The organism is Acaricomes phytoseiuli DSM 14247, from assembly GCF_000376245.1.
GTDB lineage: Bacteria > Actinomycetota > Actinomycetes > Actinomycetales > Micrococcaceae > Renibacterium > Renibacterium phytoseiuli.
Genome location: NZ_AQXM01000044.1, coordinates 1 through 43,209, shown reverse-complemented (window position 1 = coordinate 43,209; position 43,209 = coordinate 1). Strand labels below are relative to the sequence as shown.

Sequence of the window (43,209 nt, the reverse complement as noted above, 5' to 3'; positions counted from 1 at the left end):
CTGTCGGCGATAGCTACGATAACGCCCTCGCTGAGACGATCAACGGGCTGTATAAAACCGAGCTGATCAAACCGGGCAAGCCCTGGCGAAACCTCGAAGAGATCGAGATCGCGACGGCTGAATGGGTTGATTGGTACAACCACCATCGCCTCTACGAGCACTGCGGAGACATCCCACCGGCAGAACTCGAAGCAGACCCCTACGCTAAAACCACAGCCCAACAACCCGTTGAGCTGACCGTTTGAGAAACCCTCCGGACACACCGGGGCGATTCAGCCCAGCTCGACGGCCTAGCCTTAGAGCTGGGCGCAAAAGAACCCTGGACGCATTCGAGAGCTCGAGAGCTGGATACGGTGTCTTTTGCGGCTTGGTTGGAGCGGTAATCGACGGACTCGTAGGCCTGCCGTTTGATCGGGATGTTCATCGCCGGCGCGATGCTCACCAAGCCGGTCCATGCCTTTTCCGCCTTGAAGGCAGTCAAGATAGCGGCCTCAGCTGGATCATTCAGCAATATCCTGAATGAGAACTTCATCCTGGATCGCAGAATCGTCGGCGGCATGCAGTCGGTCAGCCAAGCCTTAGCGGATCAGCTTACCGGCTCGGCGGTTCTCGAGGCACCGGTGAGTGTGCTGCAGTGGCAAAAAGATCGGGTCACGCTCGGGCAGATGCGGCTTCTGAAACGCAACACCGGGTGTAAGCCCGTCGAGCGATCATCGCAATACTGCCGACCCTCTACAGCTAGATTTCCTTCATGCCGCTCCTGCCTGCGCGCCAGCAGCAGATGCATCAACACCTGTCCATGGGACTGGTGATCAAAGTGCACGCCGTTTACCACCGCCCATTCTGGCGTGAGAACGGCCTTTCCGGCACCGGATTCGGCGTGAGGCGGCTCGTACAAGAGGTTTATGACAACACGAATCATGATGATCCGCGCGGCACGCTAGTCGGTTTCGTCAGCGATGAAGCCGCAGATCAGATGCTGGCTCTGCCCGAAGCCGAGCGTCGCCGCCTGATCTTGGAGTCCCTCTCACGTTATCTGGGGTCGGAGGCCCTGCACTCCGAAGTGTATTTCGACTCTGACTGGGCCAGCGAAGAATGGACTCGTGGAGGATATGCCGCCAGTTTCGACTTGGGTGGGTTGAGCCGTTACGGGGCGGATCAGCGCCAATCCATCGGGCCGATTCACTGGGCAAGTTCAGACGTGGCCGCTGAAGGATTCCAGCACGTCGATGGTGCTCTGCGGATGGGTAAGCAGGCGGCTCAGGACATTCTCGACGAATTTTCGGAAGGCGTTTCGGAAGACACAGACACGGTAGAATAATGCGGGCTTGGCTCAGATGAGCAGTAGCGAGGAATGAGGGGTTATGCCGGAACATAGCGAAGACGGGGTGCGCCGCTCCGGTGACTCGCGACGGGGTGAGCCTCGTCGATTAGAACACCGGGATCGTGCTGACCAGAAGCGATCTTCTTCCTCTGAACGTCGTAGCGATGGGCGGTCTCGGCGGGGCGCGTCGGAGAGTCCGCAGCAGCTAGGTCGTGATGCCAACAGCTACCGGCGGGGCGAAGAGCGCGCGGACGGGAAACCGATGCGGGTCGAGCGGCCCAGGCCGCAGCGCGAGAATCGCGAGAGCGTCAGAGGCGATGGGCGAGAGCAGGGCGTTCGGGATGCTGACGGCAGGATCGCCAACCCCCGGGACCTGCGCCGGTCGAATCGTCCCGACCGGGAGCGCTCGCCCGATATCGATGAAGGCGTCACGGGCACGGAGCTCGATGGCACCATCCGCGCCCAGCTGCGCACTCTGGAAACCCGTAACGGGGAATGGGTGGCCAAGCATCTGGTCATGGCGGGCCGGTTGATCGATGAAGAGCCGGAGCTGGCGTTCCAGCACGCGCTTGCGGCAAGCCGCCGAGGCGGCCGCCTGGCTGCTGTGCGCGAAGCCGTGGGCCTCACCGCTTACGCCGCAGGTCATTATGATGAGGCTCTGCGCGAGCTGCGCACCTTCCGCCGGATCTCCGGAGCGCATCTGCACCTGCCCCTGATGGCGGACAGCGAACGAGGCCTCGGCCGGCCGGATAGGGCGCTTGAACTGGCGCACAGCCCAGAAGCCGCTGAACTGGATGCCGCAGGCCGGGCCGAACTCGCTATCGTGGCGGCAGGGGCCCGTGGCGACCAGGGGCAGTGGCAGGCAGCCGCTGCTGAGCTGCGGATTCCGCACCTGGACAAGAACCGCGCTTTCTCCTTCTCGCCCCGGCTCTTCCAAGCCTATGCTGAGGTCCTGGATCAGCTGGGCCGGAACGACGAAGCGACTTCCTGGCGCAAGCAGGCTGCCCTGGCTGAACGGGCGCTCGGTGCCGAAGAGGAACCGGAGATCATCGACCTGCTGGGTGATGATGACGACGCTGACACTGAGCCATCGGAAGAGAGCAGGCCGGAACAGCAGGTTCAGGACTAGTGATGCCTGTTCAGGCCGGAAGCGAGGGCATCGTGCTCGCCGAGCTTTATGACGCACTGCTCTGCGATCTGGATGGAGTGGTGTACGCCGGCCCGGAAGCCATTGCTGGGGCGATTCCGGCGCTCGACCAGGCCACCCGTTCCGGGCTTAAGCTCGGTTATGTCACGAATAATGCCTCGCGTAGCCCGCAGCAGGTCGCTGCCCACCTACGCGAGCTGGGGGCGCCGGCGGAACCGGAGCAGGTCTTCGGCTCCGCGCAGGCCGGTGCCGAACTGCTCGCAGAACGGCTGCAGCGTGGGGCGACGGTTCTGGTGGTGGGGGCTGAGGCGCTCGCGGCCGAGGTCAGCGCACTCGGTTTCCGGGCGCTGCGAGAGCGGGACCTGGCGGAGCCTCCCGCCGCGGTGATCCAGGGCTTCTCGCCGGACCTCGGCTGGCGGGATCTCGCCGAGGCCGCTTTCGCTATCAGCGATGGAGCGCTGTGGATCGCCACCAATACGGATCTCACCATTCCGGTGGCCCGAGGGGTCGCTCCGGGCAATGGCACTCTGGTCGGAGCGGTAGCGCAGGCCACTGGACGTCGGCCTCTGGTCGCAGGGAAGCCAGAGGCCGCATTATTCCGGCTCGCGGCGGAGCGGCTGGCAGCCCGTAAACCGCTGGTGATCGGTGATCGTCTGGATACGGATATCCGCGGTGGGTGCAACGCTGGTTTCAGCACCGCACTGGTGCTGACCGGGATCAATGATGTGGCCAGTGCGCTGGCCGCTGCACCGGAAGAGCGGCCGGATTATTTCCTGGACTCGCTGGAACAGATCTTCGACGCCGCACCCCGGTGCGAGCGAGAAGGCGCAGGAGTCCGGTGCGGGCAGGCTCGGGCCGAGGCCGCGGGGGATGAGCTGCTGATCAGCGCACCTGCAGGATCCCTGGATGGCAGGCGAGCCGCTGCCGCCGCCTGGTGGGCGGAGCATCCGGACCATGCCGCGAAGCCCAGCATCGAATGGTCGAGCTGAGCCGAACTGCTCGGCTGGACTAGCTCGGCTGGACTTACTCGGCTGGACTAAACCGATTGAACTAAACTGTGCCCATGACTGATGCAGCAGCTTTTCTGCCGGCAGAGCAGCGCGCCCTGCCGGGAGCTGAATTCAGCTCGGAACCTACTCCTTGGCCTGCAGGCCTGAGTGCCACCGGAGATGCCGCAGTGGATCAGCTCATGAACCTTCTTGCTGACCTGCCCGAACGGGACATCGCCGAGCACGCGGCCACCTACGAGCGGCTCCATCAAGGACTCCGCGAAGAACTCGATGCCGCTGCTGCCGCTGCTGACGCTGCTGATGCTGTGGAGGCTCCGGAAACCGGGGCCGGCTCAGCCGATTGACGACTGTGCCCCGCCTGGATCAGGAGCTGCTGAGCCGCGGCTTGGCGCGTTCGCGCACTCAAGCGGCCAAGCTCATCGCTGAAGGAGTGGTGCGCATCGACGGTGCGGTAGCCGAGAAGCCGGCGCAGCACGTCGACGCGGGGGCTGATCTGAGCGTGCAGCCGAGCGATAGCAGCAGATATGTCTCTCGAGCTGCGCTCAAACTGCAGGGTGCGCTGGATCGATTCGGCATCGACCCCAGTGGGCTGCGCTGCCTCGATGCCGGGGCCTCCACTGGAGGGTTCACGCAGGTGCTTCTGGAGGCCGGGGCGGCTGAAGTCCTGGCGGTGGATGTCGGCCACGGTCAACTGGTGGAGTCGTTGAGAGCCGATTCTCGGGTGCGTGTTCACGAAGGTTTGAACATCCGGGATTTGGATTCCGCTGATCTAGACGGTCAGGCAGCGCTGACCGTCGCGGACCTCTCTTTCATCTCCCTGACTCTGGTGCTGGCACCATTGGCGCGTGCCACCGAGCGGGGCGGAGAGCTTCTGCTCATGGTCAAACCCCAGTTCGAAGTGGGCCGGGAACGGCTGGCGAAGACCGGAGTGGTCACCAGTGAGTCAGAGCGCCGCCGTGCGGTAACCGTGGTACTGGAGTCGGCGCTGGACGCCGGCTTGCTGCTCCTGGGCATCGCGATGAGTGCGCTACCGGGTCAGGATGGCAACCGGGAGTACTTCCTCTGGCTCAGTAAGCCGTCCAGCTCAGCCGAAAATGACTCTGCCGGCGGGGAAGTTCTTTCGGCTTGGCAGCCGAAGGCGATTATGCTCGAAGGGGAGAGCCCGGCTGCTGTTGTGAGCAGACTATGGCCGGAGCATCCGTTATCAGGCTGACCGAATGAAATACGTGACGGCCTTGCTAGATGGAGGAGACGGCATGCAGCAGACCCCCAGGAGCGTTCCTGGTGCCCAGCAGCCTGGGGTGCCCGGGGAGTCAGGGGGCCGCGCGGTATTGATTCTGGTGCATACCGGGCGCGCCGAGGCGATGTCAGCTGCCCGGTACGTCTGCGAAGAACTCCATAAAGCCGGGATCGACACCATGATGACCGCGGATGACCTCGCGGATATGCGAGTGCACTTCCCGGAGCAATCCGTCCCGGCGATATCGCTTTCCGGGGAGCCGGAACAGCTTTCCGCCGAGCTTCCCGGAATCGAGCTGGTGATCGTGCTCGGCGGCGATGGCACCATTCTGCGGGCCGCTGAGCTGGTACGCGGTGCCGAAGTGCCTCTGCTCGGGGTCAACCTCGGGCACGTGGGATTCCTGGCCGAGAGCGAGCGGTCGGATCTGGCGCATACGGTCGAGCGCGTAGTGCAGCGGCGATACGAGGTCGAGGAGCGGATGACGATCGACGTCACGCTCTGGGTCGGCGGAGTCAAAGCAGCGCGCACCTGGGCGCTCAACGAAGTCTCCGTGGAGAAAAGCGACCGGGAACGGATGCTGGAGGTCGTCACCGAGGTCGACGGGCGGCCGCTCAGCGCCTTCGGCTGCGATGGCGTGGTCGTGGCCACGCCCACTGGTTCCACAGCGTATGCTTTCTCAGCGGGCGGTCCGGTGGTTTGGCCCGGTGTTGATGCCATCTTGATGGTGCCGATCAGCGCCCACGCTCTGTTCTCCAGGCCGCTGGTCGTAGCGCCGGGCTCGATGCTCGCGGTAGAAGTGCTCGACCGGACGGAAGCCCACGGCATCATGTGGTGCGATGGCAGGCGTTCCTGGCCGCTGCCTCCGGGATCCCGGATCGAAGTGACCCGCTCCGCGCTTCCGGTGATGTTAGCCAGGGTTCGTTCGGTGCCTTTCTCCGCGCGTCTGGTCCGCAAATTCGAACTGCCGGTTTCCGGCTGGCGCGGGCCTGTCGACCATGCCTCGGATGCCGGGACCGAACCAATTCCGCTGGTCCGGCCCAAACCTCGCGGGGCGCTGCCGGATCCGCAGGACACGGTGGACTAGCAGCGCGAATCACGAATCACGAATACAGCACAGCAGGAAGAGTATCTGGAGGGGCAAGGCGTGATCGAGGAGATCAGGATCCGGGACCTGGGCGTGATCGCCGAGGCCTCGCTTCCGCTCGGGCCGGGGTTCACCGTGGTCACGGGGGAGACCGGGGCGGGCAAGACCATGGTGGTGACTGCCCTGGGCCTGCTGCTCGGTGCCCGCGCCGATTCCGGGACAGTCCGTCTGGGCGCTAAGGCCGCTGCTGCAGAAGCCACGGTGCTCCTGGGGGCCGGGCATGCTGCTCTGAGCCGCGCAGAAGAAGCCGGCGCGCAGCTCGAGGAGGGCCCCGAGGATGCTGAGCAGTCAGCCGCCACCGAGCTCCTGATTTCCCGGACCGTTGCCGCAGACGGCCGCAGCAGAGCTTTTCTCGGTGGCCGTTCGGTGCCCGCCGCAGTGCTCTCGGAAGTGGGCTCCGAGCTCGTCGCAGTGCACGGCCAGAGTGAGCAGATCCGGCTGCGCAGCTCCACGGCTCAGCGTGAAGCCCTCGACGCCTTCGCCGCTTCGGGAACTGCCGGGTCCTTCCCGCGGTTCCGGGACTGCCTCGCGGAGTACCGGTCACTGTATGAACGGTGGCGGCAGGACAGCGCCAGGCTTCGGCAGCGCCAGGACTCAGGTGCCGAACGGCAGCGGCAGGCTGCTGATCTGGAAGCCGCCCTCGCCGAGGTGGAACGGGTCGATCCCCAGCCCGGAGAGGACGTGCAGCTCAAGGCGGAGTCTTTGCGGCTGACTCATCTGGAAGCCCTCCGCCTAGCAGCGGGTGCGGCTCACGAGCTTCTGATCCGAGAAGACTTCGGCGAGGCTCCCGATGCCACGTCGCTCGTCGACACTGCTCGGCGTGCGCTGGATCAGGTCTCTGAACATGATGAAGCGCTAGGACGCGCCGCGGAGCGGCTCACAGAGGCGGGTTATCTGCTCAATGACATCGCTGCCGAGCTCGCCAGCTACCAGGCGGGCCTGGACGCCGATGCCCAGGGCCGGCTGGTCGTCATCGAGGACCGGCGGGGCGAGCTCAACAAACTGCTGCGCACGCATGGCCATGACACGGTCGACGCGCTTCTGTCCTGGTCACAGGATGCGGCCCTAATTCTTGCGGATCTGCAGGGCGGAACGGATTCCATCGCAGCGCTGGAAGCCGCGGTGCAAGAAGCCGGGAGCCAGCTGGATGCCCTGGCTGCTCAGCTGCGCCAGGATCGAAAGGCAGCGGCGGCGGAGCTCTCCGAGCGGGTCACTGCCGAACTCACGACGCTCGCGATGCCGCAGGCTAGAGTGCAGATCGAGGTGAAGCCGTCGGACCGTGGGCCTTACGGTATCGATGACGTGGCGTTCCTGCTGCAACCGCATCCAGGCGCGGCGCTGCGGCCGGTGGCGAAGGGAGCATCGGGAGGGGAGCTATCCCGGGTGATGCTCGCCCTGGAGGTGGTTCTCGCGGCTGCAGATCCCGTTCCCACCTTTGTCTTCGATGAAGTGGATGCCGGAGTCGGGGGTAAGGCTGCGGTGGAGATCGGGCGGCGGCTCGCCGCCCTGGCGCAGCATGTCCAGGTCATCGTCGTGACCCATCTACCCCAGGTTGCGGCTTTTGCCGACCGTCATATTCGGGTGCTCAAGACGAGTGATGCTCAGCTGACATCATCGGACGTCATGGCCCTGGATCAGGAGGAGCGGGTCGCGGAACTCGCCCGGATGCTTGCGGGCCAGGAAGATTCCCAGCGGGCACGGGATCATGCTCGTGAATTGCTCGACCAAGCTGAGCTGGAGCGCAGCAAATAATGGTAATGACCATTTCAGCGGCTGCAGCGTGCTAGTCTTGAATTCCGTGGTGCATCGATCTGAATCCCTTGCAGATACCCGGTTATCTGACCCTTCTCACGGCACATCCGACTCTGTGACGCGGCATATTTTCGTCACTGGCGGTGTGGCTTCTTCACTCGGCAAAGGCCTGACCGCCTCCAGCCTCGGGCACTTGCTCCGAGCCAGGGGCCTGTCGGTGACGATGCAGAAGCTCGACCCCTATCTTAACGTCGACCCGGGGACGATGAACCCCTTCCAGCACGGCGAGGTCTTCGTCACCGAAGACGGTGCCGAAACCGATCTGGATATCGGCCACTACGAGCGCTTCCTGGACGAAAGCCTCGAGGGCAGCGCCAATGTGACCACCGGGCAGATCTACTCCACGGTCATCGCCAAAGAGCGCCGAGGCGAGTACCTGGGGGACACCGTGCAGGTGATCCCGCATATCACCGATGAAATCAAGCGGCGTATGCGCCTGCCCGCCACCGAGCACCTGGAAGAAGCCCCGGACGTCATCATCACCGAGATCGGCGGCACCGTCGGCGATATCGAATCCCAGCCCTTCCTCGAGGCGGCTCGCCAAGTGCGCCAGGATATCGGCCGGGCCAATGTCTTCTTCCTGCACGTCTCCTTGGTCCCGTACATCGGCCCCTCCCAGGAGCTCAAGACCAAGCCGACCCAGCACTCCGTGGCCGCACTGCGATCCATCGGCATCCAGCCCGAGGCGATCGTGGTCCGCTCGGACCGGGAAGTGCCGGAAGCGATGCGCGCCAAGATCGGCAGGATGTGCGATGTCGACACCGACGCGGTGATCAACGCCGCCGACGCGCCGAGTATCTACGATATTCCCAAGACTCTGCACAGCCAGGGCCTCGATGCCTATATCGTCCGGGCGCTGGGCCTGCCCTTCGCCGACGTGGACTGGGGCACCTGGGATACCTTGTTGGCTGCCGTGCACAACCCGGCCGATGAGGTCGAGGTGGCGCTGGTCGGCAAGTACATCGACCTTCCCGATGCTTACCTTTCGGTCACCGAGGCGCTGCGCGCGGGCGGTTTCGCAAATCAAGCCAAAGTGAAGATCCGCTGGGTTCCCTCGGACCTCTGCGCAACCCCGCAGGGAGCGGCCGAGGCGCTGAGCGATGTCGATGCCATTTGCGTTCCCGGCGGCTTCGGCATCCGGGGGCTCGAAGGCAAGCTCGGAGCGCTGCGGTTCGCCCGGGAGAGCCGGATCCCGGTTCTGGGGCTCTGCTTGGGGCTGCAATGCATGGTCATCGAATACGCCCGGAACGTCGTGGGCCTGGCCGGTGCGTCGTCTTCCGAGTTCGAACCCGATGCCCCGCATCATGTGATCGCCACGATGGCCGAGCAGCTCGATATTGTCGACGGCAAGGGCGATCTGGGCGGTACGATGCGCCTGGGCCTCTACGAGGCGACGCTCTTGCCCGGGTCCGTGGTCGCCGAGACCTACGGCGTGACGACCGCGAGTGAGCGGCACCGGCACCGGTACGAAGTGAACAATAAATACCGGGATCAGCTGTCTGCGGCCGGACTGGTGTTCTCCGGCACGTCCCCGGACGGCGAGCTGGTCGAGTACGTCGAGCTGCCGCGCGAGAGCCACCCTTACTATGTGGCCACGCAGGCGCATCCGGAACTGAGCTCCCGCCCCACGCGCCCCAACGCCCTTTTCGCAGGGCTGATCAAGGCGGCTTTGGAGCGCCAGCGCGAAACCCGGCTGCTAGAGGTCTGAGCCGGAGTTCTGGAGCGAGCAGGGGAAAAGCAGCATGAGTCTTCGCGACCAGAGGGTGCAGCGGTCGATCCTGGACCGGCAGCGGATGTTTGGCGGCAGGATCTGGGATGTCATGCGCGAATCATTCCTGCTGAGCGATTCGCAGCAGCCCCTCACCCGTGATTTCATCGAGAATCCGGGGGCAGTAGCCGTCGTTGCGCTGGACGAACAGCACCGAGTGCTGCTTTTGCGTCAATACCGCCATCCGGTGCGCTCCATGCTGTGGGAACTGCCCGCCGGGCTACTTGATATCGACGGTGAGGACTATCACACGGCAGCGGCCAGAGAATTAGCGGAAGAAGCAGATCTGCGGGCCGAGGACTGGCGCGTGCTCGTCGATCTCTACAACTCACCGGGATCCTCATCAGAAGCTCTGCGGATCTACCTGGCCACCGGGCTGCACGAAGTGCCGGAAGCAGAGCGGCACCAGCGCACCGAAGAGGAATCGGAGATCGTCCTGGACTGGCAGCCGCTGGAGGCCGCCGTTGCTGCGGTTCTCTCCGGCCGTATCCACAACGGCACAACGATTGCAGGGATACTGGCGCTTGCCGCGGTTCAACAGCACGGCGGGCCGGAGAGTCTGCGCCCCGCGGATGCCCCGTGGCCCGAGCATGCACAGATCACGGCGCGCCCTGTTGAAACAGAGCCCGCCAGAACAGATACCGAGTGGTGAGCCCGGCGGAAGCAGCGGGTGAGCCGGGCACGTCGCTGGAGGATATTCCTACCCCGCTGCGCCGGGCCTGGCGCGAATACGAGCGTCATCTGGCGGTGGAACGCGGACTGGCGGCGAACACCCTTGCCGCATACCGGCGCGACCTCAGCCGTTACTTGAGTTTCCTCGCGGCGCAGGGCGCCGCGTCGCCCGCCGAAGTGACGCGTCAGCAGATCTCGGACTTTCTCCAGGTCCTTTCCGCCGGGACAGACGGCGGTTCCGGTCTCGGTGTGCGATCCGTGGCCCGTAATGTCGTGGCGATCCGGGGACTCCATAAGTACTGGGCGCTCGAGGGCCTGAGCCCGGCGAATCCAGCCGCCGAGATCCATCCACCGCTGCCAGGCAGGCGCCTGCCGAAAGCGATCAAGGTCTCCGAGGTGATCGCGCTTCTTGAGGTGTACAGCGCCGATACGCCCGCGGGGCTGCGAAACCGGGCGCTGCTGGAATTCTTGTATGCCACGGGAGCCCGGATCTCGGAGGCCGTCGGCCTCGATGTCGATGATGTGATGGGCGAGCTCACCGCTGCGCCCCAGGCCTCGGGGCCCGCGGTGGTCAAGCTTTTCGGCAAAGGCTCCAAAGAGCGCGTGGTTCCGCTGGGCTCGTATGCGGCCCAGGCCGTGGACGCCTACCTGATCCGGGGCCGGGCCGCTCTGGCCGCTCGGGGAGGAGCGACGCCGGCGCTGTTCCTGAACACGAGGGGAGGGCGGCTCAGCAGGCAGAGCGCCTGGAGCATCCTCAAAACCGCCGCGGAACGGGCCGGGATCACCGCTGATGTCTCCCCACACACGCTGCGGCACTCCTTCGCAACGCACCTTTTGGAAGGCGGGGCTGATGTTCGGGTGGTCCAGGAGCTCCTGGGCCATGCTTCGGTGACGACGACCCAGGTGTACACTCTGGTCACGGCGGACACTCTACGTGAGGTCTACACCGCGGCGCACCCTCGTGCTCTGGAGAGCAGGTAAGGCAGCAGATGAATTCCCGATCCACCTCATGCGATCCAGGCACGAGCCCTACCGCCCCGGCGGCTGACTCCGTACCAGCCGCTGACTCCGCCGTGCCGCTCACCGCCCGCTACCGCCGGGATGACTTTCTGTTCGGCTCGGGCAGAGGCGGCCTGCTGCTCTCGCCCGAGCGCACGGTGCAGCTGCCGATAGCCGAACTGGCAGAGCAGGCGCCCGGGTTGTTACGGGATCACGACATGATCGCCGGAGCGGTGCCTTTCGACCCGGCCCAGCCCGGCCATCTGCTCCTGGGTTCGGCGCCGTTGCGGGATGCTGGGCTGGCTTCCTGGCCCCTGCCGGCAGATGAAGCGGAAGCGGCAGCGCAGACCCTCTCGCTCGCCGCCGAAAGCGAGCCGCAGCACTACCTCGCCGCAGTGCGGGAAGCTCTTTCCCTGATGAAGGGTGCGGATCTGCAGAAGGCGGTGCTGGCCCGATCCTTCCAGGCCCGCCTCGCCGGCAAGCTCCCCCTCCGTCGGGTGCTGAACCGGCTGGTTAGGCAGAATCAGCACGCCTATGTTTTCGTGGCACCGCTGCCGCAGGGACGGGTGATGGTCGGTGCCAGCCCGGAACTGCTGATCAACAGAACCGGCGACCGGGTGATCAGCACACCCTTAGCCGGCTCGCTTCCACGCAGCTTCGATCCCGACGTTGACAAGCAGCGGATGGCGCTCCTGCGGAATTCGGCCAAGGACCGCACCGAGCACGCCATCGTGGTGCAGATGGTCGCCGAGGCTCTTACCCCGTGGTGCCGGAGCCTGGAGGTGCCCCCAGAACCGGAGATCCTGCTGACCAATACGATGATCCACCTCGCGACGAGGATCAGCGGTGAACTCCGCCCGCTGGCATCTTCTGCATCTTCGTCGGATGCAGCCGCGGAGCTGCCCAATGCGCTGCAGCTCGCAGCTGCTCTGCATCCGACGCCGGCAGTATGCGGCTGGCCAACCGGCGCCGCGCAGCATGCCATCACCGAGCTTGAAGCCGCGGATCGGGGCTTCTACGCCGGAGCGGTGGGCTGGATGGACCGCAGCGGCGACGGCGAATGGGCCGTGACCATCCGTTGCGCCGAGGTGAGCAACGGGGGCAGCGCCGGCCGTGAAACCGTCAGGCTTTTCGCCGGAGCCGGCATCGTTCCCGGAAGCCTGCCGGAAGCCGAGCTCGCCGAGGTGGAGGCCAAGCTCCACACCATGCTCCTGGCTCTGGAGCTCAACCCGGACAAGCTGGCCGAAACCGAATCTTAGGATTCCAGCGCTGAGTTGCGTTCAGCTCAGGTGCCGCTCATCGGACCCGTTATAGGCGCTGAGCGGCCGGATCAGCGAATTCGCCCCGGCCTGTTCCATGATGTGCGCGGTCCAACCGGTGATCCGCGCCGCGACGAACAACGGGGTGAAGGTCGGGGTGTCGAAACCCATCAAGTGGTATACCAGACCGGCGGGATAATCCAGGTTCGGTTTGATGTCCTTGGCCTCCGCCATGGCCTCTTCAAGACCGGTATAGAGCTCCAGCAGCTCGGTCTTGCCGTAATGCTCTGCCATATCGTCCAGGGCCGCGCGCATCGTGGGCACCCGGGAATCGCCGTTCTTGTAGACCCTGTGGCCGAAGCCCATGATTTTCTTCTTCTGCGCCAAGGCATCGGCCAGCCACTCCGACGGATCGACGCCAGCGGCACTGATCTCCTCGAAAGTATGCATCACCGCCTCATTGGCCCCGCCGTGCAAAGGCCCTTTGAGCGCGCCGATGGCTCCGGTGACGGCGGAATGCAGATCAGCCAGGGTGGATGTGATGACCCGTGCGGTGAAGGTGGAGGCGTTGAAGGAATGCTCGGCGTAGAGGATCATCGAGGTGTTGAAGGCGGCGACCACTTCGGGTGCGGCTTCTTCACCGAAGGTCATCCAGAGCAGATTGGCCGAATAGCCCAGATCCTCGCGGGGTGGTACCAGCGGCAGTCCGTGGCGGCGGCGTTGATCATAAGCCACCACGGCCGGCATGGCGGCGAAGAGCTCCTGCGCTTTCCGCAGCTGAGCTTCGGCGGAGGTATCCTCGGCCAGGCTGTGGCCGGCACCGATCACGCTGGTCGCAGTACGGCAGACATCCATCGGATGGCAGTCATCGGGGAGCAGGTCGATCGCCGCTTTGACCTTCTCATCCAACGCTCGGTTCGCCCGTTCCATCGCCTCGAAGGCGGTGAGTTCCGAGGCTTCGGGTAGTTCGCCGTTCCAGAGCAGCAAAGCGACTTCTTCGAAGGTTTTCTGCGCCGCCAGCTCCTGCACCGGATATCCCTGGTACAGCAGTGAGTTGGTCTCCGGATTGACCTTGGAGATCGCCGTGTAGTCGACGACAACACCGGCGAGGCCCTTGCGGATCTCGGCGGCACCTGAATCGTTCTGAGGGTTCGGGTTGTCCTGCGAACTCATGATCTGCTCTCCTTTGAGTAGGCATCCGGCACGTCGAAGTCGAATACCGCCGAGTCGAACCGGTTGTATCCCTCGTAGTCTACGAGTTCGTACAACCGGGCGCGTGTCTGCATCCCGGGCACCGCGGAATTCTGGGTGCCCTCAGCCCGCAGAGTGTCCAGCGTGCGCTCGGCCTCGCCCATCGCACTGCGCAGCAGCGTCACCGGATAGATGACCATATTCACTCCGACACCGGCCAGCTGCTGAGCGGTGAAGAGCTCGCTTTTGCCGAATTCGGTCATATTGGCCAGGATCGGGATATCGACAGCAGCGCGCATCGCCTCGAAATCGGCAAGAGTGCGCATGGCCTCCGGGAAGATCGCGTCAGCTCCGGCGTCGACGAAAGCCTGTGCGCGGCGGATCGCCGCATCGATGCCCTCTACCGCAGCAGCATCGGTCCGGGCCATGATCAGAAAATCAGGGTCCCGCCGCGCATCGGCAGCAGCTTTGATGCGCTTCACCGCGGTCTCCAGACTGACGACGGCTTTACCGTCCAGATGGCCGCATCTCTTCGGATTGATTTGATCCTCCAGATGCAGTCCGGCCACACCGGAGTCTTCGAATTCCTGAACGCTGCGCGCGGTGTTCATCGGTTCCCCGAACCCGGTGTCAGCATCCACGATCGCCGGAAGATCCGTGACCCGGGCGATCTGCCGGGCCCTGGTGGCCACTTCGGTCAGCGTGGTCAGGCCGATATCCGGCAGCCCCAGGTCAGCGGAGAGCACCGCCCCGGAAATGTACAACCCGGGGAAGCCCTTATCCTGGATCAGCTGCGCGGAGAGCGGGTTGAACGCTCCCGGTAGCTGCAGCAGCTGCCCGGAGCGCAGCCCTTCCCGCAGTGCTTGCCGCTTCTGCTGCGGCGTCGTACGAGCGTAGAGCATCAGAAGATTCCTTTCGCTGCGTTTCCGGTGCCTTCTGCGGCGGGGACGGTAGAGATATAACCGGGTTTCGCCTGGATATTCAGCTGATCCAGCTCACCGGGGCCGAGTTCCGGAAGTCGCTCGACGGCGATCAGGAAGCGCTCCAGCTCCTGCGGTTCCACGGCTTCGGCGGCCAGGCTGCGGAGCTTGTCGATGTAGTCCGGCCGGCTGAAGGTGCGGGCTCCCAGCGGGTGAGCGTCCGCGACAGCGATCTCGTCGGTCACGGTGCTGCCATCGCGCAGGCTGATTTCCACGCGGCCCCCGAACGCTTTTTCGGTCGGGTCCGTCGTGTGGTAGCGCCGCGTCCATTCAGAGTCTTCCGCAGTGCTGATCTTGTGCCAGAGGGCTACGGTGTCCGGCCGCTGGGCACGTTGCGGGGTGTAGGAATCGACGTGGTGCCAGCGTCCGTCCTGCAGTGCTACCGCGAAGATATAGGGAATGGAGTGGTCCAGCGTCTCCCGGGAGGCGGTGGGGTCGTATTTCTGCGGGTCATTCGCCCCGGAGCCGATCACATAGTGGGTGTGGTGGCTGGTGTGGAGCACGATGGAGTCGATGTTCTCCGGATCTGCGAGCTCCGGCCGCTGCTGGTGCAGTCTCCTGGCCAGGTCGATCCACGCCTGAGCCTGGTACTCCGCGGAGTGCTCTTTGGTATAGGAGTCCAGGATCGCGCGCTTTGGCTCGCCCGCCTCCGGCAGCAGTACCTCGTACTGCGCCTCGGGGCCGTCGAGCAGCCAGGCGATCACTCCGTCTTCGCCCTCATAGATCGGCTCGGGGGAGGTCTGCCCGCGCATGGCCCGGTCGACCGCTTCGATGGCCATTTTGCCGGCGAAGGCCGGGGCGTAGGCTTTCCAGGTGGAGATCTGGCCCTTCCGGGACTGCCTGGTGGCCGTGGTGGTGTGCAGGGCCTGGCCGACTGCCTGGAAGATCGTCTCCGCGTCGAGGCTCAGCAGGGTGCCGATCCCGGTGGCTGCGGAGGGGCCGAGGTGCGCCACATGATCGATCTTGTGCTTGTGCAAGCTGATGGCCCGGACCAGGTCGATCTGGATCTCGTAGCCCGTGGCCAGGCCGCGGATCAGATCCTGCCCGCTTTTACCGGTGTGTTGGGCCACGGCCAGGATCGGCGGAATGTTATCGCCCGGATGCGAATAGTCTGCGGCCAGGAACGTGTCGTGATAGTCGAGTTCGCGGACCGCGACGCCGTTCGCGAATGCCGCCCACTCCGGGCTGGTTCGCTCCGGAATACCGAAGACCCCGGAGCCGGTGCCATACTTCGATGCGGCGTGGCTCAAGGCCTGCTCCCTGGCCGCGATGATGGGTTCCCGGTTGAGCGAGGCGATGGCCACTGCGGCGTTATCGATGATGCGGTTGATGATCATCTCGGTGACCTGCGGTTCGACGCCGACGGGGTCCACCGCGACCTCGGCGATCCGGTAGGCGAGCTGTTCCTTGCGGGGGAGCGCCTCTTCACTGCGATAGACCCGAACGGGGTGATTCTTCATACGGATTCCTCTACGGTCTCGATGGTCTGCATCAGGTGCTTAAGTGAGTTGTGCAGGTGGACGGTCGTTGCGGCCTGGGCGAGTCGGACGTCACGGCTGGCGATCGCCGTGCAGATCCTGGCGTGCTCGGTTGCTGTTTCGGCGAGTCTGGTTCGGTGTTCCCTGGACATGCGGCGGGCCCGGGCCAGTTGCGGCCGCAATTGCCTGAGGGCGGTCGCCAGGAAAGGATTGCCGCACTGCTGGTCCAGGGCGGTGTCGAGTTCTGCTGAAAGCTCGTAGTACGCTTCTGCCTTGATGCCGGCCTGGAGGCTGGTGCGGGCCTGGGTGAAGCGCTGTGCCAGCTGCGTAAAGGTCTCAGTTTCGCCGCGTTCGGCGGCCAAGCCCGCCGCAGCGGATTCCAGAGTCTGCCGGAGCTCGTAAAGGGAGTTGAGCGTACTGGGGGAGAGCTCGCTTACGACGATTCCGCGCCCTCCGCGGGGTGCTGCGAGCCCTTCGGCGACCAGGCGGCTCAAAGCCTCCCGAACGGGCGTGCGGCTGACGCCCAGCCGGGCCGAAAGCTCCACCTCGCCGAGAAGGCTGCCGGGAGCCAGCTGCCAGGAAACGATCTCCTGCCGGATTCTCTGATAAGCCTTCTCACTGGCGCGCACAGCCTCATTGTATGCACAGAGACCAATCACTGGGAAGATCGGAGAGTTTTGGGCTTTTTGTGCATACATAATGCGTTCATGCCTGATCGACTGGCGGCTGGTTTCCGCGCTGAGGTGGAGCTGATGGAGATGAGGCAGATGCTCTCCAGGAATACTCGTGCTCAGGTCGCCCAGGGCTGCCATAGCGCGGAGAACTCCGTACCGGTCCGTGGTCCGCCAGATATTCAAGGTAACGGCGCGCAGTGACCCGCGAGATCCCCAGGGCATCGGTGACTTCTTGCGCCGACACCGGAGCCGGAACCGACCGCAGCCAGCGAATCACGGAGCGCAGCGTCTGCTCGGAGAGGCCCTTGGGTAGTAAGGGCAGGTGCGGCTCAGGCTGCTGGCGCGGAGCCGTCCCGCCCTGCAGGCTGGCCAGAGCCATGTCTACCGCTTTCTGGTCAACCGCTGAGGCCTCCGGCGCATCGGCTGCCCGCGAGCTCTGGATCCGATAAGCCCGGTAGGCCTCCATCTTCTCGGCGAAGGCGCTGAAGGCGAAGGGCTTGATCAGGTACTGCACTACGCCTGCGGCGATCGCCTGCCGCACCGTGGCCAGCTCACGAGCCGCGGTGATCGCGATGATATCCACTGGGTGATCGGCGGCATGCAGCTGCTGCACGAGTTCCAAGCCGTGCAGATCAGGCAGATTCATGTCCAGCAGCAGGACATCGACGATATTGATATGGGCGGGCGGAGGGCTGCTCGTCCGGGTGGCTCCCGACATGCCCAGGAAGCGCAGCGCGGTCTCTGCGTCCGGCGCGATGCCGGCGACCTCGAAACCATTGAGGCGCTACAGGTAACGGGCGTGCGCTTCGGCGACAATCGGCTCGTCCTCGATGATGAGCACGCGAATCATGCCAGGGGGCTCTCTGTGTCATCTGCATCATCGATGTCACTGCTCGGTAGGGTCACGGTGACGTCCGCTGCCGAGGAGATCTCCAGCCTGCCGCCCAGCCGGTAAACCGACTGATGGACGAGCGCGAGCCCGATGCCACGGCCGGAAGCTTCCGACTCTTTGGTGCTGAAGCCGCGTTCGATGACCTGCTGCGGGGTGATGTTGCCGAGTCCGGGCCCGCTATCGCTCACTCGTAAGACGACGCCGGGTGCCGTGCTCTCCGCATCGCCCCGGACTTCCAGCCTCACCCACCGGCTACCTGGGTTCTCTGCTGTTCCGGAATCGAGTGCGGCATCGAGAGCATTGTCCAGTAGGTTGCCCACGATAGTGGTGATGTCATGGGCGTCGAAGGCTTCGCAGGAGGCTCCCTGCTCCCAGCCCACATCCATCCGGATTCCCAGTTCTCCGGCCTGGGCCAGTTTCCCCATGATGATGGCCGCTAGCACCGGGTCGCGGTGCGCGCTGACCACCTCATCAACGAGATCCTGGTTGAGCTGCAGATCTTCCGTCGCGAAGGTCAGGGCCTCGTCCAGGCGGTTCAACTCCAGAAGCGAGATCATGGTGTGCATCCGGTTGGCATGCTCATGGGTCTGCGCTCGCAGCGCCTCGGTGAGGGTTCGAGTGGAGTGCAGCTCCAGATCCAGTCGCTGCAGCTCGGTGCGGTCCTGGAGCACCGCTACGGCTCCGTGCGACCGCTGACTGCTCGGCGGCCTGGCTGGTTCCTGACTCACCACGAGCAGCCGTCCAGCGCAGACGTGGATCTCCTCGCGGACTTGGCGCCCGGTCCGCAGCAGCGTCCGAAGGCCTTCCGGTAGCGGCAGCGACTCCAGTGCCGGCGGTGCGGCGCCGACGGCCAGCAGTGGCAGATCCAGCAGTCTGGCCGCGGGGTCGTTGTACAGGACGATTTTTCCCTTGCTGTCGGTCAGGACCACGCCTTCCTGCAAGGCGTGCAGTACTGAATGGTAGTAGCCGAAGAGCTGGCCGAGCTGCTCTGGTCCGTGCCCTAGGGTGACCCGCCGCAAGTACCGGCCGACCAGCCAGGAGGCGAGCCCTCCGGCGATGAGCATCACTCCGCCCGCGCCCAGAATCGCGGGAACCCTGGCGGTGAACGCAATATCCACGGCGCTGACGGTGACCCCAACCGAGACCATTGCTACGACTTCCTCATTGGAAGAGCTTGAGGAACCGGAAGGCGAAGCTGCCGGGGCCATAACCGGAGTGATAGTGCGCACCGAAGGTCCGAGCGCCCCGGCAGTGGTCTCTGTGCAACTGCGGCCATTCAGTGCTTCCTGCACCGAGCCGATATAGGGTCTGCCGATCTCTTCCGGAATCGGATGGGTCCACCGGGTCCGGTCCGGTGCCATGATCGTGATGAAGTCGACGCCGGTATCCGCTTGCACATCAGAGGCATAAGGCTGCAGTAGAGAACTGGGGTCAGCTGAGCGAGCGGCTTCAGGTAGAAGCGGGGAATCGGCCAGGGTGGCTGCGATATTCGCGGTGCGCTGGGCGGCCTGCGCGAAGGTCTGTTCCCGTGCGCCGAGGTAGGCGACGATGACCACCGTCACGGTCAGCACGATGATGAACAGCAGCTGACCCACAAAGAGCCTGCGGGCGATGCTCCACTGCCGCAACTGCCCTCCTGAGCGTAAACGACCTGACCACGGAACCTATGTTCATGCATGAACAGTATGACCATAAACGTGACTTGCTTCACTCTACCGGTCAGGATGGCGGAGGCAGACTACCGAGCAGATCATCAGCGCAGACCGTTGAGCTGCTAACGAAGAAGATTGAGCGGAGACCATGAGCTCTCGACGAAGAGAAGCAGCATCCATCCGGGGTGTTAGGGCGGCCCAGAAGCTGAAGAAGGCGCACGGCACCGGGCGTCGCCCCGATAAAACGCACTGGCTTTACATCGCGGTGATAGCCGCGGTGCTGCTGGGTGTCGCGGTGGGTCTTATCGCCCAGGCCACCGCCGGCCCGGGGCAGACGACGAACTTCGCGACAGCGTTGAAACCCCTTGGCGATATTTTCGTGAACCTGATCAAAATGCTGATCGCTCCTGTCATCTTCTGCACGATCGTCACCGGGATCGGGTCCATCGCGAAAGCGGCGACCATCGGGAAAGTGGGCGGCCTAGCACTGGTGTACTTCCTGACCATGTCGACTTTCGCGCTCGCTATCGGCCTGGTCGTCGGCAACTTTCTGAAGCCCGGGGAGGGCCTGGCTCTGCAGGCATACCAGCCTTCGACTTCAGGTGGTACCGGTAACGCGCTCTTCGACTTCATGATCGAGATCATCCCGCCGGGTATCCCGGTGCTGCCCACGCTTTTCGTGGCGATCCTCGTTGGCTTCGCACTGCAGCAGATGGGCCAGGCCGGCGCGCCGATCCTGCACGCGGTGAAACTGATTCAGGCGCTCGTCTTCCGGGTGCTCATGATGGTCATGTGGATAGCGCCGATCGGTGCTTTCGGCGCTATCGCCGCGGTAGTGGGCGCCACCGGTTTCGCGGCGGTGCGTTCGATGCTGATGCTGATGATCGGATTCTACCTGACGTGCATCGCCTTTATCTTCCTAGTGCTCGGCTCGATTCTCTACGCGGTGACCCGGATCAATATCTTCTCGCTCATGCGCTATCTGGGCCGCGAGTACCTTCTGATCTTCTCCACGTCATCGTCGGAGGCAGCTCTGCCGCGGCTCATCGCCAAGTTGGAGCATCTGGGTGTTTCCCGCCCGGTTGTGGGCGTGACGGTGCCCACCGGTTATTCGTTCAACCTCGATGGCACCGCCATCTACCTGACGATGGCCTCGCTCTTCGTGGCCAACGCCATGGGTGTGCAGATGAACCTGGGTGAGCAGATCTCTCTTCTGGTCTTCATGGTGATCGCGTCTAAGGGTGCTGCAGGAGTCACCGGGGCGGGCCTGGCCACGCTGGCGGCCGGTTTGCAGGCGCATCGCCCGGAGCTGCTCAATGGAGTGGGCGTCATCGTGGGCATCGATCGATTCATGTCCGAGGCCAGGGCGCTCACCAACTTCACGGGCAATGCGGTGGCGACCGTGCTCATGGGCAGCTGGGTCAAGGAGATCGATCGGGGGCAAGTGTCCCGGGTGCTTTCCGGCGCGGATCCCTTCGATGAATCGAAGCTGCAGGGCGGTGGCCACGAAGGCTCCACCCGGGATGCGGCAGCGGAGGTCCAACAGCGCAGTGCGTGAGCCGCGACCTGCGGTGAATCGGCTGCCCGGTGGCGCTTCAGGGCTCCACTGTTATGAATAACACGGCAGTATTCGCAAGCTCTCCGACCCGGCCAGAAGCGCCCGGAATGCCCGGAAATCCCCTGAAAACCTGGCGTGCCGGCTGCTCGGGTGCCTAAGGTTGACGCAGCTGTGACTGCTGGCTGGAAAAGATCGACGGAGACCCGAGACAAAACCTGTCTTTATAGGTTAGCCTTTCCTAAGTATTCATATTCTCCGTTGAGAGGTCAGCTTTTATGCCTGTTTCACATCAGAGTCTGCTGGACGTCGGGGGGCAACCGGAAGGTACTCGTATGCTGCGAGCCCCGGGCTCACCCGCCGAGCAGATTCTGGGCCAGCATTCGGCCTCCCGGTACCTCGAGGACATCATCCGGGTCGCAGGAGCTGCGGCCTCGACGCTGAGCCGGCGGGATCGGCCGTTCACCGGCATCACTCCGGAAGAGCTGAGCCCGGTGATCGAGAGCATCGATCTTAACCAGCCCCTGGGGAGCATCGACGAGACCCTCGCCGAACTGAACTCGGTCTACCTGCGGGATGCCCTGTACTTCCATGTTCCCCGGTACGCTGCGCACCTCAACTGCCCGGTGGTGATTCCAGCGGTTGCGGCGGAAGTGGTGCTGAGCGCGGTCAACTCCTCGATGGATACCTGGGATCAGAGCGCCGGGGCGACGCTGATCGAGCGCAAGCTGATCGACTGGACGGCGGCTCTTTTCGGTCTCGGCGAGAACGCGGACGGGGTCTTCACCTCCGGCGGCAGCCAGTCCAACCTGCAAGCCCTGCTGATCGCCCGCAACCACGCGGTGGCCCGGCTGCAAGAGCAATACGGCAGCGCGGCACAAGCCCCACGGCTACCGCTGCTGCTCGACCGGATGCGCATCTTCACCTCCCGGATGTCGCACTTCTCAGTGCAGAAGTCCGCCGCGATCCTCGGCCTGGGCTATGACGCGGTGATCCCCGTCGAGGTGGATGCCAACTGGCGGATGGACCCCCAAGACCTGCGCAGGGCGATCCGCGAATGCCTGGCGGAAGGGCAGATCCCGATCGCCGTCGTCGGCACCGCCGGCACTACAGACTTCGGTGCAATCGATCCACTCTCTGAACTGGCCGAGATCGCCGCCGAGCACCAGGGGTGGTTTCACGTCGACGCCGCATACGGCGGAGGCCTCATCACCTCGGACCGTTACCGGCATCTGCTGGACGGGGTGGAGCATGCCGATTCGGTGACGGTGGATTACCACAAGACCTTCTTCCAGCCGGTATCTTCCTCGGCGGTGATCGTGCGCAACCGGGAAGCGCTGCAGCACGTGACGTACTACGCCGATTACCTCAATCCGGCGGAGGCAGCCGCCGCGGCGATCCCGAACCAGGTCGACAAATCCCTGCAGACCACCCGGCGCTTCGACGCGCTCAAACTCTGGTTCACCTTGCGCGTGATGGGCCGGGAGAACCTGGGCGGTCTACTGGATCAGACCATCGACCTGACCACAGCGGTTCACCGCCGGCTTCGCGCGGACGTCGAGTTCGAAGTGCTCAACGAGCCGCAGCTCAGCGCCTTGGTCTTCCGCTATCTTCCGCGCCCTGACACGGGGCTGAGCGGTGAGCAGCTCAATGAGCTCAACCGGCGGATCCGCAGCGAGCTCTTCGGTTCCGGGGAAGCGGTCGTCGCGGGAACCGTGGTGAATGGGGTCAACTATCTGAAATTCACTCTGTTGAACCCGCAGGCCACGGTCGCGGATATCGAAGAGATCATCGACCTGCTCCGGGCCCACGGCCGCCGCCTGGCCGCAGCTGGCGCGGTATAGCGGGGCTCCCGCGATGTCCAGCTGAATGCTATGTCCTATGGCATGTCTTAATGTCATGCTCACTACAGACCGTCCGCTACCAACCTCCGAAGACGAAGGGCTCTGACACCCGTGCCTGACCTCAGCCATGCTGCTACTACTTCCCGAATCACCGGTACCGCCGGCGCTGCATCTGCCGGCCCGCTGGACTCCGAGCGAGTCTATGATCTGATCGGCATCGGAGTCGGCCCGTTCAACCTCGGCCTCGCGGCTCTGGCCGATCCGGTGGCAGAGCTCGATGTGCTCTTCCTCGATCAGGCGGAGGAGTTCAACTGGCATCCGGGAATGATGCTCCCGGACGCGCACCTCCAGGTGCCGTTCATAGCGGATTTGGTCACCATGGCGGATCCCACCTCGCCCTATTCGTTCCTCAATTACCTCAAGCAGCAGGGCAGGCTCTATCAGTTCTATATTCGGGAGGACTTCTACCCGCTGCGGTCCGAGTACAACAAGTACTGCCAGTGGGTCGCCCAGCAGCTTCCCGTACGGTTCGGTACCGCGGTGACCGCTATCGACCACCGTGCGGGGGAGTATATGCTCCGCGTCACGGATGCCAGCGGCGAGCACACCTTGCGAACCCGGAAGATCGTGCTGGGCACGGGCAGCATCCCGTATCTGCCGCCAGGCCTGGCTCCGCTCCATGACCGCCCCGGCCAGCCGCATCTGCTGCACAGTTCGGAATACCTCAGCCGCAAGGCCGAATTGCAGCAGCTGGATTCGGTGACGGTCCTCGGATCCGGGCAGAGCGCAGCGGAGATCTACCACGACTTGCTCAGCGAGCAGGAGCAGTACGGTTACGAGCTCATCTGGCTGACCAGATCGCCCCGGTTCTTCCCCCTTGAATACACCAAGCTGACCTTGGAGATGACGAGCCCGGAATACATCGATTACTTTCATGAGCTTCCGCCCCAACAAAGGGCTCAGCTGGGCCAGGAGCAGAAGAACCTCTACAAGGGGATCGATAGCGTTTTGATCAACGCTATCTACGATCTGCTTTATCAGCGCTCGGTGGCGGGGCCCGTGCCGACCCGCCTGCTGAGCAGCACCGAAGTGGAATCCGCCGAGCACAACGGTGCGGGATACACCCTGACCCTGCGGCAGATGGAACAGGGCAAGCGCGCAGAACTCCGGACCGGTGGTCTCATCGCGGCTACCGGCTACAGCTATCGGCAGCCGGAGTTCCTAGAAGGCGTCCGTGACCGGCTGGTCTTCGATGTACAGGGGCAGTTCGCGGTCGATCGCGGGTATTCGATATCCGCTGTGCCCGGGGAGGTCTTCGTGCAGAACGCGGAGCTGCACACGCACGGATTCACCGCACCGGATCTGGGGATGGGGCCTTACCGCAATTCCTGCATCCTCCGCAGTGTGCTCGGCCGGGAGGTCTACCCGGTTGAGCAGCGCATCGCCTTCCAGGAGTTCGGCGTCGCGAAACAGTCTGCACCCGTGGCGGTGGCACGGTGACCCGGGGCGACCGGCCCGAACCGGGGTACCAGTTCACTTTCGTACCCTACGACCCCACCCGGGACGCCGCCCTGTTGTACTCCTGGGTCTGCCAGGAGTACGCCAGGTTCTGGGGCATGCTGGGGCAGAGCCAGGAGGAAGTGCGGGCTGCATATCAGGAGCTGGCAGAGATCCCGGGCTACCAGATTCTCTGGGGCTACGAGAAAACGCACTCAGAGGTTGAGCTTCCCGCAGGCGAAGCGCAGCCCGCTTTTCTCATGGAGAGCTACGACCCCGCCGGCGAACCGCTGGCCGAGCTCTACCCGGTGCGCAGCGGCGATGTCGGGATGCACTTCCTGATGGCGCCCCGGAGCGGGCCGGCCAAACCCGGATATACCACCGCGGTGCTCAGCACGATCATGGCGAGTATTTTCGATGATCCGCACAGCCAGCGCGTCGTGGTGGAACCCGATATCCGCAACCACAAAGTGCATCAGCACAATGCTGAAGTGGGCTTCAGCAAACAAGCCGTGATCACCCTGCCGGATAAGCAGGCCTGGCTCAGCTTCTGCACGCGATCGGATTACCAGGCGTCGCAGAGCGGTTCAGCGCGCGAGGATCAGCCGGTGGGCTCACTCGGCGGCCAGCAGAGCGGTGCACAGGCCGCTGATCCGGTTTTCCAGGCGAGCTGGCTCAGCGGGGAGTCCTGGGCTGCAGCCAGCCGACACCTGGTGACGAAAGCCATCGCGGAGTTCTCTCATGAACGGCTGCTGACGCCGCATCCCCTGGATGGACAGGTGGGTGCTGCCGGCCCGCAGCAGTACGAACTGCTGGCCCCCTCCGGCGAGCGTTACCTTTTCACGGCCCGGCAGCTCCAGTTATCCCATTGGAGCATCGACGCGGCGAGTCTGCTCCGCCAGGATGCTTCCGGAACCGCCCTGGAGCTGGATGCCCTGGCTTTCATCACCGACTTCCGGGAAACGCTCGGCATCGCGGCGGAGCAGCTGCCGGTCTATCTGGAGGAGATCTCGAGCACGCTCGGCTCCGATGCCTATAAACAGCAGCGGCAGTCGCGTGAGGCCGAGGTCGGCATCGACGCCCTGGCTGCCGCGATCAGCGCCGGGGGGCCGGAAGACCAGCGCGTGGAAGCTTTCCAACGCGCCGAACGGGCGATGACCGAAGGGCATCCGTGTTTCGTCGCCAATAACGGAAGGCTCGGCTTCAGCGCCACGCAGTATCTTGCCTATGCTCCTGAAACCGGTGCTCCGGTACGTCTCATCTGGCTCGCGGTAGCCCGCAGCCATGCGGTCTTCGCGGCGTCTCCGGACACCAGCTATGAGCAGCTGCTGGAAAGCCAGTTCGACCCGGAGGAACTCCGCCGGTTCACTGAAACACTTCGAGCCCAGGGGCTCGATGCCGAGGATTACTACCTGATGCCGGCGCACCCGTGGCAGTGGGATCATAAGATCCAGGTGACTTTCGCGGCAGAGATCGCGGCCCGGCGGATCGTCTTCCTCGGGGAGGGCGCTGACGACCATCAGGCGCAGCAGTCCATCCGGACTTTCTTCAATCTGAGCCGGCCGCGCCGGCACTACGTCAAAACCGCCCTCTCCGTGCTCAATATGGGGTTCATGCGGGGGCTCTCCCCGGAATACATGGCGGTCACCCCCGCGATCAACGACTGGGTGCGCGATCTGATCGCATCGGATCCGGTCCTACAGCGCCGTGAGCTGACCATGCTACGGGAAGTCGCCGCGATCGGCTACCACAACCGGCATTATGAGCAGGCCGCGGCGAAGGGCTCGCCGTACCGGAAGATGTTCTCGGCGCTCTGGCGGGAGAGCCCGGTGCCGCAGCTCGCGGTGGGGGAGACCCCGGTGACCATGGCTTCGTTGCTGCATCGGGACCGTCAGGGCAGAAGCCTCATCGGCGGCTACATCAGGAATTCCGGGCGCACTCCCCAGGAGTGGCTCCGGGCGTACTTCAAGGCGTATGCCGAGCCCATCGTGCACTGCCTGGTGAAATACGATCTGGCTTTTATGCCGCACGGCGAGAACATCATCCTGGTGCTGCGCGAGGGGTTCCCGGTACGGGCCATCCTCAAAGACATCGGCGAAGAGGTCGTGCTGATGAGCGAGCGCACCGAGATCCCCGAGAGCATCTGCCGGATCAGGGCGCGGATTCCCGAAGCAGAACGGAAACTAGCGCTCATGACGGATGTCATCGACTGCGTCTTCCGCTTCCTCGCCGAGATCCTGGATACCGAGGGAATCCTCGACGAGGACGAGTTCTGGCAGTTGCTCGCGCAGTCACTGCTCAACTACTGGGAAGAGATCGGCCAGGAAGCCCCCGAGCTCGCCGAGAACTGGGCCAGCTACGACTTCTTCATGCCGGAGTTCACGCTCTCCTGCCTCAACCGTTTGCAGCTGCGCAACAACCAGCAGATGCTCGATCTCAGCGACCCCGCCTCCGCCCTGCAGTACGCCGGGAACCTGGCGAACCCTCTGCATCACGCCGCGCGAGTGCCGGAATGAGGCGCCCAAGCACGTGATTCAGCTTCTACTTGAAGGTTGAGGCTCGCCCGTTATTCTGTAGGAATTACCCGGCCGCTCGTGGCTCGAGCGGTAACGTGGAAGTTCAGGACCAGTTCCGCGAAACCGGGATGAGTCCAGCAGGAGCAGGCAGCTGATGAGCTGGAATGAATCAGTGTGAGAAGGAAGCGGGACAGGTGAGCAGCGAAACTCTGGACGGTACCGATCTGGAAACAGTGCTCGGCCCCACCGGGCGTCCAGTCACGAAATTCGGTGAGCCGGCTATTTTGACCGAGCACGGCCCCGCCCGGGTCATCGCGATGGTCAATCAGAAAGGCGGAGTGGGCAAGACCACCTCCACCATCAATCTGGGCGCTGCCCTGGCCGAGCTGGGCCGGCGGGTGCTGCTGGTCGACTTCGATCCGCAGGGCGCGCTCTCCGCGGGTCTCGGTACGAACCCGCACGAACTCGACCTGACCGTCTACAACGTCCTGATGGACCGCAAGGTCAACGTGCAGGATGCCATCCAGCGCACCAAGCACGAGAACCTGGATTTACTCCCGGCCAATATCGATCTCTCCGCAGCCGAAGTCCAGCTGGTCAACGAAGTAGCCCGTGAGCAGGTGCTGGAACGGGCGCTGCGCAAGGTCGAGGACGACTACGATGTGGTGCTGATCGACTGCCAGCCCTCGCTGGGCCTGCTCACGGTCAACGCGCTCACCGCAGCGCACGGGGTGATCATCCCGCTGATCTGCGAATTCTTCGCCCTGCGCGCGGTCGCCTTGCTAGTGGAGACCATCGAGAAAGTGCAGGATCGGATCAACCCGCGCCTGCAGGTCGATGGCGTTCTGGCGACCATGTACGACCCGCGGACCCTGCACAGCCGCGAAGTCATCGCCCGGCTCGTCGAGGCCTTCGGGGACAAGGTCTTCGAAACCGTGATCAAGCGCACCATCAAGTTCGCGGACGCCACGGTTGCCGCCGAGCCGATCACCGCGTACGCGGGAACGCATCAGGGGGCTGAGGCATACCGGCGTCTGGCCAAGGAGCTGATAGCTCGTGGCGGGGCTCCCTGAATCAGAACGGGCTCTGGCGCACGAGGCGCAAGCGGTGCTCGACGAGCAGCAGGAACAGCAGCACGAGGGCTTCGAAGTCAGCCTGGAGAATTTCAGCGGCCCCTTCGAGGTGCTGCTGAACCTCATCGGGAAGCGCGAGCTGGATATCACCGAAGTAGCGCTCGCCGCGGTCACCGATGAGTTCATCGCGTACATCCGCCGGCTCCAGGAGGAGAAGGGCTTTGGCCCGGGAGTGCTGGATGAAGTCAGCGAATTCCTGGTCGTCGCCGCGACGCTCCTCGACCTGAAAGCCGCCCGGCTGCTGCCCCAGGGTGAAGTGGAGAGCGATGAGGACATCGCCTCGCTCGAAGCCCGGGATCTGCTCTTCGCGCGCTTACTGCAGTACCGCGCATTCAAGCAGGCTGCCATTGGCCTCGGCGAAACCCTGGCGCAAGAAGGGCTCAGGCTGCCTCGGCAGGCCGGGCTAGAGCCAGCCTTCCAGGCGCTTCTGCCGGAGCTGGACTGGCGGCACACCCCGGAGGACTTCGCCGCGATAGCGGCCATCGTGCTGCGCCCCCGGGAACCGCTGCCCACCGAGGTGGGGCTGGACCACCTGCATGCGCCGCAGGTCAGCGTCCGAGACCAGGCGGTACTGATCGGCCAGCGCCTGAGCGCTGCAGCAGGGGCGCCGCTGTCCTTCCGCGCCCTCGTGGCGGACGCCGGCGGTTCCCTCGTGGTCGTGGCGCGCTTCCTGGCGCTGTTGGAAATGTACCGGGATCAGGTGATTGCCTTCGAGCAGCTGAGCCCGCTGGGCGAACTCACGATCCGCTGGACCGGGCATGATGAGCAGTGGAACGCAGAGAACCTGAATGATGAATACGGTGCCGAACCCCTCGAACCGGAGGCCTCCCCATGACCCCTGAACTCATCGTGGATGATTCCGCGGGCAACCCCGCTGAGCAGCGGTTCGACCAGCAGCGGTTCGAAGAGCCCGGGGAGATCGACCTGGACAGCCTGCCCGGGGGCCTAGCGGCAGCGCTCGAGGCAGTGCTCATGGTCGCTGAAGAACCCCTCGACGAACTCACCCTGGCCAGTGCGGTGGGTCGGCCGAGGGGAGAAGTCCGCGATGCGCTCGAAGCCATGGCCCGGGACTACACCGGAGCGCAGGAGGGTGACGGTGCCAGACCCCGGGGGTTCGAGCTCCGCCGGCTCGGCGGCGGGTGGCGCTTCTACTCCCGCGCCGAGTTCGCGCCCCTCGTGCAGCGGTTCGTGCTGGACGGGCAGAGCACGCGTCTGTCGAAAGCGGCACTCGAGACGCTGACGGTAATCGCCTACCGGCAACCGGTCTCGCGCTCGCGGATCTCCGCGATCCGCGGAGTCAATGTGGATTCGGTGGTGCGCACGCTCCTGCAGCGCGGTCTGATCGAAGAGGACGATGCCGCGGCGGATCCGGAAACCGGAGCGGCCCGCTACCGGACCACCGGTTATTTCCTGGAACGGCTGGGCTTGGATCGGCTGGATGAACTGCCCCAAATCGCTCCGCTGCTGCCCGGAGTGGAGAATCTGGGCGAATTCGAGGAAAAATAGGGGGGAGAACAACACAGCTGGGAAGCTGCGACACGAGGGGACACCATGGCACCGAGTCCACGTAACAAGCCTGAGCACGGATCTGATAGGTCGAAAAGCTCGAAGAGCCCGAGGGGCCCGAAGAGTTCGGGCAACCCGAAGAACGCTGCTGGCCAGGGAACTGGACAGGGGAATCGCCGGCGAGGCGGTGCGAAGCCGGGTTCGCCGCGCGGAGTCGATGATCGCGCATTCACCGAGCGTGAAGCCGGTAAGCCTGCTGGGGCATCAGCTAGGAATGAGAAGCCTGGCCGTCCGGAGCCCCGGCAGCAGCAGGGCAAGCCGAAAGGCAAAGCAGCTCCCCGGCCTCGCGGCCCCCAGCCTTTCAGCGATGAAAGATTCGGCGCCAACCTCGGTCCCTACCACGGCACGCCGGCGGCTCCTCCGCGCCGAGCCCAGCCTCAGAGCGGTGAAGCACGCGGGAAGTCCAAGGATGGTGCCGAAGGCGTCCGCCTGCAGAAAGTCATGGCCGCGGCCGGTGTGGCCTCGCGCCGGGTCTGCGAGGAGATGATCCTCGACGGCAGGGTCGAAGTGAACGGGGAGATCGTCACCGAGCTGGGCACCCGGGTAGACCCCGCCACGGCAGCTGTCGCGGTCGACGGCATCCGGCTCCAGCTTAAGGAGAACGCCATCTACCTGGCTTTCAACAAGCCGCGCGGGGTGGTCTCCACCATGGACGACCCGGAGGGCCGCAAGAACATCAGCGACTTCCTCAAGCACCAGTACGCGCAGGAGCGGCTTTTCCACGTCGGCCGTCTCGACGCCAACACCGAGGGCTTGCTGCTGCTGACCAACGACGGCGAACTGGCCAATCGGCTGACCCACCCCCGCTACGAGGTGCCCAAGACGTACCTGGTGCAGACCCGGGGGCCGATGGAACCCGGTATCGGCAAGGCGATGCGCGCCGGGATCGAACTCGAAGACGGCGTGACCGCCGTCGACTCTTTCAAGCTCGTCGATTCGACCCCGGGGCATGTGCTGGTCGAGGTGGTACTGCATTCCGGGAAGAACCGCATTGTCCGCAGGCTCTTCGACGCCGTCGGATACCCGGTGGAGCGCCTGGTCCGGGTCCAGGTGGGGCCGGTGCGGATCGGTGGCCAGAAGGCCGGCAGTATCCGCCCGCTGAGCAACCACGAAATTGGCCACCTGCTGGCTTCCGTAGGCCTGTGATGATGACACAGGCCCCACGGCTGCGCGGCCCCGTCGTGATCTATGGTGCGGGCCTGCTGGGCACGAGCATCGGTCTGGGGCTGGGACACCGCGGCGTTCCCGTGCTGCTCTCCGACCCTTCGCCCTCTGCACTCGCGATCGCTCGGGATATCGGCGCCGGGCAGCCGCTCAGCGAAGATCCGGGTGTGTGGCCGGAACTCGTCGTCGTCGCTGCTCCGCCGGATGTCTGCGCCGAGGTCATCGCCGATGCCCTGGAGCGCTTCCCGGCCGCGGTGGTCACCGATGTCTCCAGCGTGAAATCCGCGATTCTGAGCCGGCTCCAAGAACTGGCCGAGGCCAAGCACCGCGAAGGCGGCCTGTTGGATCTCAGCCGCTACCTCGGTTCGCATCCGATGGCCGGGCGGGAGCGCTCCGGGGCGGTGTCGGCCAGGGGCGAGCTGTTCCAGGCGATGCCCTGGGTGCTCTGCCCGCATCGGACGCAGTCCGCTGCGAGCAGCCCGGCTGCGTATGAAACCGTGCTGAACCTCGCCGCGGATCTCGGCGCGGTAGCCGTTAAACTCGGGCCCGAGGAGCACGATGCCGCCGTGGCACTCGTCTCGCATGTGCCTCAGGTGCTCTCTTCGCTGCTTGCCGCCAGGCTCTCCGGGGCCGACGCCCAGGCGCTCGCCTTGGCTGGTAACGGCCTGCGCGATGTCACCCGGATCGCCGCTTCCGATCCGAGCATGTGGGTTCCTGTGCTCGATGCCAATGCCGGGCGCATCGCGGCGGTGCTGCACGAGCTGCACGAGGATCTTCTGCAGTTGCTCACCGCCCTCGATCAGCCCGCGGCCTCCGGCTCCCGGCTGGCCATGGCCAAGACCATCAGCGCCGGAAACGCCGGGGTGGCCCGGGTCCCGGGCAAGCACGGCGGCCCGGCGCGCGCCTATACCTGGGTCAGCGTGCTGGTCGATGATGAGCCGGGGCAGATCGCGCAGCTGCTCACTGAGATTGGTGAAGCCGGCATCAACGTCGAAGATCTGCGCCTAGACCACTCCTCCGGCCGTAATGTCGGCATAGTGGAGCTCTCCGTACTGCCAGATGTCCGGGAGCAGCTTATCGAGGCACTGACATTACGCGGATGGAAGTTACTGCAATGAGTTCTGCCGATCTGGATTCCGCTGAGACGCAGCCCGAGAATGTACCGGGCACGCGGCCCGCACCGCTGCGGGTAGGCCGTTCTCTCGTGATCGCCATCGACGGCCCCTCCGGGTCGGGCAAGTCCTCGGTCTCCCGCGAAGTAGCGAGGCAGCTGGGCCTGGCGTATCAGGACACCGGGGCGATGTACCGGGCGCTCACATGGTTCTGCCTCCAGGAAGGCATCGATCTCGAGAACGCCGGTGCCGTGGAGACCGCGGCGGAGAGCTTCGGCTTCCTGCAGTCCACTGATCCGCAGGAGAGCTGGGTCCGGGTGGGGCTTGTCGATGTCACCGCCGTGATTCGGGACCCCTCGATCTCGGAGCGGGTCTCCGCCGTGGCGACCAATCTGGGTGCGCGCACCGAACTGGTGCGGCGTCAGCAGGCGGTGATCCGGCAATCCCGGCAGCGCATCGTGGTCGAAGGCCGGGACATCACTACCGTGGTGGCTCCGCAGGCGGAAGTGCGGCTGCTGCTGACCGCCTCAGAAGCCGCCCGGCTGGCCCGCCGTGGGGCGCAGCTCAGCGGCGGCTCAGGTAACTCAGAGCAGCAGGATCTAGCCAGGCTCACCGAGCAGGTCCTGGCCCGTGATGCTAGGGACGGCACCGTGGTCGAGTTCCAGCGTGCTGCCGACGGGGTGCTGACCTTGGACTCCTCGGAGCTGGATTTTCAGCAGACCGTTGCCGCCGTGATCCACTTGATCGAGCAGACCTTGGCGGGCCGGGGAACCGGAGAAGAGCCGGGAGGCCAGGATGACTAAGCCGAGTTCGGCGGGCGCCCCTGAGCGCTGGCGCACCTGGTGGTCGCGGCCGCTGGGGAGGATCCTCGATCACGTCCTATACCGCACCGCTGTTCACGGTCGGGAGAACATCCCACGGCGGGGTGCGGTGATCTTCGCTGCGAACCACCTCAGCTACCTCGACGGCCCGGTGATGGTCGGGGCCGCGAGCCGCTATATGCACGTGATGGTGCGGCACGAGATGTTCCGGGGATTCCTCGGCTGGGTGCTGCGCGCCTCCGGGCAGATCCCGGTGGATCGCTCCGGGGACCGGGCGGCTCTGCAGGCCGCTAAGGCCGTGCTGGACCGCGCGGACTGCGTCGGCATCCTCCCGGAGGGAACTCGCGGCAGCGGCAGTGCAGCCTCGGTGAGCAGTGGAGTGGCTTGGCTCGCGCTCAACTCAGGGGCCGTTGTGGTCCCGGTGGCGATTCTGGGCACCCGGATCTCCGGTGAACATAAGGACGCCATCCCGCCCTTGCGCCGTAGTTTCCACGTCAGTTTCGGTGCGCCGTTGCGCATCGAACGCGAACCCGGGATGAGCGGCCGGGCGGCGATGGACGCCGCCGCGGCCCGGATCCGCGAAGCGCTGGCCGAGCAGGTCCGGCGCACCGTGGCGATAACCGGCCAGGCCCTTCCGGAGGATTCCGCCTCCGAAGCCGGCCCCGATGATTCTGAGCAAGTTCCGAGCAGGAGAGATGACGTATGACTGAAGAGCGTTTCGACGAAGGCTATGAGCCGTTGGGTGAGGACCAGGTCGCCGAGCGGCTGGCGGCGATGGACGATGCCGAGGCAGAACAGCGTGCGGCTTCCTTGCGCGCGGGCCTTGAGGACTATGAGCTGGACGATGAGGATGCAGCACTGCTGGCAGGTCTCGCCGCGGGGGCTGACGCCGAGGCAGAGATCGGGCTGGACCCGGTACTGGCCATCGTGGGCCGGCCCAATGTCGGTAAGTCCACCCTGGTCAACCGGATTCTGAAACGGCGCGAAGCGGTCGTCGAGGACACCCCGGGTGTGACCAGGGACAGGGTGATGTACCCGGCGGAGTGGAACGGTAAGAACTTCACCCTCGTGGACACCGGTGGCTGGGAAATCGACGCCAAAGGCATCCACCAGCGGGTGGCCGAACAGGCGGAACTCGCCGTGGAGTACGCCGATGCGGTGCTCTTCGTGGTCGACGCGACCGTCGGGGCGACCGCGATGGACGAGGCGATGGTGAAGATGCTGCGCAAGGCGGCTAAAACCAAACCCGTGATCCTGGTGGCCAATAAAGCCGATGACCAGCGGGTGGACTCCGATGTCTCCACACTCTGGGGGCTGGGCCTGGGCGAGCCGCGGGCGGTCTCTGCGGCTCATGGCCGCGGCGTCGCGGACCTGCTGGATGCGGCGGTCGAGGCGCTGCCGGAGTTCTCCGAAGTGGAGACCGTGGATCGCAGCGGCGGCCCGCGCCGGGTGGCCTTGATCGGCCGGCCCAATGTGGGCAAGTCATCGTTGCTGAACAAGCTCGCGGGAGCGCAGCGCGTGGTCGTGGACGATCTTGCGGGAACCACCCGGGATCCGGTGGACGAATTCATTGAACTCGGCGACCGCACTTGGCGCTTCGTGGACACTGCAGGCATCCGCCGCCGCCAGCATATGGCGCAGGGCGCGGACTTCTACGCTTCACTGCGCACTCAGGCCGCCCTGGATAAGGCCGAGGTAGCGGTGGTGCTGCTGTCCGTGGACGAGGTGCTCTCCGAGCAGGATGTCCGCATTCTGCAGCTCGCCGTCGATTCCGGCCGGGCCATGGTGCTGGCCTTCAATAAATGGGATCTGCTCGATGACGAACGCCGCTATTACCTGGAGAAGGAGATTGATCGGGATCTCGCCCATGTCTCCTGGGCGCCGCGAGTCAACCTCTCGGCGAAGACCGGCTGGCACAAGGACCGGCTGGTGCCGGCCCTGGACAAGGCCTTGGAGTCCTGGGATAAGCGGATCTCCACCGGCCGGCTGAACGCCTTCTTGGGCGAGCTGGTCGCGGCGCATCCGCATCCGCTGCGCGGCGGTAAGCAGCCGAGGATCCTCTTCGGCACCCAGGCCTCATCGCGGCCGCCGAAATTCGTACTCTTCACCACCGGATTCCTGGACCCGGGCTACCGGCGTTTCATCACCCGGCGGCTGCGCGAGACCTTCGGTTTCGAAGGCACTCCGATCGAAGTGTCGATGCGCGTCCGGGAGAAGCGTAAGCGCAAGCGCTGAGGAGTTACTGCTGGAAGGCTAGTGCTGAACCGTGTCGGCCCGCGCCTTCAAGCTGGCCAGTAACTTCAGCGCTGTGCTCGTCTCGGGGTGATCCGGGTCCGGTGCGTATCCGAAGAGCCGGACGCTTGGGTACCCGGATACTTCTAGGGCTTCGTAGCGCAGGCGCAGTTCGCCGACCTCGGCATGGTGCAGGACTTTGAGGCCGCGGCGGTGCTCACGGACATCGTGGGCGTTCCAGCGCTGGGCGAAAGGCCGGCTTTCCGTGTTGAGCTCCTCGATCAACTGGGCGAGCCCCGGGTCACCGGGGGAGCGGCCGACTTCCACGCGGAGCATCGCGGCGACATCGTCGGCACTGGCCTCCCAGTCATCGTAGAACCGCTGCGCGTCACTGCTGAGATACACATAGCGGGCCAGATTGGCCGGGCTGCCCGAGGTCGGATCGCTGATTGCCGCCGAGTAGAGCGCCCGCCCCAAGGCATTGGCTGCCGTGATATCCAGCTGAGCATTGTGAATCATGGCGGGAGCGCCGGTCATCGCATCGAGCAGCTGGTGCAAGGTCGGGGGAATCCGGCCCGGGGCCGGCCGCCGGTGCCCGGGGCGGCGATCCGGGGTGCGGCGGAGCTGCCGGGCAAGATCGAAAAGGTAGATCTGTTCGGTCTCATCGAGCATGAGCGCGCGGCAGATCGCGCCCAGGATCTCATCCGAGACCCCGGCGAAATCCCCGCGTTCCACCTGAACGTAATAGTCCACGCTGACCCCGGCTAATGCTGCGACTTCTTCTCGGCGCAGCCCGGCGACCCGCCGCCGGGTACCACGGGGCAAGCCGACGTACTCCGGCTGCACTCTGTCCCGTCGTGACATCAGGAAGTCACGGATCTCATTCCGGTTAACCACAATCCCCAGTTTATTCGGACCGCCGGGGTTGAAACAGAGGTGAAACAGGGGCTGCCAATACCCCCGATAACGGCCTCTGGTGGGCTTGTGGCGACTTGTTTAGTGTAGAAATCAGGACGGCGAGATGCCGGATCTGCAATCGAAAACAGACCGTGTAGATGACGAATAAGGGGACGATCATCATGGCAGCAACCATCATGAAATCAGTGAATTTCAGCAACCGGCCCATTGACCTTGCCGGCAACCTCTTCCTGCCGGAAGGCTTGGACGGAAATTCTAGTGGCAACTCCGACGCTAGTGCTGAGCAGAAGTACCCCGCGATCATCACGATTCACCCCGGTGGCGGGGTGAAGGAGCAGACCTCGGGTCTTTATGCCGAGAAGTTCGCGGAACTGGGCTATGTCACTCTGGCCTATGATGCCTCTTTCCAGGGAGAGAGCGGCGGCGAGCCGCATTTCCTGGAAGACCCGGCAGCCCGGGTCCGGGACATCAGCGCAGCGGTTGATTACCTGCAATCACTCGATTTCCTGGACCCGGAACGCATAGGGGTCTGGGGTATCTGCGCTGGCGGCGGCTACGGGGCCGCGGCAACGATGGTCGATCAGCGGATCAAGGCTCTCGGGACGGTATCGGCGCTGAACATCGGTACCGCCTGGCGGCAGGGCTGGTTCGGCACAGAGGCACCCTCCGCAGCTGAAGCAGGTAGCGCAGCAGCGCACCGCAGAAAGCGCGCAGGGCGCCGAGATTGCTGAAGCCCAGTACGTTCCGGTCACCATAGGCGAAGGCGTGCCCCGGGATCTCGCCGAAGCCTACGACTACTACCTGACGTCGCGGGCGCAGCACCCGAACGCGCAGAACCGTTACCTGCTGACCGAAAGCATCCCGAGGATCATGGGCTTCGATGCTTTCCATCTCGCTGAAGACCTGCTGACCCAGCCGTTGCTGATCGTCGCTGGATCGGAAGCCGGCTCGCTGTGGCATTCCACGGAGCTGTATTCCAAAGCCCGTTCGGAAAAGAAGCTCGTCATCATCCCGGGCGGCGCGCATATGGATTTCTACGATGTCCCGGAATATGTCGACCAAGCCGTGGCCGAGGCTGAGCCGTTCTTCGCTGAGAACCTCAGCGCCTGAGCCCGAAACTTTGCGAAAGGACCTCTTTATGTCGAAAGTACTTGTTCTAGGAGCTAGCGGGCAGATAGCCCGGCAGGCCATACCGATGCTCGCTGAGCAGGGTGCTGAGCTGACCTTGTTTGCCCGTCATGCTGGCAGGGTCGATGCCCCCGCCGGTGCCCGGGTCGTGGAAGGGGACGTGCTGGATGCTGAAGCCCTGGCCACCGCCTTGGCCGGGCAGGACGTTGTCTATGCCAATCTGGGAGGTGAGATTGAAGAGCAGGCCCGACTGCTCGTCGAGGCCTTACCCGCGGCAGGAGTCAACCGGCTCATCTTCATCGTCTGACTCGGCATCTACCACGAGCTGCCAGAGAAATTCGAGCAATGGAACGACGCCATGATCGGTGAGCCGCTCAAGGCTTACCGGGCTGCCGCGGACCTCATTGAAGCCTCCGAGCTGGATTACACGATCATCCGCCCGGCCTGGCTCACCGATCACGATGAGATCGACTACGAGCTCACTCAGCGAGATGAGCAGTTCAAGGGAACCGAGGTTTCCCGTCAAAGCGTGGCAGCTTTCGTCACCGATGTGGCGACCTATCCGGATCGGCATAGCCGCGAGAACCTCGGCATCAATAAGCCCGGAACAGACGGCGATAAGCCCGCTTTTTATTAACACTCGGTTTCTCACGGATCAATTTATTAACTAGCAACACTTGAAGGACACCTCATGCCCGAAATCAAGAACGTCAACATCGAGACCCCGTATTGGAACATCGCCGCGAACCTCATCCTGCCCCCGGGCTTCGATGAGTCGAAGCGCTACCCGGCGATCATCAGCGCCCATCCGATCGGCAGCTGCAAGGAGCAGACCGCCGGGAACGTCTACGGCACGGCCCTCGCCGACTAAGGATTCGTGGTGCTCGCCTTCGACGCCAGCTTCCAGGGGGAATCCGGTGGAGAGCCCCGATGGACCGAGGATCCCGCTCGGCGGGTGGCCGACTTCAGCTATGCCGCTGACTACCTGGCCACCCTCGACTACGTCGATATCGACCGAGTCGGCGCACTCGGCATCTGCGGCGGTGGCGGCTATGCCACGAACGCCACGATGATCCAGCGGCGGATCAAAGCACTGGGCGCCGTGGTACCCGCTAATTACGGGCGGATCATGCAGGAGGGCTTTAGCCAGTACAACCCGCTGGCGACGCTCGAGGCCGTCGCAGAACAGCGGACCAAGGAGGCTCGCGGCGGTGAGGTGCAGGTCAACGATGTGCTTCCCCCGTCGGTGGCCGCGGCACAGGAAGCCGGAGTCACGGATCGCGATGTGCTCGAGGCGACCGATTATTACCGGACGGAACGGGGGCAGCAGCCCAACGGCCTGGTCCGGATGAACCTCGGCACGCACAACCAGGCGCTCAACTGGGATGCCTTCCAGCGAGTGGAGACGCTACTGACCCAGCCGGTGATGGTGGTTGTCGGGGAGAAGCCGGGAGGCTTCGGCTCCTACCGCGACGGGATGGAACTCTATGGGCGCAGCAGCAGCTCAGCTGACCGGCAGCTCGTGGTGGTTGATAACACCTCGCACTACGATCTCTACGATCAGCCCAAGGCCGTGGGCACCGCACTGGAGAACCTCATCCCGTTCTACCAGAAGCACCTCGGTTAAGAGGGGCGCCGGTAGCCGTCCAGGAGCAGGCTGACTTCGGCCAGGTGATGAATCACTTCCCGGTTGATGTGCAGCACCAAAGTGAGTAGTGGGAACTGACCGAAATATGGGCCTTCCGCCGGCCCGCAGGGCTCCCACAGCTGCTTATCACTGCACCCGCTGACGCCATCCTGCCAGATCCGGATGGCGTCAGCGAGGTCATCGAAAGCTTGGGCGGCAGAACCCGCGAAGGGGTAGTCATCCCGGGTATATGCGGGGCCCGCGAAGTGATTGGCGGAGCGGACGGCCAGTACATCGCCCGCGACGTGGCCCAGCAGCCAGGCGATGGTCGTCGGCGGCGCGGGCTGCGGATCGGGGTAGTGGAAATCGATCCGATACTCGCCGGAGCCCCGCTGGGGTACATCCGGCAGTCCTTTACCGGCCGGCCGGATGCTCCAGCTGCCGGCGGCGGGCTCCCGGAAGTACTCTTCATCTGTGAGGGTCTCCAGCTTGTGTTTGTGCTGGTTCTCCCAGATCCAACCGGTTTGCTCGGCGAGCTGCTGGCCCAAGGTATTTTTCATCGATGAATCTCCCCGTGACTGGTTTCACTGTCCATTACAACGGCTCGCTGTCATGGCGGCAAGAGCCGGCAGAAGCCTGAGAGAGTGGCCTCAGACTTTTTCCGGATCGATCGTCACTCGGCGCAGCAACTGCGCATTGAGGGCAACCACGATGGTCGACAAAGACATCAGGATGGCTCCGGCCGCAGGGGAGAGGACGAACCCGGCGAAGGCCAGGACGCCGGCGGCTAAAGGGACGGAGATCAGGTTGTATCCGGTGGCCCAGACCAGGTTCTGCCACATCTTCCGGTAGCTGGCCCGGGAGAAGCCGATCATCGCCGGGACCGCGCGGGGGTCATCGCCGGCCAGGACGATTCCTGCCGACGCCACCGCGATGTCACTACCCGCTCCGATCGCGATACCCACATCGGCCCTCGCCAAGGCGGGGGAGTCGTTGACGCCGTCACCGACCATGGCCACGGCCTTGCCGCGGGCCTGTAGCAGCGCGACCTTCTCATCCTTATCCGCCGGGAGCACTTCGGCGAAGACCTCCTCGATACCCAGCTGCGCGGCAACATCGGCGGCCACCTGACGGGCATCACCGGTGATCATCGCGACCTCGATGCCCCGCTGCTTCGAGGCCCGGACCGCTTGTGCCGATTCGGCCCGGATCGCATCCTGGGCGCCCAGGGCGCCGATCACCTGCCCATCGGCCAGCACGTACAGCACCGCGGCTCCTCGAGCTATCCAGGCCGAGGTCTGTTCGGTTATTTCCGTCGGTTCTTCCGCGTCGCGGTGGCGCAGCAGGGCCGGGCCGCCGACCTCGATGGTCTGGCCGCTGACGGTCGCCGCTACGCCGAGCCCGGTCATAGAACGCACAGCCGTGATCTCTGAAGTTTGCTGGGCGGGGGCGTCCGGATTTTCTTCTTCCTTGCTGCTCGCGGCGACGACGGCCCGGGCCAGCGGGTGCTCGCTCTGGGATTCCGCTGCAGCGGCGAGGCCGAGCAGGCGCTGCCGGGCCATCCCCGGGATCGTGGCGACCTCGGTGATCTCCGGCCGGCCCTGGGTCAGCGTCCCGGTTTTATCGAAGAGCACCACATCCACGGTGCGCAGCTTCTCCAGGGCGATCCGGTTCCGAACCAGCACCCCGGCTCGGGCAGCGCGTTCCGTCGAAATCGCGATGACCAGCGGGATGGCCAGGCCCAGGGCGTGCGGACAGGCGATCACCAGCACGGTCACCGTGCGGGTGATCGCATCATCCGAGCTGCCGATGAAGATCCAGACCAGGAAGGTGATGAGTGCCGCCCCGGCCGCGAAATAGAACAGGAAAGCGGCGGCGCGATCCGCGAGAGCCTGCGCCCTGGATGATGACTTCTGGGCCTCGGCGACCAAACGCCTGATTCCGGCGAGCGCGGTTTCCTCGCCGATGGCGGTTATCTCGACGATGAGCGAGGTATCGGTGACCATAGCACCGGCCACCACGGTGCTTCCCGGCCCGCGGCGTACGGGTTGGGACTCGCCGGTTAGCATCGACTCGTCAACACCGGCGGTGCCTTCCAGTACAGAGCCGTCGGCCGGCACTCGGCCGCCCGGGCGGACCAGCACGCGGTCGCCCACGGCGAGCTCCGGGATCGGCACGGTTTCCAGGTTGCCCGGATGCACGCTCAGGCCATCAGTGCTCTTGAGGCGTTCGGCGTCATCGGGTAACAGCGTCGCGAGTTCATCGAGGGCTCCGCTGGCGGCGCCAAGAGCCCGCATCTCCATCCAGTGCCCCAGCAGCATGATGACCACCAGGAGCACCAGCTCCCACCAGAAATCCAGATCCAGCCCGAGGCTCAGGCTGGTGGCCCAGGAGGCGATAAAAGCCACCGTGATCGCCATGGCGATGAGCAGCATCATCCCGGGGCGGCGGCTTCTCAGTTCCTGCCAGCCACCGGTGAGGAAAGGCGAACCACCGTAGAAGTATACGACGCTGCCCAGGATCGGGGCGATCCAGGCGGAGCCGGGGAACTGCGGTGGAGAGTAGCCGAGGAGCGCGGCGAACATCGGGCTGAAGAAAAGAACCGGCAGGCAGAGCGCGAGGCTCACCCAGAAGCGATTCCGGAAGATTATGGCGTGATGGCCTGCGTGCTCGTTCATGACGACGGCGCCCCTCTGACGGATTGGGTATCGGCATGCCCGGCGCGATCCAGCGGGCCGGGAACGCCATCAAATATACCCCCAGGGGGTATATTGTTCAAGAGGTCCGGAATCCTGCGGCGTGTAGTCGTCTGAGCTGTTCGGGCCTGCTCAGCGCGCCGCTGTTCCCCGGGTAAGTTTTTCGGTGATCGGCAGTATCCAGCGGCGGGGGAGCCGACTGGAGAGCATCGCGCCCGCCTTGTTCGCCAAGCCATCCACAACGGTGTGCCGCCGCCGTTTCAGGGCGCGGAAAGTCGTCCGGATAACATCCTCGACGCTGCGCTGATTCGACCCGCTGAACGCGTCCAAGCTGCCCGACTGGGCGAAGAACTCGGTATCAGTGGCCCCGGGGCAGACCACGAGGGCGCGTACTCCCGTGCCCTCCAGCTCCTTCCAGAGCGCCTGGGTGAAAGCGACGACGAAAGCTTTGGACGCCCCGTAGACGGCCATCCGAGGCAAGGGCTGGAAGGCGGCCACCGAGGCGATATTGACGATGAAGCCGCGATTCCGCTGCAGCATCCCGGGCAAGTAGGTCTGGGTGAGATCGACCACCGTGCTGCAATTGAGCTGAATCTCGTCCAGGCTGCGCTCTGGATCTTGGGTGTCCTGCTCGGCGACGGTGCCATAACTGCCGAAGCCCGCATTGTTGATCAGACCGTCGATCTCCGGATGCGCGGCCTGGAGCTTCTTGCCCGCATCGGGTTCGGTGAGGTCCAGCTCCACCACCGCCGCTTTGATGCCGTGCCGTGCAGATAAGGTTCCGGCCAGCTTCCGCATCGCATCGCCCCTGCGGGCAACGAGGACGAGGTCGGCCTTCCGGGCCGCGAAGGCCTCGGCATAGGCGGATCCGATACCGGACGATGCACCCGTGATGAGGACGGTTTGGCCGGTGAGGTCATCGAGAAAGCTCATCTGCCCACTCTAAATGCCGGGTTGCTCCCGTTGTTACCGGGCGCGGATGAGGCAAGAAGACGGGCGGAAATCGTGTACAGTAGTGCGGGTGGTTCCGGTGGATTCTCGGAGTATTTCCGGGTTCAGCACCGGGCCCGCGGGATGTGGCGCAGCTTGGTAGCGCACTTGACTGGGGGTCAAGGGGTCGCAGGTTCAAATCCTGTCATCCCGACAACGCGGAAAACCCCGCCAAATCAAGGAACTAGAGTTCCTGATTTGGCGGGGTTTCGTATGTTTGTGGCGATTTTGTGGCGAAAAACAGCCCTTTATTTACAACGATTTGCAGCGGCCTGCAGTGATTGAATCGCCACAAAACCGCCACATGATGGCGGGCTTCTTTGAAGGGTATGAGTTTGGATGGGGCGTGTTTTTTACCTGATAGGTAGAGGCGGACTTCTACGACCGGGCTGTGTACTACTACAAGACGTACTAGGCTCTGAGCGCTTTGGTTCGCAAGGGTGGACTTTACGAGAACATGCAATCACCAGGTAGGTGGAGGCCCATCAGCTTCGTCGATCATTTTTACACCCCATACTTTAAGTGATCTATATCACATAGACTTCTGTGCAAGATGAGCTATGCTATGAAAATGCTATGAAAATACTTTAAGTATCCCATGGTGTGTAAATAGTATTTGGGGGGTGTTCGATAAACAATCAATCAATTTCATTGTTGGGAGTAATTTTATGAAGAATTATCGTCCAGTTTTTAATTATGCACTCGCACCCCTTCTGGTTGTTGCACTCATTGGTTCAGGCGGAGCGGTTGCGTCAGCAGCTAGTTCTACCAACGGGTCTTCAGTTGGGACCGAGCATCAGGTGGTGGGTAAAGAAATTCTCAATAGAGATGAAGCCGGCCAATTCGAAAGTCTCCTTGATGAGACAAGAAGACTGGCAGGTAAGCAGCCCTTAAGGGTCAATGAATTTTTAGCAAGAGTGGCCCAACATTATGCTCAAAGAATGGCCTCCGGCGACGCGGCATATGTGCATAATCCATACTATTCCAAGCAGATTCCAGCTGGTTGGTCTCGTTGCGGTGAGAACATCGTCAAAAGAGGCAACAAAGATATACCCGCAATGCATCAGTCATGGGTGGATAGCCCAGGGCACTACGGAAACATGATAGGGGATTACACGGATGTAGGCATAGGATTTGCTACATCGAGTTCCGGAGAAGCTTTTGCTGT

The 43,209-nt window shown here is 64.1% G+C and carries 38 protein-coding genes, 1 tRNA gene and 2 pseudogenes; 31 read left to right on the top strand and 10 right to left on the bottom strand.

Annotated features, from left to right (window positions below; genetic code table 11):
* The 12 genes and pseudogenes from C501_RS12305 to C501_RS0102930 form a co-directional block, all read left to right on the top strand.
* The coding region (locus C501_RS12305; protein WP_018134147.1) for an integrase core domain-containing protein at positions 1–245 on the top strand (245 nt) is incomplete at its 5' end.
* A gap of 30 nt (positions 246–275) precedes the next feature.
* A pseudogene (locus tag C501_RS14935) lies at positions 276–1,321 on the top strand (flavin monoamine oxidase family protein); the annotation flags it as partial.
* Between the two features lie 43 nt (positions 1,322–1,364).
* Positions 1,365–2,453, top strand: a complete 1,089-nt coding sequence (locus C501_RS12295) for a hypothetical protein (protein WP_211206334.1) — start codon at positions 1,365–1,367, stop codon at positions 2,451–2,453.
* A 2-nt stretch (positions 2,454–2,455) separates the two neighbouring features.
* A complete protein-coding gene (locus C501_RS0102970; protein WP_051064447.1) occupies positions 2,456–3,460 on the top strand; it encodes an HAD-IIA family hydrolase in 1,005 nt (334 codons plus the stop codon).
* Positions 3,461–3,534: 74 nt separating this feature from the next.
* Positions 3,535–3,825 (top strand): hypothetical protein, encoded by a 291-nt coding sequence (locus tag C501_RS12290; protein ID WP_018134144.1) that lies wholly within the window; start codon positions 3,535–3,537, stop codon positions 3,823–3,825.
* 5 nt (positions 3,826–3,830) lie between these two features.
* Positions 3,831–4,694 carry a TlyA family RNA methyltransferase gene (locus C501_RS0102960; RefSeq protein ID WP_018134143.1) on the top strand — a complete coding sequence of 288 codons (864 nt, stop codon included), beginning with the start codon at positions 3,831–3,833 and terminating at the stop codon, positions 4,692–4,694.
* 43 nt (positions 4,695–4,737) lie between these two features.
* On the top strand, positions 4,738–5,805 hold the full coding sequence (locus C501_RS0102955; protein ID WP_156807600.1) for an NAD kinase: 1,068 nt from the start codon (positions 4,738–4,740) through the stop codon (positions 5,803–5,805).
* 60 nt (positions 5,806–5,865) lie between these two features.
* Positions 5,866–7,617, top strand: coding sequence for a DNA repair protein RecN (recN, locus tag C501_RS0102950; protein WP_018134141.1), 1,752 nt, complete (start codon positions 5,866–5,868; stop codon positions 7,615–7,617).
* Positions 7,618–7,645: 28 nt separating this feature from the next.
* A complete protein-coding gene (locus C501_RS0102945; protein WP_026174542.1) occupies positions 7,646–9,385 on the top strand; it encodes a CTP synthase in 1,740 nt (579 codons plus the stop codon).
* Positions 9,386–9,419: 34 nt separating this feature from the next.
* Positions 9,420–10,097 (top strand): NUDIX domain-containing protein, encoded by a 678-nt coding sequence (locus C501_RS0102940; protein WP_043568023.1) that lies wholly within the window; start codon positions 9,420–9,422, stop codon positions 10,095–10,097.
* Positions 10,091–11,098 (top strand): site-specific tyrosine recombinase XerD, encoded by a 1,008-nt coding sequence (gene xerD / locus C501_RS0102935; RefSeq protein ID WP_018134138.1) that lies wholly within the window; start codon positions 10,091–10,093, stop codon positions 11,096–11,098. The genes C501_RS0102940 and xerD overlap by 7 nt, the downstream gene beginning before the upstream one ends.
* 8 nt (positions 11,099–11,106) lie before the next feature.
* On the top strand, positions 11,107–12,375 hold the full coding sequence (locus C501_RS0102930; RefSeq protein WP_018134137.1) for an isochorismate synthase: 1,269 nt from the start codon (positions 11,107–11,109) through the stop codon (positions 12,373–12,375).
* 21 nt (positions 12,376–12,396) lie between these two features.
* Here the strand turns inward: C501_RS0102930 and C501_RS0102925 are convergent, their stop codons facing one another.
* From C501_RS0102925 to C501_RS0102900, 6 genes are all read right to left on the bottom strand, one after another.
* Entirely contained in the window at positions 12,397–13,548 is a 1,152-nt protein-coding gene (locus C501_RS0102925) for a bifunctional 2-methylcitrate synthase/citrate synthase (protein ID WP_018134136.1), read from the bottom strand.
* The gene (prpB, locus tag C501_RS0102920) at positions 13,545–14,468 is read right to left on the bottom strand and encodes a methylisocitrate lyase (protein WP_018134135.1); all 924 of its coding nucleotides are present in this window, start codon (positions 14,466–14,468) and stop codon (positions 13,545–13,547) included. The genes C501_RS0102925 and prpB overlap by 4 nt, the downstream gene beginning before the upstream one ends.
* The gene (locus C501_RS0102915; protein WP_018134134.1) at positions 14,468–16,006 is read right to left on the bottom strand and encodes an MmgE/PrpD family protein; all 1,539 of its coding nucleotides are present in this window, start codon (positions 16,004–16,006) and stop codon (positions 14,468–14,470) included. Before C501_RS0102915 ends, prpB begins: the two co-directional genes overlap by 1 nt.
* A complete protein-coding gene (locus C501_RS0102910; protein WP_018134133.1) occupies positions 16,003–16,653 on the bottom strand; it encodes a GntR family transcriptional regulator in 651 nt (216 codons plus the stop codon). Before C501_RS0102910 ends, C501_RS0102915 begins: the two co-directional genes overlap by 4 nt.
* A 76-nt stretch (positions 16,654–16,729) precedes the next feature.
* Positions 16,730–17,416 (bottom strand): response regulator, encoded by a 687-nt coding sequence (locus tag C501_RS12285; RefSeq protein ID WP_018134132.1) that lies wholly within the window; start codon positions 17,414–17,416, stop codon positions 16,730–16,732.
* A 128-nt stretch (positions 17,417–17,544) separates the two neighbouring features.
* Positions 17,545–19,218 (bottom strand): sensor histidine kinase, encoded by a 1,674-nt coding sequence (locus tag C501_RS0102900; protein ID WP_018134131.1) that lies wholly within the window; start codon positions 19,216–19,218, stop codon positions 17,545–17,547.
* Positions 19,219–19,390: 172 nt separating this feature from the next.
* Between C501_RS0102900 and C501_RS0102895 the strand changes: the two genes are divergently transcribed.
* The 12 genes from C501_RS0102895 to der all read left to right on the top strand — a co-directional run bounded on the left by C501_RS0102895 (position 19,391) and on the right by der (position 34,685).
* Entirely contained in the window at positions 19,391–20,800 is a 1,410-nt protein-coding gene (locus tag C501_RS0102895; protein WP_018134130.1) for a C4-dicarboxylate transporter DctA, read from the top strand.
* Between the two features lie 275 nt (positions 20,801–21,075).
* The gene (locus C501_RS0102890) at positions 21,076–22,641 is read left to right on the top strand and encodes a pyridoxal phosphate-dependent decarboxylase family protein (RefSeq protein ID WP_211206333.1); all 1,566 of its coding nucleotides are present in this window, start codon (positions 21,076–21,078) and stop codon (positions 22,639–22,641) included.
* A 111-nt stretch (positions 22,642–22,752) separates the two neighbouring features.
* Positions 22,753–24,141, top strand: a complete 1,389-nt coding sequence (locus C501_RS0102885; RefSeq protein WP_018134128.1) for a SidA/IucD/PvdA family monooxygenase — start codon at positions 22,753–22,755, stop codon at positions 24,139–24,141.
* On the top strand, positions 24,138–26,654 hold the full coding sequence (locus tag C501_RS0102880; RefSeq protein WP_018134127.1) for a GNAT family N-acetyltransferase: 2,517 nt from the start codon (positions 24,138–24,140) through the stop codon (positions 26,652–26,654). The genes C501_RS0102885 and C501_RS0102880 overlap by 4 nt, the downstream gene beginning before the upstream one ends.
* A gap of 164 nt (positions 26,655–26,818) precedes the next feature.
* Complete coding sequence (locus C501_RS0102875) at positions 26,819–27,727, top strand: ParA family protein (RefSeq protein ID WP_018134126.1); 909 nt, start codon at positions 26,819–26,821, stop codon at positions 27,725–27,727.
* Positions 27,711–28,622 (top strand): segregation and condensation protein A, encoded by a 912-nt coding sequence (locus C501_RS0102870; RefSeq protein ID WP_018134125.1) that lies wholly within the window; start codon positions 27,711–27,713, stop codon positions 28,620–28,622. Before C501_RS0102875 ends, C501_RS0102870 begins: the two co-directional genes overlap by 17 nt.
* Positions 28,619–29,293 (top strand): SMC-Scp complex subunit ScpB, encoded by a 675-nt coding sequence (gene scpB / locus C501_RS0102865; RefSeq protein ID WP_018134124.1) that lies wholly within the window; start codon positions 28,619–28,621, stop codon positions 29,291–29,293. The genes C501_RS0102870 and scpB overlap by 4 nt, the downstream gene beginning before the upstream one ends.
* 45 nt (positions 29,294–29,338) lie before the next feature.
* Entirely contained in the window at positions 29,339–30,499 is a 1,161-nt protein-coding gene (locus tag C501_RS0102860) for a pseudouridine synthase (protein WP_018134123.1), read from the top strand.
* Positions 30,499–31,635, top strand: a complete 1,137-nt coding sequence (locus C501_RS0102855; RefSeq protein WP_018134122.1) for a prephenate dehydrogenase — start codon at positions 30,499–30,501, stop codon at positions 31,633–31,635. The genes C501_RS0102860 and C501_RS0102855 overlap by 1 nt, the downstream gene beginning before the upstream one ends.
* A complete protein-coding gene (gene cmk, locus C501_RS0102850) occupies positions 31,632–32,432 on the top strand; it encodes a (d)CMP kinase (protein ID WP_018134121.1) in 801 nt (266 codons plus the stop codon). Before C501_RS0102855 ends, cmk begins: the two co-directional genes overlap by 4 nt.
* A complete protein-coding gene (locus tag C501_RS12280) occupies positions 32,425–33,156 on the top strand; it encodes a lysophospholipid acyltransferase family protein (protein ID WP_018134120.1) in 732 nt (243 codons plus the stop codon). Before cmk ends, C501_RS12280 begins: the two co-directional genes overlap by 8 nt.
* Positions 33,153–34,685, top strand: coding sequence for a ribosome biogenesis GTPase Der (gene der / locus C501_RS0102840; RefSeq protein ID WP_018134119.1), 1,533 nt, complete (start codon positions 33,153–33,155; stop codon positions 34,683–34,685). The genes C501_RS12280 and der overlap by 4 nt, the downstream gene beginning before the upstream one ends.
* Before the next feature lie 18 nt (positions 34,686–34,703).
* On the opposite strand, the gene C501_RS0102835 is transcribed toward der, so the two are convergent.
* On the bottom strand, positions 34,704–35,579 hold the full coding sequence (locus tag C501_RS0102835; protein WP_026174536.1) for a helix-turn-helix domain-containing protein: 876 nt from the start codon (positions 35,577–35,579) through the stop codon (positions 34,704–34,706).
* A 158-nt stretch (positions 35,580–35,737) separates the two neighbouring features.
* Between C501_RS0102835 and C501_RS14535 the strand changes: the two genes are divergently transcribed.
* From C501_RS14535 to C501_RS0102815, 5 genes and pseudogenes are all read left to right on the top strand, one after another.
* Entirely contained in the window at positions 35,738–36,331 is a 594-nt protein-coding gene (locus C501_RS14535; protein WP_211206332.1) for an alpha/beta hydrolase, read from the top strand.
* A 34-nt stretch (positions 36,332–36,365) separates the two neighbouring features.
* Positions 36,366–36,710, top strand: coding sequence for an alpha/beta hydrolase (locus C501_RS14530; protein WP_211206331.1), 345 nt, complete (start codon positions 36,366–36,368; stop codon positions 36,708–36,710).
* Positions 36,640–37,365 (top strand): annotated as a pseudogene (locus C501_RS14690) (SDR family oxidoreductase). Before C501_RS14530 ends, C501_RS14690 begins: the two are co-directional and overlap by 71 nt.
* A gap of 54 nt (positions 37,366–37,419) precedes the next feature.
* Positions 37,420–37,599, top strand: a complete 180-nt coding sequence (locus tag C501_RS14515) for an alpha/beta hydrolase family protein (protein WP_018134115.1) — start codon at positions 37,420–37,422, stop codon at positions 37,597–37,599.
* 6 nt (positions 37,600–37,605) lie between these two features.
* Positions 37,606–38,355: an alpha/beta hydrolase gene (locus C501_RS0102815; RefSeq protein ID WP_018134114.1), complete on the top strand. Its 750-nt coding sequence runs from the start codon at positions 37,606–37,608 to the stop codon at positions 38,353–38,355.
* Here the strand turns inward: C501_RS0102815 and C501_RS0102810 are convergent.
* The 3 genes from C501_RS0102810 to C501_RS0102800 all read right to left on the bottom strand — a co-directional run bounded on the left by C501_RS0102810 (position 38,352) and on the right by C501_RS0102800 (position 41,984).
* On the bottom strand, positions 38,352–38,915 hold the full coding sequence (locus C501_RS0102810) for a DinB family protein (protein ID WP_018134113.1): 564 nt from the start codon (positions 38,913–38,915) through the stop codon (positions 38,352–38,354). The two genes, C501_RS0102815 and C501_RS0102810, sit on opposite strands and share 4 nt — an antisense overlap.
* Before the next feature lie 90 nt (positions 38,916–39,005).
* Positions 39,006–41,033: a heavy metal translocating P-type ATPase gene (locus C501_RS0102805; RefSeq protein ID WP_018134112.1), complete on the bottom strand. Its 2,028-nt coding sequence runs from the start codon at positions 41,031–41,033 to the stop codon at positions 39,006–39,008.
* A 150-nt stretch (positions 41,034–41,183) separates the two neighbouring features.
* A complete protein-coding gene (locus C501_RS0102800) occupies positions 41,184–41,984 on the bottom strand; it encodes an SDR family NAD(P)-dependent oxidoreductase (protein WP_018134111.1) in 801 nt (266 codons plus the stop codon).
* Between the two features lie 137 nt (positions 41,985–42,121).
* Between C501_RS0102800 and C501_RS0102795 the strand changes: the two genes are divergently transcribed.
* Positions 42,122–42,195: transfer RNA gene (locus C501_RS0102795), tRNA-Pro, on the top strand.
* Between the two features lie 469 nt (positions 42,196–42,664).
* Positions 42,665–43,209: CAP domain-containing protein (locus tag C501_RS13870; protein ID WP_156807567.1), on the top strand; the 545-nt coding region annotated here is incomplete at its 3' end.

Coding starts and splice junctions, on each gene's coding strand:
- C501_RS12295 (WP_211206334.1), top strand. CDS start 1,365: ATGCCGGAACATAGCGAAGACGGGGTGCGCCGCTCCGGTGACTCGCGA.
- prpB (WP_018134135.1), bottom strand. CDS start 14,468: ATGCTCTACGCTCGTACGACGCCGCAGCAGAAGCGGCAAGCACTGCGG.
- C501_RS0102940 (WP_043568023.1), top strand. CDS start 9,420: ATGAGTCTTCGCGACCAGAGGGTGCAGCGGTCGATCCTGGACCGGCAG.
- C501_RS0102895 (WP_018134130.1), top strand. CDS start 19,391: ATGAGCTCTCGACGAAGAGAAGCAGCATCCATCCGGGGTGTTAGGGCG.
- C501_RS0102955 (WP_156807600.1), top strand. CDS start 4,738: ATGCAGCAGACCCCCAGGAGCGTTCCTGGTGCCCAGCAGCCTGGGGTG.
- C501_RS12280 (WP_018134120.1), top strand. CDS start 32,425: ATGACTAAGCCGAGTTCGGCGGGCGCCCCTGAGCGCTGGCGCACCTGG.
- C501_RS0102875 (WP_018134126.1), top strand. CDS start 26,819: ATGAATCAGTGTGAGAAGGAAGCGGGACAGGTGAGCAGCGAAACTCTG.
- scpB (WP_018134124.1), top strand. CDS start 28,619: ATGACCCCTGAACTCATCGTGGATGATTCCGCGGGCAACCCCGCTGAG.
- C501_RS0102930 (WP_018134137.1), top strand. CDS start 11,107: ATGAATTCCCGATCCACCTCATGCGATCCAGGCACGAGCCCTACCGCC.
- C501_RS0102915 (WP_018134134.1), bottom strand. CDS start 16,006: ATGAAGAATCACCCCGTTCGGGTCTATCGCAGTGAAGAGGCGCTCCCC.
- cmk (WP_018134121.1), top strand. CDS start 31,632: ATGAGTTCTGCCGATCTGGATTCCGCTGAGACGCAGCCCGAGAATGTA.
- C501_RS0102800 (WP_018134111.1), bottom strand. CDS start 41,984: ATGAGCTTTCTCGATGACCTCACCGGCCAAACCGTCCTCATCACGGGT.
- C501_RS0102860 (WP_018134123.1), top strand. CDS start 29,339: ATGGCACCGAGTCCACGTAACAAGCCTGAGCACGGATCTGATAGGTCG.
- C501_RS0102855 (WP_018134122.1), top strand. CDS start 30,499: ATGATGACACAGGCCCCACGGCTGCGCGGCCCCGTCGTGATCTATGGT.
- C501_RS12290 (WP_018134144.1), top strand. CDS start 3,535: ATGACTGATGCAGCAGCTTTTCTGCCGGCAGAGCAGCGCGCCCTGCCG.
- C501_RS12285 (WP_018134132.1), bottom strand. CDS start 17,416: ATGTCGGGAGCCACCCGGACGAGCAGCCCTCCGCCCGCCCATATCAAT.
- C501_RS0102890 (WP_211206333.1), top strand. CDS start 21,076: ATGCCTGTTTCACATCAGAGTCTGCTGGACGTCGGGGGGCAACCGGAA.
- C501_RS0102925 (WP_018134136.1), bottom strand. CDS start 13,548: ATGAGTTCGCAGGACAACCCGAACCCTCAGAACGATTCAGGTGCCGCC.
- der (WP_018134119.1), top strand. CDS start 33,153: ATGACTGAAGAGCGTTTCGACGAAGGCTATGAGCCGTTGGGTGAGGAC.
- C501_RS14535 (WP_211206332.1), top strand. CDS start 35,738: ATGACGAATAAGGGGACGATCATCATGGCAGCAACCATCATGAAATCA.
- C501_RS0102810 (WP_018134113.1), bottom strand. CDS start 38,915: ATGAAAAATACCTTGGGCCAGCAGCTCGCCGAGCAAACCGGTTGGATC.
- C501_RS0102970 (WP_051064447.1), top strand. CDS start 2,456: ATGCCTGTTCAGGCCGGAAGCGAGGGCATCGTGCTCGCCGAGCTTTAT.
- C501_RS14515 (WP_018134115.1), top strand. CDS start 37,420: ATGCCCGAAATCAAGAACGTCAACATCGAGACCCCGTATTGGAACATC.
- C501_RS0102805 (WP_018134112.1), bottom strand. CDS start 41,033: ATGAACGAGCACGCAGGCCATCACGCCATAATCTTCCGGAATCGCTTC.